Annotated in this window: 53 protein-coding genes and 6 tRNA genes (1 of these 59 running past the window's edge); 20 read left to right on the top strand and 39 right to left on the bottom strand. The window is 39.9% G+C overall.

Annotated features, from left to right (window positions below; genetic code table 11):
* Nucleotides 1-1,642 carry the 3' portion of a 2-oxoisovalerate dehydrogenase gene (locus IH597_10415; protein ID MBE0662868.1) on the top strand. It extends 404 nt beyond the left edge of the window, so 1,642 of the gene's 2,046 nt are visible here — the last part of the coding sequence; its start codon lies off the left edge, out of view; the stop codon is at nt 1,640-1,642.
* Between the two features lie 10 nt (nt 1,643-1,652).
* Here IH597_10415 and IH597_10410 read toward each other — a convergent pair whose 3' ends face one another.
* Together IH597_10410 and IH597_10405 are read right to left on the bottom strand one after the other, a co-directional pair.
* A complete protein-coding gene (locus IH597_10410; GenBank protein MBE0662867.1) occupies nt 1,653-2,609 on the bottom strand; it encodes an energy transducer TonB in 957 nt (318 codons plus the stop codon).
* A 7-nt stretch (nt 2,610-2,616) separates the two neighbouring features.
* On the bottom strand, nt 2,617-3,066 hold the full coding sequence (locus tag IH597_10405) for a sigma-70 family RNA polymerase sigma factor (protein ID MBE0662866.1): 450 nt from the start codon (nt 3,064-3,066) through the stop codon (nt 2,617-2,619).
* Between the two features lie 429 nt (nt 3,067-3,495).
* Here IH597_10405 and IH597_10400 point away from each other — a divergent pair, with 429 nt between their 5' ends.
* The 8 genes from IH597_10400 to purB all read left to right on the top strand — a co-directional run bounded on the left by IH597_10400 (nt 3,496) and on the right by purB (nt 13,045).
* Nucleotides 3,496-4,158, top strand: coding sequence for an energy transducer TonB (locus tag IH597_10400; protein MBE0662865.1), 663 nt, complete (start codon nt 3,496-3,498; stop codon nt 4,156-4,158).
* Between the two features lie 229 nt (nt 4,159-4,387).
* Complete coding sequence (locus IH597_10395; GenBank protein MBE0662864.1) at nt 4,388-5,506, top strand: hypothetical protein; 1,119 nt, start codon at nt 4,388-4,390, stop codon at nt 5,504-5,506.
* Between the two features lie 122 nt (nt 5,507-5,628).
* A complete protein-coding gene (locus IH597_10390) occupies nt 5,629-7,503 on the top strand; it encodes a protein kinase (GenBank protein ID MBE0662863.1) in 1,875 nt (624 codons plus the stop codon).
* A gap of 306 nt (nt 7,504-7,809) precedes the next feature.
* On the top strand, nt 7,810-7,989 hold the full coding sequence (locus tag IH597_10385) for a hypothetical protein (GenBank protein ID MBE0662862.1): 180 nt from the start codon (nt 7,810-7,812) through the stop codon (nt 7,987-7,989).
* Between the two features lie 27 nt (nt 7,990-8,016).
* Nucleotides 8,017-10,368: a TonB-dependent receptor gene (locus IH597_10380; protein MBE0662861.1), complete on the top strand. Its 2,352-nt coding sequence runs from the start codon at nt 8,017-8,019 to the stop codon at nt 10,366-10,368.
* Between the two features lie 15 nt (nt 10,369-10,383).
* A complete protein-coding gene (locus IH597_10375) occupies nt 10,384-11,292 on the top strand; it encodes a DUF4249 domain-containing protein (GenBank protein ID MBE0662860.1) in 909 nt (302 codons plus the stop codon).
* A 110-nt stretch (nt 11,293-11,402) separates the two neighbouring features.
* Nucleotides 11,403-11,591 carry a hypothetical protein gene (locus tag IH597_10370; GenBank protein ID MBE0662859.1) on the top strand — a complete coding sequence of 63 codons (189 nt, stop codon included), beginning with the start codon at nt 11,403-11,405 and terminating at the stop codon, nt 11,589-11,591.
* Nucleotides 11,592-11,698: 107 nt separating this feature from the next.
* Complete coding sequence (gene purB / locus IH597_10365; protein MBE0662858.1) at nt 11,699-13,045, top strand: adenylosuccinate lyase; 1,347 nt, start codon at nt 11,699-11,701, stop codon at nt 13,043-13,045.
* 34 nt (nt 13,046-13,079) lie between these two features.
* On the opposite strand, the gene IH597_10360 is transcribed toward purB, so the two are convergent.
* Nucleotides 13,080-13,667, bottom strand: coding sequence for a DUF2179 domain-containing protein (locus tag IH597_10360; protein MBE0662857.1), 588 nt, complete (start codon nt 13,665-13,667; stop codon nt 13,080-13,082).
* Nucleotides 13,668-13,776: 109 nt separating this feature from the next.
* Here IH597_10360 and IH597_10355 point away from each other — a divergent pair, with 109 nt between their 5' ends.
* Nucleotides 13,777-17,052: a PD40 domain-containing protein gene (locus IH597_10355; GenBank protein ID MBE0662856.1), complete on the top strand. Its 3,276-nt coding sequence runs from the start codon at nt 13,777-13,779 to the stop codon at nt 17,050-17,052.
* Nucleotides 17,053-17,237: 185 nt separating this feature from the next.
* Here IH597_10355 and IH597_10350 read toward each other — a convergent pair whose 3' ends face one another.
* From IH597_10350 to IH597_10260, 19 genes are all read right to left on the bottom strand, one after another.
* On the bottom strand, nt 17,238-17,552 hold the full coding sequence (locus IH597_10350; protein ID MBE0662855.1) for a DUF3467 domain-containing protein: 315 nt from the start codon (nt 17,550-17,552) through the stop codon (nt 17,238-17,240).
* A gap of 43 nt (nt 17,553-17,595) precedes the next feature.
* On the bottom strand, nt 17,596-21,876 hold the full coding sequence (gene rpoC / locus IH597_10345) for a DNA-directed RNA polymerase subunit beta' (protein MBE0662854.1): 4,281 nt from the start codon (nt 21,874-21,876) through the stop codon (nt 17,596-17,598).
* Between the two features lie 68 nt (nt 21,877-21,944).
* Nucleotides 21,945-25,751 (bottom strand): DNA-directed RNA polymerase subunit beta, encoded by a 3,807-nt coding sequence (gene rpoB, locus IH597_10340; protein MBE0662853.1) that lies wholly within the window; start codon nt 25,749-25,751, stop codon nt 21,945-21,947.
* 126 nt (nt 25,752-25,877) lie between these two features.
* Nucleotides 25,878-26,255, bottom strand: coding sequence for a 50S ribosomal protein L7/L12 (rplL, locus tag IH597_10335; GenBank protein MBE0662852.1), 378 nt, complete (start codon nt 26,253-26,255; stop codon nt 25,878-25,880).
* 84 nt (nt 26,256-26,339) lie between these two features.
* Nucleotides 26,340-26,867: a 50S ribosomal protein L10 gene (locus IH597_10330; protein MBE0662851.1), complete on the bottom strand. Its 528-nt coding sequence runs from the start codon at nt 26,865-26,867 to the stop codon at nt 26,340-26,342.
* 76 nt (nt 26,868-26,943) lie between these two features.
* Nucleotides 26,944-27,639: a 50S ribosomal protein L1 gene (locus IH597_10325; protein MBE0662850.1), complete on the bottom strand. Its 696-nt coding sequence runs from the start codon at nt 27,637-27,639 to the stop codon at nt 26,944-26,946.
* A 55-nt stretch (nt 27,640-27,694) separates the two neighbouring features.
* Entirely contained in the window at nt 27,695-28,141 is a 447-nt protein-coding gene (gene rplK / locus IH597_10320; protein MBE0662849.1) for a 50S ribosomal protein L11, read from the bottom strand.
* Between the two features lie 64 nt (nt 28,142-28,205).
* Nucleotides 28,206-28,748, bottom strand: coding sequence for a transcription termination/antitermination factor NusG (nusG, locus tag IH597_10315; GenBank protein MBE0662848.1), 543 nt, complete (start codon nt 28,746-28,748; stop codon nt 28,206-28,208).
* A gap of 63 nt (nt 28,749-28,811) precedes the next feature.
* The gene (secE, locus tag IH597_10310) at nt 28,812-29,009 is read right to left on the bottom strand and encodes a preprotein translocase subunit SecE (protein MBE0662847.1); all 198 of its coding nucleotides are present in this window, start codon (nt 29,007-29,009) and stop codon (nt 28,812-28,814) included.
* A gap of 16 nt (nt 29,010-29,025) precedes the next feature.
* A tRNA-Trp gene (locus IH597_10305) sits at nt 29,026-29,098 on the bottom strand.
* A 73-nt stretch (nt 29,099-29,171) separates the two neighbouring features.
* Nucleotides 29,172-30,359 carry an elongation factor Tu gene (tuf, locus tag IH597_10300; GenBank protein ID MBE0662846.1) on the bottom strand — a complete coding sequence of 396 codons (1,188 nt, stop codon included), beginning with the start codon at nt 30,357-30,359 and terminating at the stop codon, nt 29,172-29,174.
* A 50-nt stretch (nt 30,360-30,409) separates the two neighbouring features.
* Nucleotides 30,410-30,481, bottom strand: a tRNA-Thr gene (locus tag IH597_10295).
* A gap of 90 nt (nt 30,482-30,571) precedes the next feature.
* Nucleotides 30,572-30,644, bottom strand: a tRNA-Gly gene (locus IH597_10290).
* Between the two features lie 12 nt (nt 30,645-30,656).
* Nucleotides 30,657-30,738: transfer RNA gene (locus IH597_10285), tRNA-Tyr, on the bottom strand.
* Between the two features lie 23 nt (nt 30,739-30,761).
* Nucleotides 30,762-30,835, bottom strand: a tRNA-Thr gene (locus IH597_10280).
* A 217-nt stretch (nt 30,836-31,052) separates the two neighbouring features.
* Entirely contained in the window at nt 31,053-31,352 is a 300-nt protein-coding gene (gene raiA / locus IH597_10275) for a ribosome-associated translation inhibitor RaiA (protein ID MBE0662845.1), read from the bottom strand.
* Nucleotides 31,353-31,369: 17 nt separating this feature from the next.
* Nucleotides 31,370-32,257: a tyrosine-type recombinase/integrase gene (locus IH597_10270; protein ID MBE0662844.1), complete on the bottom strand. Its 888-nt coding sequence runs from the start codon at nt 32,255-32,257 to the stop codon at nt 31,370-31,372.
* Between the two features lie 130 nt (nt 32,258-32,387).
* On the bottom strand, nt 32,388-32,582 hold the full coding sequence (locus tag IH597_10265; protein ID MBE0662843.1) for a 30S ribosomal protein S21: 195 nt from the start codon (nt 32,580-32,582) through the stop codon (nt 32,388-32,390).
* A gap of 77 nt (nt 32,583-32,659) precedes the next feature.
* A complete protein-coding gene (locus tag IH597_10260; protein MBE0662842.1) occupies nt 32,660-34,846 on the bottom strand; it encodes a S9 family peptidase in 2,187 nt (728 codons plus the stop codon).
* A 173-nt stretch (nt 34,847-35,019) separates the two neighbouring features.
* On the opposite strand from IH597_10260, the gene IH597_10255 reads away from it, so the two are divergent.
* A tRNA-Val gene (locus tag IH597_10255) sits at nt 35,020-35,094 on the top strand.
* A gap of 339 nt (nt 35,095-35,433) precedes the next feature.
* Here IH597_10255 and IH597_10250 read toward each other — a convergent pair.
* The 17 genes from IH597_10250 to IH597_10170 all read right to left on the bottom strand — a co-directional run bounded on the left by IH597_10250 (nt 35,434) and on the right by IH597_10170 (nt 47,095).
* Nucleotides 35,434-35,847 carry a hypothetical protein gene (locus IH597_10250; GenBank protein ID MBE0662841.1) on the bottom strand — a complete coding sequence of 138 codons (414 nt, stop codon included), beginning with the start codon at nt 35,845-35,847 and terminating at the stop codon, nt 35,434-35,436.
* 181 nt (nt 35,848-36,028) lie between these two features.
* Nucleotides 36,029-36,274, bottom strand: a complete 246-nt coding sequence (locus tag IH597_10245) for a hypothetical protein (GenBank protein MBE0662840.1) — start codon at nt 36,272-36,274, stop codon at nt 36,029-36,031.
* Complete coding sequence (locus IH597_10240) at nt 36,271-36,471, bottom strand: hypothetical protein (protein ID MBE0662839.1); 201 nt, start codon at nt 36,469-36,471, stop codon at nt 36,271-36,273. Before IH597_10240 ends, IH597_10245 begins: the two co-directional genes overlap by 4 nt.
* Entirely contained in the window at nt 36,468-36,629 is a 162-nt protein-coding gene (locus tag IH597_10235) for a hypothetical protein (protein MBE0662838.1), read from the bottom strand. Before IH597_10235 ends, IH597_10240 begins: the two co-directional genes overlap by 4 nt.
* Before the next feature lie 19 nt (nt 36,630-36,648).
* Nucleotides 36,649-36,870: a hypothetical protein gene (locus IH597_10230; protein ID MBE0662837.1), complete on the bottom strand. Its 222-nt coding sequence runs from the start codon at nt 36,868-36,870 to the stop codon at nt 36,649-36,651.
* 164 nt (nt 36,871-37,034) lie between these two features.
* Nucleotides 37,035-37,334 (bottom strand): hypothetical protein, encoded by a 300-nt coding sequence (locus IH597_10225; GenBank protein MBE0662836.1) that lies wholly within the window; start codon nt 37,332-37,334, stop codon nt 37,035-37,037.
* 11 nt (nt 37,335-37,345) lie between these two features.
* Nucleotides 37,346-37,651 (bottom strand): DUF4120 family protein, encoded by a 306-nt coding sequence (locus tag IH597_10220; GenBank protein MBE0662835.1) that lies wholly within the window; start codon nt 37,649-37,651, stop codon nt 37,346-37,348.
* Nucleotides 37,648-37,857: a type I addiction module toxin, SymE family gene (locus tag IH597_10215; GenBank protein MBE0662834.1), complete on the bottom strand. Its 210-nt coding sequence runs from the start codon at nt 37,855-37,857 to the stop codon at nt 37,648-37,650. The genes IH597_10220 and IH597_10215 overlap by 4 nt, the downstream gene beginning before the upstream one ends.
* A 40-nt stretch (nt 37,858-37,897) precedes the next feature.
* Nucleotides 37,898-38,623: an MBL fold metallo-hydrolase gene (locus IH597_10210; protein MBE0662833.1), complete on the bottom strand. Its 726-nt coding sequence runs from the start codon at nt 38,621-38,623 to the stop codon at nt 37,898-37,900.
* 2 nt (nt 38,624-38,625) lie between these two features.
* A complete protein-coding gene (locus tag IH597_10205) occupies nt 38,626-39,438 on the bottom strand; it encodes a recombinase RecT (protein ID MBE0662832.1) in 813 nt (270 codons plus the stop codon).
* Between the two features lie 14 nt (nt 39,439-39,452).
* On the bottom strand, nt 39,453-41,369 hold the full coding sequence (locus IH597_10200; GenBank protein MBE0662831.1) for an AAA family ATPase: 1,917 nt from the start codon (nt 41,367-41,369) through the stop codon (nt 39,453-39,455).
* Nucleotides 41,370-41,382: 13 nt separating this feature from the next.
* On the bottom strand, nt 41,383-42,264 hold the full coding sequence (locus IH597_10195) for a DUF1738 domain-containing protein (GenBank protein ID MBE0662830.1): 882 nt from the start codon (nt 42,262-42,264) through the stop codon (nt 41,383-41,385).
* Nucleotides 42,265-42,467: 203 nt separating this feature from the next.
* Nucleotides 42,468-42,791, bottom strand: coding sequence for a hypothetical protein (locus IH597_10190; protein ID MBE0662829.1), 324 nt, complete (start codon nt 42,789-42,791; stop codon nt 42,468-42,470).
* A gap of 380 nt (nt 42,792-43,171) precedes the next feature.
* Nucleotides 43,172-43,969: a hypothetical protein gene (locus IH597_10185; GenBank protein MBE0662828.1), complete on the bottom strand. Its 798-nt coding sequence runs from the start codon at nt 43,967-43,969 to the stop codon at nt 43,172-43,174.
* Nucleotides 43,970-44,532: 563 nt separating this feature from the next.
* Nucleotides 44,533-45,531, bottom strand: a complete 999-nt coding sequence (locus IH597_10180; protein ID MBE0662827.1) for a hypothetical protein — start codon at nt 45,529-45,531, stop codon at nt 44,533-44,535.
* Nucleotides 45,532-45,626: 95 nt separating this feature from the next.
* Nucleotides 45,627-46,421 (bottom strand): hypothetical protein, encoded by a 795-nt coding sequence (locus IH597_10175; GenBank protein MBE0662826.1) that lies wholly within the window; start codon nt 46,419-46,421, stop codon nt 45,627-45,629.
* A 299-nt stretch (nt 46,422-46,720) separates the two neighbouring features.
* Nucleotides 46,721-47,095 carry a hypothetical protein gene (locus tag IH597_10170; protein MBE0662825.1) on the bottom strand — a complete coding sequence of 125 codons (375 nt, stop codon included), beginning with the start codon at nt 47,093-47,095 and terminating at the stop codon, nt 46,721-46,723.
* A 247-nt stretch (nt 47,096-47,342) separates the two neighbouring features.
* On the opposite strand from IH597_10170, the gene IH597_10165 reads away from it, so the two are divergent.
* From IH597_10165 to IH597_10125, 9 genes are all read left to right on the top strand, one after another.
* Nucleotides 47,343-47,642 carry a hypothetical protein gene (locus tag IH597_10165; protein MBE0662824.1) on the top strand — a complete coding sequence of 100 codons (300 nt, stop codon included), beginning with the start codon at nt 47,343-47,345 and terminating at the stop codon, nt 47,640-47,642.
* A gap of 289 nt (nt 47,643-47,931) precedes the next feature.
* The gene (locus IH597_10160; GenBank protein MBE0662823.1) at nt 47,932-49,635 is read left to right on the top strand and encodes a DUF262 domain-containing protein; all 1,704 of its coding nucleotides are present in this window, start codon (nt 47,932-47,934) and stop codon (nt 49,633-49,635) included.
* Nucleotides 49,636-49,814: 179 nt separating this feature from the next.
* On the top strand, nt 49,815-50,972 hold the full coding sequence (locus IH597_10155) for a trypsin-like peptidase domain-containing protein (GenBank protein ID MBE0662822.1): 1,158 nt from the start codon (nt 49,815-49,817) through the stop codon (nt 50,970-50,972).
* A gap of 147 nt (nt 50,973-51,119) precedes the next feature.
* Nucleotides 51,120-51,641, top strand: coding sequence for a hypothetical protein (locus IH597_10150; protein MBE0662821.1), 522 nt, complete (start codon nt 51,120-51,122; stop codon nt 51,639-51,641).
* A gap of 139 nt (nt 51,642-51,780) precedes the next feature.
* Complete coding sequence (locus IH597_10145) at nt 51,781-53,148, top strand: TIR domain-containing protein (protein ID MBE0662820.1); 1,368 nt, start codon at nt 51,781-51,783, stop codon at nt 53,146-53,148.
* A gap of 165 nt (nt 53,149-53,313) precedes the next feature.
* Entirely contained in the window at nt 53,314-54,762 is a 1,449-nt protein-coding gene (locus IH597_10140; GenBank protein ID MBE0662819.1) for a TIR domain-containing protein, read from the top strand.
* A gap of 314 nt (nt 54,763-55,076) precedes the next feature.
* Nucleotides 55,077-55,706, top strand: a complete 630-nt coding sequence (locus IH597_10135) for a histidine phosphatase family protein (GenBank protein ID MBE0662818.1) — start codon at nt 55,077-55,079, stop codon at nt 55,704-55,706.
* Nucleotides 55,707-55,720: 14 nt separating this feature from the next.
* Entirely contained in the window at nt 55,721-56,479 is a 759-nt protein-coding gene (locus IH597_10130; GenBank protein ID MBE0662817.1) for a class I SAM-dependent methyltransferase, read from the top strand.
* 2 nt (nt 56,480-56,481) lie between these two features.
* A complete protein-coding gene (locus IH597_10125; protein MBE0662816.1) occupies nt 56,482-57,240 on the top strand; it encodes a hypothetical protein in 759 nt (252 codons plus the stop codon).
* Nucleotides 57,241-57,671 lie beyond the last annotated feature (431 nt).

The raw sequence follows: 57,671 nt of genomic DNA, 5'->3' as shown, positions 1-57,671 counted from the left end.
GGGCGTTGCCAGGGCAATGAAAAAGTATAATCACAAAGGCGTAGCCATTAGTTCCCAGGGCGAATCTTCAGTTTCTGAAGGATATGTATACGAAGCCATCAACGGAGCCAGTAATGAAAAGCTGCCGGTAATTTTTGTGTTCCAGGATAACAAATATGGGATTTCGGTTCCCAAAAGAGATCAGACCGCTAACTATCATGTGGCAGAAAACTTTTCCGGGTTCCGCAACCTGCGCATCATTTATTGTGATGGAAAAAGTATGTTTGATTCTATGAACGCCATGCAAGTAGCTAAGAAACATGCGATCGAAAAGCAGGAGGCTGTTATTGTTCATGCAAGCACAGTTAGGATTCACAGCCACTCAAACTCCGATCGCCATGAACTTTACCGTGATGAAAACGAACGGCATTGTGCAAAAATGTCCGATCCGCTTGACCGCCTGCGCACCGTTTTGATCCGTTCAAAGAAATTCAAGGAAGAAGAATTGCTAGCTATTGAGGAAGAGGCCCATAAAGAAATGATGGCCGCCCACAGGAAAGTGATCAAGGCGCCCGATCCTTCACCAGATTCAATTTTTGATTTTGTGATTCCGGAACCTTATGTAAGCGAAAAATATCCTGATGGTTTGCACGACGGCAAAAAGGGTGAAAAAATGAAGCTTATCAGCGCTCTCAATGAAACCCTAAAGGCTGAGTTCCGCCACAATCCGGATACTTATATTTGGGGTCAAGACATCGCCTACCGCGAAAAAGGCGGAATTTTTAATGTCAGCAAGGGCATGCAGCAGGAATTCGGCATCGAGAGGGTTTTCAATGCCCCGATAGCCGAAGATTTTATTGTGGGAACCGCCAACGGAATGAGCCGCTTCGATCCCAAAATCCGTGTTGTGATCGAAGGCGCTGAGTTTGCCGATTATTTCTGGCCTGCCATGGAGCAAGTAGTTGAAATGAGCCACGATTACTGGCGTAGCAACGGAGCATTTTCTCCAAATGTAACCATCAGACTTGCATCAGGCGGATATATTGGTGGCGGCTTGTATCATTCCCAAACCATTGAAGGTGCGTTATCCACTTTACCGGGATTGAGAATCGTGTATCCATCTTTTGCTGATGATGCCGCCGGTTTGTTGCGAACCTCCATGCGATCAGAAGGTCCCACTATCTTCCTCGAACCTAAAACTCTCTACAACGATCCACTGGCTGAAACAGTTGTGCCCGAGGATTTTGAAGTACCTTTTGGTGTGGCACGCGTCAGGCGCGAAGGTTCAGACCTCAGCATCATTACTTTCGGAAATACCACACACATGAGCTTGCAGGTTGCTGACAGAATTGAAAAAGAAATGGGCAAAAGCTTGGAAGTAGTTGATATCCGCTCATTGGTTCCGCTAGATAAAGAAAGTATCCTGAAATCGGTGAGGAAAACCGGAAAGGTGCTGGTGGTGCACGAAGACAAAGTTTTTGCCGGTTTCGGAGGTGAACTGGCTGCCATTATCGCAGCAGAAGCTTTTGAATATCTAGACGCACCGGTAAAACGAGTTGGATCAACCTTCACACCGGTTGGTTTCAACCGCATCCTCGAAAGAGCTATCTTGCCGAATGCTGAGAAAATCTATGCAGTCGCGAAGGAATTGTTAGAATATTAAATTCCTAACTTTACTCCAGCGTAAATCTTACTGGCATCGTAATCTGAACATTCACAGGTTTTCCGCGCAGTTTGCCCGGAATCCATTGTGGCATATCACGAATTACTCGCATTGCCTCCTCATCAAGCGACCAATGCACACCAAGTAGGATACTGGCGCTGTCTACATTGCCATCATTACTAATAATAAAAGTTACGTAAACAGTCCCCTGGATTTTTTCTTGCTTTGCAGATTGCGGATATTTTAGATTCTGACTCAAAAACTTATGTAAGGCCTCCTGGCCGCCGGGAAACTGTGGTAATTCCTCTACCACGACAAACACTTCATTATCTTCAGCAACTTCAGCTTCCATAAAAGGCTCTGATGGCTGATACTCAATCACGATTTCTTCATCTGCATCAATGCTGATTTCATCATCAAACACGATCTCTTCATGAATAATATTAAACTCTGTAATTTGCGGTGCCGGGGGTGAAAGTGCCTGTATTTGCTTCTCAAGTTCTCTGATCTCGTTGGGTATTTCCGTTTGCAAAGAAGGATCACTTATTGGTCTTCGAAAAACAGAGAGGTGATCATATATCATGATTGCAGCCGTGAGCCATAGCGCTGAACCCAGCGTGAGCGCCACTGGAACAACTGCGGCAATGTTACGGAATGCTTTAAGATAGAATAGCATCCGCTTCGGAACAGCTTTGGTTTTCGGTTGGATTGTGTGTATTGGGTCTGATGGTTTACCAGTAATCAATAAATCAATTTGTTGTTGCAATAAACGATTGATTTCAAGAAAGTCGGGATTAGATTCAATGCCTCGTAAAGCAAGTCGGCATAACTCACAGTGCAGGAAGTGTGCGCTGGCTTGCTCCATTTCTGCTTCAGTGAGTTCCTGCTGTATGAAACCCATCATCCCGGATTCGCTGAGGCAACCCGAAGGAAGGAATGATCTTTCTATATTTTTGGTTTCAGTCATATCAATATTACTTTTTACCCTCTATGAACAGCTTCAGATTGCGTTTCCCGTTTTGTATATGGCTTTTAACCTCTGCCAGATTCAAACCAGTGAAGGAAGCAACTTCCTGATATGAATAAGATTCGAGGTAAAACAGCCTGATGCATTGCTGTTGATGCGTATTTAGCGCTGAAATTGAGTTTAGCAGTGTTTCTATTTTAGCATCCGTGTCATTATTATCATGATGCAATAAATGCTCATTTTCCATAAGTTGATCCGATAATTTTTCCATATCATCCATTAACACCAGACGTTTTGCAGATGACTGGCGTAACTGCATCAAACAATAGTTTTTGCTAACTGTGCTGATCCAGGCTTTAAAATTACTGACTTCGTGCCGGTTGACAGATTCAAAAAGCTGTTCAAAAATTCCCATAACCGCATCAGCCGCTTTTTCCTTATCATAAAGAAAGTGCATGCAAACTCCAAAAACAAGGTGAGAATAACGCTTGAATAGAATACCAATGGTCTCGCGATTGCCGCTCTTCCTATACTCACCCAGCAACTATTCATCCGAAAGAGAATGATATTCTGGCGCTTTATAGTTGTATTGCGACATGCGATGGGGATAAGAAAAATCCTACGCTAATTTATCAGCCTGCCTGATCAGGTAAGAATTCCGGGCAAACTTAAACGCTTTATGCATTCTAATAACTGCGTATTCCGGCAAATATTATTTTAATGTGGGGTTGGGGAAAACAAACTGAGCCTGCGAAATAACATATGCTGCTGATGGCTCTTACTAACGGTATTTTTTTCAAATTTTTATGGAATTATTGCTTTGTCTGCATCTTAACCGTAAGGTCTCACATTATATCGAACTTAAAACCCCAAAAAGATGAAAACTATGAAAACAAAGCAAGCAGGCGTAGAACGCTACCGACCGGTTTTTACCCAGATCGGCTACATCGTTGCACTCGGAATTACATTAATGGCTTTCGAATGGAAAACCTATGAAAAAGCCGTAAGCATTTCATTAGGCCCAAGCCGTACCATTGAAATTGAAGAGTTAGCACCTGTTACAATGCAGCCCAAACTACCACCACCACCCGTTGCAATTGCTCAGTTTACGCTGAACAACGATCCGGAGATTGATATACCCGATCTTTTTATTGACGCTGGCATTGATGACAATATACCAGTTGAACCATGGATCCCACCTGCTCTGACAGAAGACCTACCTGTAATTGATGATACGCCAAGAGTTTTTGTAGAGATCATGCCTACATTCCCTGGCGGAGAATCAGCAATGCGAAAGTTCTTAGGCGACCGTTTACGCTATCCCGAACAGGCAAAAGCTGCAGGAATTTCGGGCACAGTCTATTTATCGTTTGTTGTTGAAAGAAATGGCAACATCAGCCATGTAGAAATACTTCGCGGTGTAGAAGTAAGCTTGAACGAAGAGGCTATAAGGGTAATTAAATCCATGCCGGCATGGAGCCCGGGTATACAGGCAGGACGTCCGGTAAGGGTGAAATTTAATACGGGAATTAAATTTGTGCTGGAATAAGCATAAAGTGCATCCGGTATGAATTTGATTGATGCTGGCTTCGTTAATTATTCTCTTGCAAAGAGATAGTTGATTGCAGCTTTCATAAGGAATTTGTTCTCTGATTTTCAGGTTCATACTCAAATATTTGCCAAACATTCCGACTTCAAAGATTGCACAGTATTTATTTTAATGAAAATGGTTCTGATTACCGATAGCCAATTATATTTGCGCATGCAAATCCTGGCTTATGAAAATATTTTTATTGGCTTTATTAACACTAACTGCTTCCGGTAGTTTAAAGGCGCAGGCAACGGTTGCTGAAATGCAGCAATCAAACTGGCCTGTGGTTTTTGATGCAAACTGGCAAGTTGCAGAATTTCCCATTGCAGCGGCGTACTACAGGGAATTTAAACCGTTTGGCGATGCAAGTCCTGGAGGCGTAATCCGGGATTATTTTATTTCAGGAAGGCTGCAAATGGAAGGAACAACAAGTAGCACGGTAAGTTCAGCGTATCCCGATAATTTCGTAAAAGAAGGGGTATTTACCTGGTATTTTGAGAATGGCCAGATAGCAATTATCTCATTTTATCGCAATAATCAGCTCGAAGGGCAACGGACGGTGTATGGGGAGAATGGAGAATTACTGGAAGAAGCTATTTATCAGTCCGATAAGCTGAATGGGACATACAAATCGTACCACAAAAACGGAAAGCCCTGGTTCATCGCAGCGTATAAAAACGGACTTCTTGAAAACAATATTGCTACCGAGTTTACGGAAAGCGGAGAAAAGCGAACTGTGTATGTTGAGAACTTCAGTTCAAAAGTAAACACTTACAATTGGGAGTTGGGTGATTTTGAAAATTATAGCACTAGTATTGAACCATCGGTTGGCTTACAAATGACCAATAAAGATCAAAACCGGATGGCTCTATCCATCACAAAACCTGCCGTTCTTTCTGGAAAACCCTTCTCCTATTCATGCAGGGTTTCCTCGGTATCGGGGCTTAAAGGTGCTTATTACGGCTTGACCTTCGATTTTATTGATTGGAACAATTACAAGTATTACCTGATTTCTGATATAGGTGACTTTGCTATCGGACAATATGCAAACGGAACGAATAAATATATTGTATCGCCCACCCCGGTTGATGCAGTAAATGTGCTAAAACAGTTTGGTGGCTTTGCATATGATAATGTAAATGAACTCGAAATAGAAACCTCAGGTTCAACTACTTCTTTCAAGGTGAACAAAAAGCTTGTTCATAGCATGCAGGCTTTGTTTCAAGGCAATGGGCTATTTGGTCTTTACATGGAGTCTGGAGTGAAATCTGTGACGTTTAACCAGTTTATTATCAAATCGAAATAGGTTTCCGGCTTGAGGCACTTGGTTCATATTCCAAGTAACTACCGGCACTTCCTGACCATTATAATCTAAACCAATTGCTTAATTAACCCGGCACCATTAATAAAATGTAATTCGAGTACGCAATGATAGGCACCAAAATTTTTAATTACAGAATTACCCGCTTGATCGGCGAAGGGGGAATGGCCAGGGTTTATGAAGCCGTTCATGAAAAATTTGACAAGCGCAGCGTAGCTATTAAAATTCTTGATCCAATTTTAAACGCCAATGCCGATATCCGGCATCGCTTTGAAAATGAAGCAAGGATCATGGCTTCACTTGACCATCCTAATATCGTTAAAGTGCTGGACTACACGGATGATTCTGACAGATTAGCCATTGTGATGGAGTATCTCGAAGGCTCAACCTTGAGCGACTTTGTGAAGACAAACGGTGCTTTGTCACCAGAAACGGCCAGTTCTCTGATGCTCAGCATTCTTGATGCCTTCCAGTATGCTCATGACCACGGAATTATCCACCGCGATGTGAAGCCTTCCAATATTTTGCTTGATGATAAGCTGAGGCCTAAGATCATGGATTTTGGCATTGCCAAATTGCTCACTGATAATAGTTTGACCCGCACAGGAACACAAATGGGCACGCCAACCTATATGAGCCCCGAACAAGTTAGGGATGTGAAAGATATTGATCATCGCAGTGATATTTATTCGCTTGGTGTTACCTTGTACTTCATGATTACCGGGGCAGCACCATACAGTGCAGCTACTCTTTCAACTTTTGACATTTATACGAAGATTGTTCATGAACCACTTCCGGCGCTGACTTCAAACATTCAATTCAGCAGTGTTATTGCTAAAGCTACGGCAAAAGATCCAAAGGATCGTTTTAGCACATGCATGGAAATGGCTGATTCGCTTAAGCTTAGTCAGCGTACAGAATCGTCGCCTGTTATGAATCATGATGATGAGAAAACACTCATTTTAACCGATCAAATCCTTCCTCCCATTAGAAAAGAAACCATTACCAAGGCAAAGCCAACGCTAACAAAAGAAAAGAAGCTCGCTGCGGATAAACCTGTAAAGCCCAAACCCATCGCTAGCGATGAAAGCCAAAAAAAGTTTCCAATAAAAAAGCTCATACTTGCTGTTATCGCTGTTCTGTTGATTATTGCAGCATTTGCGATCTTCAAAACAGAAATTTTGAGTGGTGGTGGAAAGCTTTCCAATTCTATTGATTCCGTATCATATTCCTTCGGGGTAATGGAAGGTCAGTACCTTCAGCAGCGGTTTGATACGATCCACCTTCCTGCCTTAAAAAAAGGAATCATGCAAACCTCACGTTACACCAGCATAGAACCACCCGATCAAAATGTAATGTTCATGTATTCCAGTAATAACCTTAAGAATAACAATTACAATGAGAAAGGATGCGCAGATTTCTTTGCCAATTTTGGAGCACTCTTATTCAAAAACGTAAGTGGCGACATGATCCATGATTTAGAAGGCAAACTCTTTTATGCCGGGATAGAGGATGTAATTGCAGGGAAGGAGTTAAAGATCAGTTTTAACGATGCTGTCGAATATTCTAACTCATTTCCGGGAAGCAAATCAAAATTTGCATCATTTAAAAATTCTGGCGTTGAAAAACAATATTTCGCTGATCTTAAAAACCGGGCAGGAATGACACAGGCTTCAAACGGAGTATATTATGAAGTTATCAGAGATGGAAGCGGAGCATTCTCCCAGCACAACAACAGTGTCAGCCTCAGATACAATATTAAAAACCTGAATGGAGAGGTACTTCATGTTGGAGATGGAAGTTATTATACCATAAAATCACTGTTGCCAGCCTGGAGGGATGTGGTTCAGAAAATGAAAAAAGGATCATTCTTCAGAATACATGTTCCTTCAAAAGCCGCGTATGGCGTCATTGGTCTGGATAGCAGCATCAAACCCTACCAGACTCTTATTTGCGAAGTTGAGTTGCTAAATTTCAATTAACACGCAAAAAAAAGAATTTCAAGGTTGTTGGAATAATGCAAATTTTACACATTCAAAATACTGTAAATATTATAGTTCGCTGGTAGATGGGAGTCTGTTTTATCAGCAAAGTAGCAACGTGACGATACCTCAAACAGAGGCGATATTTTATAATCAATCCAAACAATCAATTCTCCAAATCGTTGTTATATCAGGCATTGAAACTTCAATTCAAGACATTCACTGGCATATAATTTGCTTTCACCGCTTTTTGATTGAGCTTTAACGTACCCATAGGTACTTTTGCCAAAACTTTAAAACCCAATCATGAGTCGAAGAATAACGATTATGAGCCTGCCGGCAATTGCCGGAATTATGATTGTACTGGCATACACTACAAATGCTGTGGATAAATCTGCCCGTTACCTTTTTCAAAACGATAATATAGTCTTTACAGGTTTTGGGGTGCTATTGCTGGTATTTTCTTTGATAACTAACAGATTCTAACTTTTAACACTACATTTCCTGAACCCAATGAAAACCTTTAACCTTATTTTACTTGCAATACTCTTACTCACTTCCCGATCAATTGCTGATGGCAATGAAGATGCTCTGGCTCCAAAACTTACAGTCAGCGGGACTATTAAAGATGGCGGTAGCGGCGAAATGCTTCTGGGTGCCACGGTTTACGTCAAAGAACTTCGGGTAGGAACCACATCAAATGCTTATGGATTTTACTCTGTGAGTATACCGGATGGGAAATATACCTTTGTTTATTCCTTTTTGGGTTACGAACCAGAAGAAATAAGCATTCAGCACAGTGCAAGCCAGACTATCCACATTGAACTAATGCCTCAGCAGAAGCAGTTGGAAGAAATAGTTATTACATCAACCCGGCCTGAAGACAATATTGTTAAGAATGAAATGAGCACCATTAGAATGGAAGCTAAAACCATCCAGCGCGTTCCTGCCCTGATGGGAGAAGTAGACGTAATAAAGGCAATCCAGTTGCTTCCGGGTGTTCAATCAGCCAGCGAAGGTTCTTCGGGGTTCAGTGTGAGGGGCGGTTCACCGGATCAAAACCTCATTTTACTCGACGAAGCCACTGTTTACAATGCCTCGCACTTACTTGGATTTTTCTCTGTTTTCAATAACGATGCCGTGAAAGATGTAACACTTTACAAAGGCGATATCCCGGCTTCGTCAGGCGGCAGGCTTGCCTCACTGCTTGATGTGCGGATGAAAGAAGGCAATGCAAAAAAATTCAGTGGAACCGGGGGAGTGGGAACTATTTCGAGCAGGCTCACACTTGAAGGTCCGATTGTAAATGAAAACACCACATTTATGCTTGCGGGTCGCAGAACCTATGCCGATATTTTCCTACCTTTTGCCCGCGACGAAGAAGTGCGCGATAACACTTTGTATTTCTATGATTTTAACGCCAAAGTAAACCATCGCTTCAACGATAACAACAGGGTTTTTGTAAGCGGTTATTTTGGGCGTGATATTTTTAAGAATGAGTTTGCCAGCATGGGTTTTGGTAACCGCACCATGACTGTGCGTTGGAACCATCTTTTCTCACCACGCCTTTTCTCAAATTTTACGCTGGTTCATAGCCAATACGATTATGAGATTGGTACCCCTTCCGGCCGACCCGATGCGTTTCTCTGGAAATCAAGCATGCAGGATCACAGCGTCAAGGCTGATTTTAATTTCTATGTTTCACCTGAATTCACTATCCGCTTTGGCGCATCCACCACATTTCATCTTTTCGATCCGGGAGCAGCCAAAGGGCTGGGTTCGGAAAGCCTGTTTACTGAATTTGTCGTGCCCCGGAATTATGCATTGCAACATGGTCTGTATGCTGCGGTTGAGCAAAACCTCGGCAGCAAACTCAGCGTGAAATATGGCTTTCGTTTCTCGGCATTCCAAAATACCGGAAAATCAACCGTGTACTTTTATGATGAAGAGTACATAAGATACGATTCAGCCAATTTTGCCAGCGGCGAGATTTACAATACTTTCAATGGCTTTGAACCCCGTATTGGTATAAATTATCTGCTAAATGAAGTTTCGTCAGTCAAAGCATCGTATTCCCGAACCAGGCAATACATTCATCTTGCCCAGAACTCTACAGCAGGAACACCACTTGACCTTTGGTTCGCATCAAGCCCGAATGTGAAACCCCAGATTGCCGATCAGTTTGCGATAGGGTATTTCAGGAATTTCAGCGAGAACACGATTGAAACTTCGGCAGAGGTGTATTATAAAAACATGCAGAACACAATTGATTTTAAGGATCATGCAGAGTTGCTGCTTAACAAGGAAATGGAAGGTGAACTGCGCTTTGGAAAATCCTGGGCTTATGGACTTGAACTAATGGTCAGGTTCAATGAGAACCGCCTGAACGGTTGGGTCAGCTATACTTATAGCGCGAGCCGCAGGCAGTTCGGTGAAATTAACGGCGGGAAAGAGTACTCTTCGCCTTACGATAAGCCGCATGATATTTCAGTAGTATTGAATTACGATTTAAGTCGCCGGATCGCATTCTCCACCAACTGGGTTTATTCAACCGGAGCGCCTGTAACGCTTCCAATCGGGAAAGCGCAATACGGAAATGCTTACATTCCGATTTACTCTGACCGCAATGCCTATCGCCTCCCCGATTATCACCGCCTCGATTTGTCAGTGATTCTCAGCAGCCGCGAAAAACCCGAAAGGAAATGGAGCAGCGAATGGAATTTCTCAGTGTATAATGCCTACGGCAGGAAAAATGTGTGGGCCATCAACTTTGTAAAGGATGAAGACAATCCGAATGAACTGCAAGCGCAGAAAACCTACCTATTTTCTTTTGTTCCGGCCATTACCTACAATTTCAAATTTTAAAACCCAATAGCTATCATGATATTTCTGAATATTTTCTCAAAGTCCCCCGAACGCGAAGAAAAAAGCCAGTGGAAGCGCATTTCCCTTCGGGCTTTCAGCAGATTTGTAGTTCCGGCTATCATTCTTGCCTCATGTACCGAACCCATGGACCTGGAATTGGATTCAACCTTCACACGCCTGGTGGTTGAAGGAGCAATCACGACAGACACCGGTTATCATCAGGTTCGTCTCAGTTCAACAACGGATTTTTATTACAATGAGATACCACCAGCAGTTAGTGGTGCCGATGTTAGGTTAAGTGATGGAAGCAATTTAATAGAACTCTCCGAGAACGATTTCGGTAGCGGCGTTTATGAAACACCTGCCAATTTTTTTGGCGAAGTTGGCAAAACCTATACATTGCTGATTGAGCTTGAAGAGGAAATAGGTGGACAAACCGCTTACACCGCTTCATGTTTATTGCGTCCAACTGCGGCGCCCGATTCAATTCAGATTGAATTTCAGCCAACATGGGGCGATGGCTTCTGGGAAATTAAATTGTATGCACAGGATCCGCCAAGCAGGGACTTCTATAAATTTTTAACATTTATCAACAACGTTCTTGTTACTGATTCGCTGCAGGAAATATTTGTGATTGACGACCGGCTTTTTAATGGCAATTACACAAATGGTATTGGCGTCAGCTATTTGAATGCGGCTTCGGAAGATAACAGGCTTAATACCGGAGATTTAGTCACCATTCTGATCGCAAATCTTACTAAAGAGCATGCAAATTTCATTCTTACGGCACGAACCGAGAACAGTTTTAACACTCCACTTTTCAGCGGGCCCCCAGCCAATGTGCAGGGCAATATTAGCAACGGAGCCATTGGTTTTTTTGCCGCCTATCAACCGCAGTATGTTTCAATGGTTTACCAGGAATAGTAGGCTTTTTAAGGTTTTTTAACACAACAATAAACAAGGGTTTGCGTTAATATTTTCTCTCTGGAGGTGGTTCTTTAATCATGTTGTTTTACCCTTAAAAACCTATAGCTATGCTTGAGTACACAAAAACTGTTTTACAGAAAGTAAGCTTCAACCGTGAGTTGTTCTCAAAGGAGTTGGGCAAGGCTTTTAAGTGGCTGCATAAAGAAGAATTGATCTTATTACAAGCCTGGTGTGTTGTCACATTCAGCGACACCTACCATGATGTGATAAGTGAAGCCTTTCGCAATTTAAGCTAATCTTTACTGATCTAATTATTGCAACCCCGTCAGGTTCTGAATCCGGCGGGGTTTTTTAGTGTTCTGAAGAATATCTTGTTAACTTTGTGCGTAAATAAACCATCACAATGGACGATTCTCCCCTGTACGCTATCTCCCCTGTTGACGGTCGTTACCGGAAGCAAACAGGTATTCTGGCTTCATACTTTTCTGAAGCCGCACTTATCCGGTACCGGGTCATGGTTGAAGTTGAATATTTTATTGCACTCTGCAATGCAGAAATACCACAACTCAAAAGTTTCAGCAAAAACAACATCGATTCCTTACGCAGCATTTACGAACGCTTCTCAACCGACGACACAATCCGAGTAAAGGAGATTGAAAAAACTACGAACCATGACGTGAAAGCGGTGGAATACTTTCTTAAAGAAAAATTTGATCAGGCCGGCTTATCGGAATTTAAAGAATTTATCCATTTTGGGCTGACTTCACAGGACATCAACAATACCGCCCAGCCTTATGCAATAAAAACCGCTCATGAATTGGTTCTCATGCCTTTAATTCAAGAAACGCTCAATAAAATCAGCAGCCGCGCTGAGGAGTGGAAAAACATACCAATGCTAGCGCGAACCCATGGCCAGCCGGCTTCACCAACACTTTTGGGGAAAGAATTCAGGGTTTTTGTTGAAAGGCTCGAAAACCAACTTGAAATGCTTAACAAGATTCCGTTTGCTGCTAAATTTGGAGGCGCTACCGGAAATTTTAATGCCCATTACGTTACTTACCCTGAAATTGACTGGCATGGTTTTGCTGATAGATTTATACAGCATTCCTTTGGGTTGAAACGCTTGCAAACTACCACCCAGATTGAGCATTACGATTACCTGGCCGCCTATTTTGATAATCTGAAACGCATCAATACGATACTGTTTGATTTTTGCCGTGATGTTTGGTCATACATTTCAATGGAGTATTTCAGGCAACGGATCAAAGAAAACGAAGTGGGTTCGTCAGCAATGCCGCACAAGGTAAACCCCATTGACTTTGAAAATGCCGAAGGTAATCTTGGGATTGCAAACGCCTTGTTCGGGCACCTTTCGTCGAAGCTTCCTGTTTCACGTCTGCAGCGTGATCTTACTGATAGCACGGTGATGCGCAACGTTGGCGTACCTGTTGCCCACACTGTGATTGCCTTGCGTTCAATTCAAAAAGGAATAGATAAACTGTTGCTCAATCAGAGCGTTCTGAACCGCGATCTCGAAAATAACTGGGCCGTGATAGCCGAAGCAATTCAAAGCATACTGCGTCGCGAAAATTATCCGAACCCTTACGAGGCTCTTAAGAACCTAACCCGGACCCACGAGGCTATCACCCGCGAATCCATGCACCGATTTATTGATTCACTCGAAATTTCAGAAATTATAAAAACCGAACTGAAGGTAATAACGCCTGGAAATTATTTCGGGAAAACCTGATGGCAATTGGATCATAAAAATCCTGTCTTCTAGTTTACTTCGCTTTTTTAGTGTGAAACCCAAACGATTGGAAAACCGATCGTGATGGAGCGCGATGTATTACTCCTTCATGCACGGCGCGTACATCTTCGATGGTGTAAAATGCATTGGGATTGTACTGGTGAATTATTGTAACAAAATTATCAATATCGCGTCTCTTGATTATTGAAAAAATAACTTTTACTGGTCCACGGCTTCCTTCGGCGTCAACAATGGTGAGGCCGAAATTTTGTTCCTGCAGGTACTTGATAAGCTCCGAAGTATCCAGCTTTGGAACAATGCGAACAATAACATTGCCCAGTGAAATTTTATTTTCAACAACAATACCAATGTAATTACCAATGGCAAATCCTAATCCATAAGCAATGTAAGTGAACCAATTGTCGAGGTGCTGGAATATCTGGCTAACGGCGAGCAGCCAAATGATGACTTCAAAAAAGCCAAGTACCGGAGCCAGCAGCCTGTATCCTTTTGAAAGAAAAATCAGGCGGACTGTACCGATTGTTTGGTCTGCAATGCGAGCCAGTATAATGAATAAGGGAAGAATAACCCATGAAAAAAGCCATGAATCAACTGAAAGCATGCTCAAGTCCATACAAGAATATAATTATGTTTAAGCCTGCAAAGGTACATCTTTAAAGGGTTTTTAGTATTTTTGAAATTATTTCAAGTTTTCAATTTAAACCGATATCATGAAAATTACAGCAAGTTTGATTAGTCTGTTGCTGGTCAGCATCAGCCTTTTGGCGCAGGATGAAGCCCGTTTGTTTCGTTTCCCGGCCATTCACAATAACCAGGTTGTTTTTACCTATGCCGGCGACCTGTACACAGTACAAACAGATGGCGGCATGGCCCGCAAACTTACCTCCGATCCGGGTTATGAGATGTTTCCAAAATTTTCACCAGATGGAAAATGGCTTGCCTTTACAGGGCAGTACGACGGAAATACTGAGGTATTTGTAATGCCGGCGCTAGGTGGCGAACCCAAAAGACTAACCTATACAGCCACCCTCGGACGTGATGATATCAGCGACCGTATGGGGCCAAATAACATTGTAATGGCCTGGACACCCGATAGCAAACACATTGTTTACCGTTCGCGTAAACAAACCTTCAACTCTTTTATCGGCCAGCTATTCAAGGTTTCTATTGAAGGAGGTTTGTCGGAAGAGTTGCCACTTTCATCCGGGGGTTTCTGCAGCTTCTCACCCGATGGCAGCAAACTTACTTTCAACAGAGTTTTCAGGGAGTTCAGAACCTGGAAATATTACAAAGGTGGTATGGCCGATGATGTTTGGATGTATGATTTTGAAACCGGGGAGAGCAAGCGTTTGTTCGAAAACCCATCTCAGGATATATTCCCTATGTGGCATGGGAATAAAGTCTATTTCCTTTCGAACCGTGACCGGATCATGAATCTGTTCGAATTTGATCTGGAAACAAATACTACCACCAAGCTTACAAACTACAGCGAATACGACATCAAATTCCCTTCACTGGGTGATGGCCGCATTGTTTATGAAAATGGCGGTTTCGTACATATTTTTGATCTTGCCACACGAACTTCACAAAAAATTAATATCCAAATCGCAGATGATTTCACATGGGCCAGAAACGAAATCAAAGATGCCACCGAATTCATTGGCTCCTCTACCCTATCGCCTGATGGTAGCAGGTTGTTATTATCGGCCCGTGGCGACATTTTTACCGTTCCGGCAAAAACTGGTTTGACCCGCAACCTCACACAATCAAGCTTTGCACATGACCGCGCACCAGCCTGGTCGCCGGATGGCAAATGGATAGCTTTCCTATCTGACCTGAATGGTGAATATGAAATTTACATCCAGAAACAAGACGGCAGCGAACCCCGCAAACAACTCACAACCGGTGCTGATACTTATAAGTTCAATATAAAGTGGTCGCCGGATAGCAAAAAGATTTTATGGAATGACAAGAAACTTCGTTTGCAATATATTGATATTGAAACCCAGGAAGTAGTACTTGTAGCCCAATCGGAAATCTGGGAATATAACAGCTTTGACTGGTCGCCTGACAGCCGCTGGATTGCCTACGTAGATGCGAAGCCTTATAATATGAATACAATTATTCTTTACGATACGCAAAGCAAAAGCAAAACTGACGTGACCGATACCTGGTATCCTTCCTTTCAACCAACTTTCAGTACCGACGGAAGATATCTTCTGTTTACATCCGCCAGGGATTTTAACCCAACTTATAGCCAAACTGAATGGAACCACTCATACAGCAACATGAGCCGGATTTATATGATCACACTTGCCAGTGAAACAGTTTCACCCTTTGCGCCTGAAAACGACGAAGTTAAAATTGCTTCAGACGAGAAAAAAACTGAGAACGCTGATGCGAAAACTGAGAAAAAAGGGTCGCAAAAGGATGAGCCCGCTAAGGAAGAAAGCGTTACAAAGGTGGATCTTGAAGGAATCAGTAACAGGGTTGTTGCTCTTCCTGTATCGCCTTCAAACTATTGGGGATTATGGGCAGGCAACGACAAGGTGTACTACATTGAAAATCCATCGGGTTCGCAGGGTCCGTACCTTAAAATGTTTGATCTGAAAGCAAAAAAGGAAACCGAACTGGCGAACAAGATGAGCTTTGAAATATCGGCTGATGGAAAGAAAATGCTGGTCAGAAAAGATAAACAATACGCGATAATAGATATTCCCTCTTCGAAAATCAATATTGACAAGAATATTGACCTGTCAAGTGTAAGGGTAAATGTGAACCTTAACGAAGAATGGGAACAAATTTACGTGGAGGTCTGGAGGCAGATGCGGGATTTCTTTTACGTTGAAAACATGCATGGCCTTGATTGGGAAGCCACACGCGACAAATATGCCGTTATGTTGCCCTATGTAAAAAATCGGCACGACCTGAATTATTTGATTGGAGAATTAATCGGCGAACTCAATGTTGGACATGCTTATATCAATGGTGGTGATTTGATCAAACCCAAACGCACGAATCTGGGATTACTCGGAGCTCAACTCAAGCGTCACGAATCCGGTTTTTACGAGGTTGAAAGAATCCTTGATGGCGCTAACTGGAGCGATAAATTACGCTCCCCTCTAAAAGAAATCGGAGTTGACGTTTCGGAAGGCGATTTTATTATTGCCGTCAACGGGCAGTTGACCAGCGAAATGACTGATATCTACGAATCATTGGTGGGTCAGGCCGGAAAGCAGGTTGAACTTACTGTAAACAAGCAACCTTCTGCTGAAGGAAGCAGGAAAGTAATTGTGCTTCCCATAAGAGATGAAGGGGATTTGTATTATTACAACTGGGTTCAGGAAAACATCAGAAAAGTGTCAGAATCCACCAATGGTGAAGTTGGCTACATACACATTCCGGATATGGGCCCGGATGGCCTCAACGAGTTTTCGAAGTATTTCTATCCACAGCTCAGCAAAAAAGCGCTGATTATTGATGATCGTGGAAACGGAGGCGGAAATGTTTCACCAATGATACTCGAACGCCTTCAACGTGAGGTTCAAAGATCAAACATGTCGCGTAATTCAAAACGCCCGGGTCATACTCCAGGCCAGATGATGCTGGGGCCAAAGGTGCTGCTTATCAATCAATATTCCGCTTCTGACGGCGATTTGTTTCCTTATGGATGGCGCAAATATGGATTGGGAAAGATTATCGGCGTGACCACCTGGGGAGGGGTTGTAGGTATTCGCGGCCCATTACCTTTTGTGGATGGCGCTGACTTGCGTAAACCTGAGTTTGCCAGTTATTCGGCTGATGAAAGTGAATGGATTATTGAAGGCCTCGGTGTTGAACCTGATATCTGGCTCGATAACGATCCGGCCAGGGAATATCAGGGCATTGACGACCAATTGAATAAAGCCATTGAAGTTATTCTTGAAGAACTGAAAGACTACCGGCCAATTCCTGAAATGCCACAAGCGCCTGATAAAAGCAGATAGCAAATATTACGAATCCCGCATGATTGACTATCCATATTGAAGCCTTTCATGTGGGATTTGTTACTTTCATTCATACTCAGAGTAGCATTTACTCGTCTTAGTTTCAACATTCACCGCTGCCAAAATAAAAATCCCCGCGAAGCATAACTGCAACGCAGGGAATATAACTTTAATGCACTAAGCAGTTAAGCCTGTGCTGTAGGAGCGCCAAGGCTGAAAGGCATGGTATCAGTTTCAGATTCCTTAATTGAACCATGCATAGACTCAAATTTTGAAATATTGTCTTTCAATGCTTTGAGTAAACGCTTGGCATGCTGAGGTGTTAGAATGATCCTGGCTTTTACTTTAGCCTTTGGAACCCCGGGCATCATTTTAACAAAATCAACAATAAATTCGGAATGAGAGTGAGTGATGATAGCCAAGTTGGAATAGATTCCTTCGGCAATCTCATCGCTGAGCTCAATATTAATCTGCTTGTTTTTCTGATTCTCTGTTGTCATAGTATATTTGTTTTTTGATTATCCAGAAAGGGTATAACTAAAGTTAATCACCTTTCGAGGCCATCAGTTGTTCGTATTCTTCAGTTGAACCAACTATTATCTGATCATAATCGCGCAAGCCGGTACCGGCAGGGATCAGGTGGCCAACAATAACATTCTCTTTCAAGCCGATGAGTTCATCCCTCTTTGCCATTACGGATGCTGATGTGAGCACCTTGGTGGTTTCCTGGAATGATGCTGCTGAAATCCAACTCTTGGTCTGAAGCGAAGCGCGGGTAATCCCCTGCAATACCTGTCGGCCTGTTGCAGGTTGCGCATCACGGGCTTCAACCAGTTTTTTATCGCGACGCTTGAGCAATGAATTTTCATCGCGCAGTTTACGCGCACTCAAAATCTGACCTGGAATATAATTGGTGGAATCAGCGGAATCAACCACGACTTTCTTACCGAAAATCCAGTCATTTTCTTCGTGGAAATCAGTTTTGTTAACCAATTCGCCTTCAAGGAACTTGGTATCTCCCGGATCTTCAACTTCAACTTTACGCATCATCTGGCGAACAATCACCTCAAAATGTTTGTCGTTGATTTTTACACCCTGTAAACGATAAACTTCCTGAACTTCATTCACGATGTACTCCTGGACCTTCATTGGGCCTTTGATAGCAAGGATATCGGCGGGTGTTGTAGCGCCGTCAGACAGAGGTGTTCCAGCCTTGACGTAGTCATTCTCCTGGGCAAGAATTTGCTTGGTTGTTGCAACCAGGTAACTTTTTTCCTCACCAGATTTGGAAGTGATGATCACTTCCCTGTTTCCACGCTTCAGTTTTTTGCCGAATGAAACAACGCCATCAATTTCAGAAACCACTGCCGGGTCAGAAGGATTACGTGCCTCGAACAGTTCGGTAACCCTAGGCAAACCACCAGTGATATCGCCCATTTTTCCAATCGCTCTAGGTATTTTAACCAGGATTTCGCCTGCTTTGATGATGTGCCCTTCTTCTACGATTATGTGCGATCCCACAGGAATATCGTACGATTTGATCACCATGTTATCGTCCGACATAATCTTCATCGAAGGATTTTTGGTCTTCTGCCTTGTCTCGATAATTACTTTATCGTGATAGCCGGTTTGTTCGTCAGATTCCACCTTGAAGGTTATACCTTCAAGGATATTTTCATAAGCAATCTTTCCTGAAGCTTCAGACAGGATTACTGCATTGTAGGGATCCCATTCAGCAATTAACTGGCCTTTAGTAACTTCAGCACCGCTTTTGAAATATAATTTCGATCCGTAAGGAATATGGGATGATGTGAGTGCGATGTTTGTATTTTTATCAACAATTCGCATTTCAGCTGAACGCCCGATTACCATATCATAAGCGCGGCCATCGGCTGCCTGATATTCAACATAACGCAGTTCATCTATTTCAATGACTCCATCAAACTTGGCAAGCACTTTAGAGGCAATGGCAATGCTTGAAGCAGTACCACCCACGTGGAATGTACGCAAGGTAAGCTGTGTTCCTGGCTCACCGATTGATTGTGCCGCAATAACACCAACTGCTTCACCTTTCTGAACCATTGCTCCAGTCGAAAGGTTTCGTCCGTAACATTTGGCACACACACCCTGTTTTGATTCGCAGGTTAATACCGAGCGGATTTCAACGGTTTCGATGGGCGAATTTTCAATAACGCTACAAATGCTTTCTGTAAGTTCTTCGCCAGCGCCAATGATCAGTTCGTTGGTCTGCGGATGATGCACATCATGCAGGGTAACACGGCCAAGGATACGATCGAAGAGTGTTTCAACAACTTCTTCGCTTTTTTTCAGGGATGTGACCATCAAGCCCCTTAAGGTTCCGCAGTCTTCTTCTGAAATAATTACATCCTGGGCAACATCAACCAAACGGCGAGTGAGATAACCGGCATCGGCAGTCTTAAGAGCTGTATCAGCCAAACCTTTACGTGCACCGTGCGTAGAAATGAAGTATTCAAGAACGGATAAGCCTTCCTTGAAGTTCGACAGAATAGGATTCTCAATAATTTCGCCACCTGTTGCTCCTGATTTTTGTGGCTTGGCCATCAAACCACGCATACCCGACAACTGACGTATCTGTTCTTTTGAACCACGGGCGCCTGAATCGAGCATCATGTAAACCGGGTTGAACCCTTGTTTATCTTTCGTCAGCTTCTCCATCAGTGTGGTGGTAAGGTGCGAATTGGTATGTGTCCAGATATCAATAATCTGATTATACCTCTCATTGTTGGTGATGAATCCCATATTATAGTTCATCAACACTTCTTCAACCTCCAGGTTGGCTTCTTCAATCAATTTAGTCTTGACTTCCGGAACAATAACATCACCCAGGTTAAATGATAATCCACCTTTGAAGGCCATCGTAAATCCCATGTCCTTGATATCATCGAGGAATTTGGCAGCTTTAGCGTTGCCTGTTTTCTTAAGGATATCACCGATAATGTCCCTGAGCGCTTTTTTAGTAAGCAACTGATTGATATAACCATATTCTTTGGGAACCACCTGATTAAACAAAACGCGGCCAACAGTAGTTTCTATTATCTTCTGCACATAGGTTCCATTTTCAGGAACTTCAATTCTCACTTTTATATAGGCGTGCAAATCAACAATACGTTCGTTGTAAGCAATGATTACCTCTTCAGGAGAATAGAAAGTCATGCCTTCACCTTTCACTAAATGTTCGGGTGAGTTGTAACGGCCTTTGGTAATATAGTAAAGACCCAAAACCATGTCCTGCGATGGAACGGTAATAGGTGCGCCATTGGCTGGGTTCAAAATATTGTGCGAAGCCAGCATTAAGATCTGGGCTTCAAGAATAGCAGCATTGCCAAGTGGAACGTGAACAGCCATCTGGTCACCGTCGAAGTCGGCATTGAAAGCAGTACAAACCAGCGGGTGCAACTGAATGGCTTTCCCTTCAATAAGTTTCGGCTGGAAAGCCTGGATGCCTAAGCGGTGAAGCGTTGGTGCACGGTTAAGAAGAACCGGGTGACCTTTAAGGATACTCTCGAGAATGTCCCATACTACCGGGTCTTTGCGATCAACAATTTTCTTGGCCGATTTTACGGTTTTAACGATGCCGCGTTCAAGAAGCTTGCGGATGATGAAAGGTTTATAAAGCTCAGAAGCCATTTCCTTTGGCAAACCACATTCATAGAGCTTCAGTTCCGGTCCGACCACAATAACCGAACGGCCTGAGTAGTCAACACGCTTTCCGAGAAGGTTCTGACGAAAACGACCTTGTTTACCTTTCAAGCTATCGCTCAACGATTTGAGTGCCCGGTTCGATTCAGTTTTAACTGAACTGGCTTTTCTTGAATTATCGAACAAAGAATCAACAGCTTCCTGGAGCATGCGTTTTTCATTACGCATAATCACATCGGGTGCTTTGATCTCAATAAGCCTTTTGAGGCGATTGTTACGAATAATTACACGACGGTACAAGTCGTTTAGATCGGAAGTGGCAAAACGGCCACCATCCAAAGGTACGAGAGGACGCAATTCGGGTGGGATCACCGGAACTACTTTTACAATCATCCATTCAGGCCTGTTTTCTATGCGTTTCTGCCCATCGCGGAAAGCCTCAAAAACCTGCAGGCGCTTAAGGATATCCTGCTTGCGTTGCTGTGAAGTTTCTTTATTGGCGCGGTCGCGAAGTTCAAAAGATTCTTTGTCGAGGTCGAGCCTGGCTAATAAATCGTGCAATGCTTCAGCGCCCATTTTCGCGATAAACTTTTCAGGATCGCTATCATCGAGATACTGGTTGTCTTTTGGAAGCGTGTCAAGTACATCAAAATATTCTTCTTCCGAGAGAAAATCAAGATATTGGATTCCATCGTGGCGTTTCACACCTGCATTGATAATCACGTACTTTTCATAGTAAATGATTGCTTCAATCTTCTTGGTGGTAAGTCCAAGTAAGGCGCCAATTTTATTTGGCAAAGACCTGAAAAACCAGATGTGCGCTACCGGCACAACCAATTGAATATGCCCCATACGTTCGCGGCGAACCTTCTTCTCAGTAACTTCAACACCACAACGATCGCAAACAATGCCTTTATAACGGATGCGTTTGTATTTTCCGCAATGGCATTCCCAATCCTTTACAGGTCCGAAAATCCGTTCGCAGAAAAGTCCGTCGCGTTCGGGTTTGTAAGTCCTGTAATTAATGGTTTCGGGCTTAAGTACTTCTCCGCTCGAACGTTCAAGAATATGTTCAGGCGATGTGAGGCTTATAGTGATACTTGAAAAAACGCTGCCTACGGGATTATCTTTTCTAAATGCCATTTGATTATATTAAATATCCAAATTTTAACTATTATATAAAAATCCACATTGACTTTACCTTGGGGGATCTAGTCAAAGGTTACATCGAGGCAAAGGCCTCTGAGTTCATGGATCAAAACGTTGAACGATTCAGGAATTCCTGGTGTAGGCATGTTCTGGCCTTTCACAATTGACTCATATGCCTTGGCCCTGCCCATTACATCGTCAGATTTTACGGTAAGAACCTCCTGAAGAATGTTAGCGGCGCCGAAAGCTTCAAGCGCCCAAACTTCCATTTCTCCAAAACGCTGACCACCAAACTGTGCCTTACCACCCAATGGTTGCTGGGTAATAAGTGAATATGGGCCAATTGAACGGGCGTGCATTTTATCGTCAACCATGTGGTGTAGCTTCATCATGTAGATGTAGCCAACGGTTGCAGGCTGGTCAAAGCGCTCACCGGTTCCACCATCGAAAAGAAAAACCTGACCGTTTTCAGGCAAGTTTGCATCTCGGAGGTATTGGTTGATTTGTTCAATCTTGCCACCATCAAAAATCGGTGAAGCAAAATGCAAACCTAACTTAGAAGCTGCCCAACCAAGGATGGTTTCATAAATCTGCCCGAGGTTCATACGCGAAGGCACACCAAGAGGATTCAAAACAATATCAACGGGAGTTCCGTCTTCGAGGAAAGGCATATCTTCATCACGAACAATCCGTGCAACAATGCCCTTGTTTCCATGACGGCCGGCCATTTTATCGCCAACAGTAAGTTTACGTTTTTTTGCTACATAAACCTTCGCCATTTGCACAATACCGTTGGGAAGTTCATCACCAACTGTGGCAACGAATTTCTTGCGGTTGTATACGCCTAGAATCTCCTTGTAATGAATCACATAATTATTGATCATTTCCTTGATCATGTCATTCTTATCCTTATCGGTTGTCCACCGGTTCGGATTAATGTTGTTATAATCAAGGCCCATAAGTAATTTATGGGTGAACTTGGTTTTTTTGGGGATCACAACTTCCCTGAAGTTATTGGAAACTCCCTGGGAGGTTTTCCCGTTCAGAATAACGGTTAACTTATCAACCAGCTTGGTTTTTAAATCATTAACGTTACGGGTGTATTCATCGTCAAGTACTTTGACAACGTCTTTATCTTTGACTTTTGATTTTTTATCTTTAAATACCCTTGAGAAAAGTTTCTTTTCGACAACCACACCACGCATGGATGGAGGTGCTTTTAGTGAGGCGTCTTTCACATCGCCGGCTTTATCGCCAAAGATCGCGCGTAAAAGCTTTTCTTCCGGAGTTGGATCGCTTTCTCCTTTAGGAGTAATCTTGCCAATGAGGATATCTCCTTCTTTTACTTCAGCTCCTATTCGGATCAAACCATTCTCGTCCAGATCTTTTGTTGCTTCGGCACTCACATTTGGAATGTCGTTGGTTAGTTCTTCAACACCACGTTTTGTGTCGCGTACTTCCAGAACAAACTCTTCGATGTGAACCGAGGTAAAGATATCTTCCCTGACAATGCGTTCGGAAATAACTATGGCATCTTCAAAGTTATAGCCTTTCCAGGGCATGAAGGCAACCATGAGATTACGACCCAAAGCAAGTTCGCCGTTTTGAGTGGCGTAGCCCTCGCAGAGCACTTGTCCCTTGATAACTTTAGTTCCTTTTTGAACCGTAGGCCTAAGGTTAATACAGGTATTCTGGTTTGTTCTTGCAAATTTGGTTAGCTGATATCGTTTTACATCATCATCGAAACTAACAAGGCGTTCATTTTCATCGCGTGTATAACGGATCACAATTTCCTTTGCATCCACGTATTCTACAATACCTGTGCCTTCGGCATGGAGCAGCACCCGCGAATCGCGGGCAACAGCTTCCTCAATACCTGTTCCAACAAGCGGAACTTCAGGGTTCAGGAGCGGAACTGCCTGACGCATCATATTCGATCCCATCAATGCACGATTCGCATCATCATGCTCCAGGAATGGAATGAGTGATGCCGCAATAGAAGCAATCTGATTGGGTGCCACATCAATAAGGTGCAACTTTGTGCGATCCACAATAGGATAATCGGCAAGGTACCTTACTTTAACATTTTCGTCGGCAATGTGTCCGTTGTCAGCAATCGGAGTGCTGGCCTGCGCAATAATTTTATTTTCTTCTTCTTCGGCACTCAGATAAGTTGGGGCTTCTTTTAGCATTACTTCACCTTCAACAACACGTTGGTAAGGTGTTTCAATAAATCCCATCCGGTTGATCTTTGCGAATACGCAAAGCGAAGAGATCAGACCAATATTTGGTCCTTCAGGTGTTTCAATCGTACAAAGTCGGCCATAGTGGGTATAATGAACGTCGCGCACTTCAAAACCGGCGCGCTCACGCGACAAACCACCTGGGCCTAAGGCAGATACCCTGCGTTTATGTGTTAGCTCCGACAATGGATTTGTTTGATCCATGAATTGTGAGAGCTGGTTGGTTCCAAAAAATGAGTTGATAACCGACGATAATGTTTTGGCATTGATCAGGTCGGTGGGTGTGAACACCTCATTGTCACGTACATTCATGCGCTCCCTTATGGTTCGCGCCATACGTGCGAGCCCAACGCCAAACTGGTTGTACAATTGCTCTCCAACAGTACGAACGCGGCGGTTGCTGAGGTGGTCAATGTCATCTACTTCAGTACGGTCGTTAATCAACCCGATCAGATACCTGATAATGGAAATGATATCTTCCTTGGTCAGGACGCGCGTTTCAACGGGTATATCAAGTTTAAGCTTTTTATTGATCCGGTAACGTCCAACTTCTCCAAGGTCGTAGCGTTTGTCTGAGAAAAAGAGTTTCTCGATTATTCCGCGCGCTGTTTCCTCATCAGGAGGCTCGGCATTACGAAGCAGACGATAAATAAACTCAACGGCTTCCTTCTCTGAGTTGGCCGTATCTTTTTGCATGGTATTGAATATGATGGAGTAATCCTGCACATTCGCGCCTTCCTTGTGAATAAGGATTGCTTTCGCGCCCGATTCAACAATCATATCAATATGACTGTTCTCCAGGACAGTTTCACGGTCAATGATAACCTCAGTCCTTTCAATTGATACAACCTCGCCGGTATCTTCATCAACAAAGTCTTCGATCCAGGTTTTAAGTACCCTGGCAGCCAGGCGGCTTCCAACAGCTTTTTTAACTGCTGTTTTGCTTACTTTAATTTCTTCGGCCAGACCGAAGATTTCAAGAATGTCCCTGTCGCTCTCGTAGCCAATGGCCCGAAGCAGGGTTGTGACCGGCAATTTCTTCTTACGGTCAATGTATGCGTACATCACGTTATTGATGTCTGTCGTAAATTCCATCCACGATCCTTTGAACGGGATGATACGTGCAGAATACAATTGTTGTCCGTTGGCATGAAATGAAGTACCGAAAAAGACACCAGGCGAGCGGTGCAATTGAGAAACCACAACGCGTTCAGCGCCATTAACGATAAAAGTGCCCCTTGGAGTCATGTAAGGGATCATGCCAAGATAAACATCCTGGATAATGGTTTCGAAATCCTCGTGTTCGGGATCAGTACAGTATAGTTTGAGTTTGGCCTTTAGTGGAACGCTGTATGTAAGGCCTCTTTCGATACATTCTTCGATTGAGTAGCGGGGTGGGTCAATAAAATAGTCCAGAAATTCGAGGACGAAATTGTTGCGCGCATCTGAGATTGGAAAGTTTTCACTAAAAACTTTAAAAAGGCCTTCATTTACCCGGTTTTCAGGATTGGTTTCCAACTGAAAAAAATCCTGGAAGGATTTAAGTTGGATATCAAGAAAGTCAGGATATTCGGCCTTAATCTGAGCAGATGCAAAACTAATTCTGTTTGATTTTACTAGTACCAAGGTTGATTGAATTTTAAGTTTGCAGCTAAATAATTTGTAAAGACGACCCGCATTGAGAATAGGTCAAAATAGACCACTCAACCTCCGGGAGGTTGATGTGGTCTATTTGTATAATCGGTGTTGAAGCTATTTAACTTCAACTTCAGCGCCAGCTTCTTCGAGCTGTTTTACCAGTGCGTCAGCTTCGTCCTTGGAGATACCTTCTTTAATTGCTTTAGGAGCGGCATCTACCAATTCTTTAGCTTCTTTCAGGCCAAGGCTGGTGAGTTCTTTAACTAATTTTACCACGGCCAATTTTGATTGTCCGGGGTGTTTGAGGATTACATCAAACTGGGTTTGTTCTTCAACCACTGGAGCGGCATCAGCGGCACCGCCTGCCATCATAACAGGAGCAGCTGCTGCTGGTTCAATTCCGTATTCGTCTTTCAGAATTTTAGCCAATTCATTGACTTCTTTTACTGTAAGGTTTACCAGTTGTTCTGCGAAAGCTTTCAAATCTGCCATTTTATTTGAGTTGTTTAAATGTTCTTGATAATTGATTATTAATTTTAAAATTCAGTCTCAATCGGACTGGTATCTGAAAATTGATCAGGCTGCTGAGTCTTTTTCAGATAAAGTTTTTACAATGCCGGCAATTTTCGCCCCACCCGATTGTAATGCTGAGATTACGTTGCGGGCTGGTGATTGCAGCAATGCTACGAGATCGCCAACCAATTCATTCTTTGATTTAATGTTGATGAGAAAATCAATCTGGTCATCCCCAATGTAAGCCATCTCTTCAATATAGGCGGCTTTGAGTACGGGTCTTTGAGATGTTTTTCTGAATTCCTTGATCAGTTTTGCTGGATCGTTTGCAACATCGGATATCATGATAGCTGTAGGCCCTGTAAGTACATCGTACAAGCCTGAGAAATCCCTTTCGGAACGCTCCATGGCTTTTCTTAACAAGGTGTTTTTAACAACTATTAATTTGATATCTCTCTTGAAACAAAGCCTGCGTAATTGATTTGTGACTTCAACATTCAATTCAGATGTATCGGTGATATACAAGCAACTGAGACTTTTCAGCCGCTCGCTCAGAGATTCTATTAACTGGGTCTTTTCTTCCTTTTTCATAACTCCTTCAGTTATTGCTTAATCAATATTAATCCGGTTCGTGATCCATTATTGAATGGTTGAACCTTCATAATATCTACAAGCTAATGGATTTAGGATCAACATGAATACCCGGGCTCATGGTACTTGAGATAAAAACACTCTTTACATAAGTACCTTTTGCTGATGAGGGTTTCAATTTTACAATAGTCTGGAGCAATTCTCTTGCATTTTCCACGATCTTATCCACATCAAATGAAACCTTTCCAACGGAGGCATGAATGATACCGAATTTATCAACTTTAAAGTCGATCTTTCCGGCTTTCACTTCATTCACAGCTTTTCCAATTTCCATTGTCACGGTTCCGGCTTTGGGGTTTGGCATAAGACCACGGGGTCCGAGAATTTTACCCAGTGCACCAATTTTGGGCATCACAGTAGGCATAGTGATAATCACATCAACATCGGTCCAACCCGCTTTAATTTTTGTGACATAGTCATCAAGTCCTACATAATCAGCGCCAGCAGCAATGGCTTCTTCTTCCTTTTCAGGAGTACAAAGAACGAGAACCCTGATAGTTTTACCTGTTCCGTGGGGCAGTGTAACGATACCTCTCACCATTTGATTGGCTTTTCGTGGATCAACGCCCAGGCGGACATCAACATCAACTGAAGCATCAAATTTTGTGTAAGTGATTTCTTTTACAAGCTTAGCAGCATCGGGTAAGTTATAGAGAACGTTCTTGTCAACTTTAGCCAAAGACTCTTTTCGTTTTTTCGTAAGTGTTGCCATCTTTTTTAATAAGTTAGCGTTTGCATAGGTTTTTTAACACATTCATCCATTGTCGTTATTTAGCGGCAATGGGTGATTTACCTTTGATCGTGATTCCCATGCTTCGGGCAGTTCCTGCAACCATACTCATTGCCGAATCAATAGTGAAAGCATTGAGGTCAGTCATTTTGGCTTCAGCAATGGCCTGAACCTGCTCCCAGGTAATTGATGCAATCTTGGCGCGGTTAGGTTCAGCAGAACCTTTCTTAACTTTTGATGCTTCAAGTAACTGAACAGCAACAGGCGGGGTTTTAACGATAAAAGTGAACGATTTATCCTTGAAAACAGTAATGATCACAGGGATCAGCTTGCCCATAGAGTTTTGTGTACGGGCATTGAACTGTTTACAGAATTCCATGATGTTCACCCCTTTCGCACCCAAAGCAGGCCCAACTGGAGGAGATGGATTAGCGGCTCCGCCCTTAATCTGCAATTTAATAATTCCAGTTATTTCTTTTGCCATGTTCTATTATCAGGTAAATAGGTGAATACTAAATAAATAAATGCCTTAACAGGCAGTGTAGGTACTACTCTTTTTCAACTTGCATGAAACTTAGTTCCAGTGGTGTTTTTCTTCCGAAGATCTTAACCATCACTTTCAGTCTCTTCTTTTCTTCATTGATCTCTTCGATCACACCGCTAAAACTGTTAAAAGGTCCGTCAATAACTGTAACTGTTTCGCCAACAATAAACGGAATATTCAATTCTTCCCCTTTTTCTGACATTTCATCAACTCTACCCAGGATGCGGTTAACTTCTGTCATCCGCAATGGTTCAGGTTCTCCTTTTGATCCAAGAAAACCCAATACCCCGGGTACGTTTCTTAAAACGTGGGGAATCTCTCCGGTTAAAACGGCCTCAACCAGGACATAGCCTGGAAAGAAGTTCCGTTCTTTACTGATTTTCTTACCCTTTCTGATCTGGTAAACCTTCTCAGTAGGAATAAGAATTTGCGAAACATAATCCTTTAATCCTAAGCGATTGACTTCACTCTCGATGTATTGTTTCACCTTCTTTTCATTTCCGGTAATGGCTCGTAAAACGTACCATTTTTTTAATTCATCGCTCATGCTTAGTGTTGAAATTGAAAAGAATTAATACCAGGATATAATTGATGTGTTGCAGTGCTGCGATCAAACAAGCTTGTAAAATTGTTCAAGGATTGTTTGAAAGGATTTATCCATCAAATAAACCACCGAAGCGATTATAAGGGAAGCAATGGATACAACAATAGCACTACTCTGCAGCTCACTCCATGTAGGCCAGGAAACTTTATGCATCAGCTCATCGTAACTTTCACTGACGTATGTTTGTAATTTGAATTTTGCCATAATTTGCAAATGTTTGCACGGGTGGAGAGGCTCGAACTCCCGACACTCGGTTTTGGAGACCGATGCTCTACCAACTGAGCTACACCCGTTTGAATTTCTATTTAAAAATCAAAAATGCTTATGAGAATTGCCGCTTTGGCAATTCTCATAAAACATTAGCTATTAATCAAGAATCTCAGTGATCTGACCAGCACCAACAGTACGGCCACCTTCACGGATCGCAAAGCGTAATCCTTTGTTCAATGCAATCTGGTGAATCAATTGTACAGTAATTGTGAGGTTATCGCCTGGCATTACCATTTCAACACCTTCCGGAAGAATAACTTCACCAGTTACGTCAGTGGTCCTGAAATAGAACTGTGGACGATACCTGTTGTGGAATGGCGTGTGACGGCCACCTTCTTCTTTTTTCAGGATATAAACTTCTGCCTTGAATTCTTTATGAGGTTTTACCGAACCGGGTTTGGCAATTACCATACCACGACGGATAGCATCCTTATCAATACCACGGAGTAATAAACCTGCGTTATCTCCAGCTTCACCAGTATCGAGAAGTTTGCGGAACATTTCAACACCGGTTACTACTGATTTCATTTTTTCAGCGCCCAAACCGATAATATCTACAGGGTCGCCAACATGGATAACACCGGTTTCAATTCTTCCGGTTGCAACTGTACCTCGACCAGTGATTGAGAACACGTCTTCAACCGGCATGAGGAATTCCTTATCGCGGTCACGGACCGGAAGTGGTATCCAGGTGTCAACTGCATTCATTAATTCCATAATCTGATCTTGTCCGGCTGGTTCATTATTTAAGCCTGCCAGGGCTGAACCGCGGATAACAGGAGAGTTTTCGCCGTCGAAGCCATAGAAAGTCAGCAGATCGCGGATTTCCATTTCAACGAGTTCGAGAAGTTCTTCGTCATCAACAAGGTCAACTTTGTTCATGAAAACTACCAGACGTGGAACACCAACCTGACGGGCAAGCAGAATATGTTCACGCGTTTGAGGCATTGGGCCATCGGTTGCGGCAACAACCAGAATTGCGCCATCCATCTGCGCAGCACCTGTAACCATATTTTTAATATAGTCAGCGTGGCCGGGGCAATCAACGTGAGCATAGTGCCTGTTTTCTGTTTGGTATTCAACATGGGCAGTGTTAATGGTAATACCCCTTTCTTTTTCTTCAGGAGCATTATCAATGGAATCAAACGACTTGAATTCCGATAAACCTTTTGCTGATAGTACCAGGGTAATTGCAGCGGTAAGGGTGGTTTTGCCATGGTCAATGTGGCCAATTGTGCCAACATTAACGTGGGGTTTTGTACGTTCGAATTTTGCTTTTGCCATATCGAATTAATTGTTATTGATTAATAAAAGTTGGTTTTCAACTAAAATTGAGCCAATGATGAGATTTGAACTCATGACCCCTTCCTTACCAAGGAAGTGCTCTACCCCTGAGCTACATCGGCTGATTATCTAATATTTCCATGCCTTTGCAGCCCATATTGTAACTCCCGGCCCAGCCAGGATCTTTTAAACTACATCGGCCTTAAAAACTGAGCGGAAGACGGGGCTCGAACCCGCCACCTAAAGCTTGGAAGGCTTTCGCTCTACCAAATGAGCTACTTCCGCTAATAAAACCAGTGGGGAGAGGAGGATTCGAACCTCCGAAGGCTTCGCCAACAGATTTACAGTCTGCCCCATTTGACCGCTCTGGTATCTCCCCATGAACAATACTTTAAAGAACTGAGCCGATAGAGGGATTCGAACCCACGACCCGCTGATTACAAATCAGCTGCTCTGGCCAGCTGAGCTATATCGGCGTCTATACTTTATCCCTTCCTTAAGTCAATCACCCTCTGATAAAACAATCTATGAACTTAAACCCTCTTTATATTGATTGCTTTTGTGCGGCAATGATCCATTTCGGCGGAATATTCAATGCTATTAATGAAAGCAGTCCTTTCTAAAAAAAGGACTGCAAAAGTATAAAAGTTCCATGAAACTACAAAAATACTTGTAGTTTTTTTTTACACTAAATTATTCACCCCTCAGTTTTTCCTTGTATTTCTTGATTTGTTTGCGCAAAGCTTCTACTGAATCATCTATAGCTTCTTCGAAAGTCTTGCATTGTTTTTTCGCAAAGAGGTCATTACCACGTACAATCAGGCGCACTTCAGCGATTTTATTTTCCTGTTTATCGTGGTTCTCGAGTCTTAGAGTTACTTCGCTTGAAATTATTCCTTCATAAAAGCCTGAGAGTTTTCCTACTTTATCCTGGATAAAGTCGTCCAGTCTTTGATCTGTTTTGAAATGTACTGATGTAATCTTAACCTTCATAAATGCCTCCTTTTGTTTTAAGCTTTCGGATGAGCTTGTTGGTAAATATGTTTGATTCGTTCAATTGTATTATGCGTATATACTTGCGTTGCCGCTAGACTGGAATGTCCCAGCAATTCTTTAATCGCATTCAAATCGGCGCCGTTATTGAGCATTCCTGTTGCAAAACTATGTCTGAGAATATGTGGGCTTCTTTTAGGCTGGGTCGTAACAAACGCCAGGCTTTGGGTTACTATTGTATAAATGAGTTTAGGATAGGCTTTCTCCCCTTTCTCAGTAATGATGAAATAACTATCAGGTGAAACAGAGCCAAACTGCTCTTCTTTTACTTTTATGAACTCATTCATGGCATCTGACAGATAGGATCCAAAAGGTATTATACGCTGCTTATTCCTTTTGCCTGTGACCCGTAAGTTCATTGATGCCAGATCTACATCTATATGTTTTAATCCAATTAGTTCCGATACCCTCATGCCTGTTGCATAAAGCATCTCAAGTACGATCCTGTTACGCACACCTTTAAAATCGGCTTCAAAATGTTCGGATGTGAAAAGCGATTTCATCTTTCCCTTTTCGATGAATACAGGCAGGTTTTTGGCTGTCTTAAGCGAAACGACCTTCTGCATTGGGTTCACCAGGATAACTTCACGTTTAATAAGAAACCTGAAGTATGATTTTAATGTGGAAAGTTTGCGGTTGGCTGAGCGTGCGGTTGCTCCTGATTGGATCAGGTATGAAAGCCAGGAACGAATGATCTGGTGGTCAATATCCTTAGATTCAATATTGCCGTAGATAGATTCAATATATCCATAAAACTGGACAAGGTCGTTGCGGTATGCGGTTATGGTATGAGGGGAGTAATGTTTCTCAGAAGTAAGGAAAAGAATAAAATCATCAACACGCATATCAAAAAAATAAGGAGACAAATATGCTTTCTATACCCAATAGTAATTAACGGCTAAAATTACTACATTATTACGGTACAAGCAAATTTACCTCCAAATATGTGGAGATAATAAAAGATTTAAATATGATTTAAATCAACTCCTGGATTTGCATTTGCTGAACGTAGATGGCTTTGAGCCTTTCTTCACGTTTCTTGATTGAAGGTTTTGTGAACTTCTGTCTTTCGCGCAGTTCTCTTACTACACCGGTTTTCTCAAATTTCCTTTTGAGTTTTTTTAAGGCTTTATCAATGTTTTCGCCTTCTTTTACTGGTACAATGATCATATATTATTTCTACTTACTAATTAATTATTTTTAGGGGCTGCAAAATTATACATTCGTTTTCAAAGTACCAAACCTTATCACAAATTCTTTTTCAGAAACTCTGTCATCATCCTGAAAAGGTGCAACCTGGTGTTTCCTCCATAAATACCATGATCACGATCAGGGTAGAACATCAGGTCAAATTGCTTGTCTGCTTTTACGAGGGCATCAATCATCTCAACAGAATTCTGAACATGCACATTATCATCGGCAGTGCCGTGAACCAGCAGTAGCCTGCCTTTCAACTGATCTGCAAAATTGATGGGTGAATTATCATCATACCCGCCCGGGTTTTCCTGAGGTGTGCGCATGTATCGTTCGGTGTAGATATTATCATAATATCTCCATGAGCTTACTGAAGCTACTGCAATGCCCGTACTGAAATATTCGCTTCCTTTGGTCATACAGAGCAAAGTCATGTACCCGCCGTAGCTCCAGCCAAAGATTCCAATCCTTGAACTATCAACATAAGGCAATGATGAGAGGTATTTTGCAGCTTCAATCTGATCAATGGTTTCGTATTTGCCTAATTGCAGGTAGGTCATTTTCTTAAACTCCTCACCCCTACCGCCAGTTCCGCGGTTATCAACTGAAACGATGATATATCCCATTTGCGCAAGCATCTGAAACCATCCGGTTTGCCCGCGGCCCCATGAGTTTGTAACTGATTGCGACCCCGGCCCACCATATACATACATAAAAACAGGATACTTTTTATTTGGGTCAAAATCAGGCGGTTTGATCATCATTCCATTGAGCAATACCTGCTCAGAGGTAGTAAATGAAAAAAGTTCCGTTTGCGAAAAACCGTACTCCTGCGCTAATTTCTTCAGCTCACTATTATCTTCAAGTAAGCGGATTGTCTTCCCGCTCTTATCGTTGATGGTAACATAATCGGGATGATCAATTGATTGCCTGAACGCTATGTAATAGTCAAATGTTGTGCTGAACCTGGCACTGCAATTTCCGTTCTCTTCTGATAAACGTTTATCATTTTTGCCTTTTAGGTTCACACAATAGATTTCACGATTCCAGGCCAGTTGTTTAGCTGCCTGATAATAAACCAGGTTGTTTTTAGGGTCAACACCATAAAAATCAGTTACATCCCAGTTTCCTGAAGTGAGCGGCCTGATCAGCTTTCCGTTGAGATCATACAGATAAATATGATTGTACCCGCTTTGCTCGCTCGTGATCACAAAATGATTTTCATCATTAAGAAATGTGAAATCGTTGGTAATATCAATGTAATACTTATTGGTTTCGGTATAAATAATCTTGGTTTTTCCTAAGTCGGCATCGGCAAGAAGGATTTCCAGCTTGTTCTGGTGGCGGTTCAAACGTTGTATGGCGAGTTGAGAAGGGTTGTTGGTCCATTGAAACCTGGGAAGGTAGATGTCGGTTTCTTCGCCTGTGTCAACTTGAATCATTTCTCCACTTGATACATTATATATATGTATGCTAACAACCGAATTGTCCTCGCCGGCTTTTGGATATTTGAATTTATGGTGCTCAGGATACAAATTGCCATAGTTCTCCATCCAGAATTCCTTTACATTGCTTTCGTCGAACCGCATAAATGCAATGTTCTTTCCATCAGGCGACCAGTAAAATCCTTTTGTGATCGCAAATTCTTCTTCGTAAACCCAATCGGTGGTGCCGTTAATGATGCAGCGATCCAGGCCATCATGTGTGATTTGAACCTCAACACCCGAATCAAGGTTCACAAGAAAGAGATTGTTATCGCGGACAAAGGCCACTTTGCTTCCATCAGGTGAAAAGTCGGCAAGCCTTTGTTTCCCATTTGGGCTAAGCAGCGTTAGTTTTTCAAGCTTCCGATCATACACATAATAATCTAAGTGGGATGAATGGCGATAGATGCTTTCGGTTGCGGTGGCCAGCAATATCTTCTGCTCGTCGTTGCTGAAGGAATAGCTGCCAAATTTGATGGGGTTTACTTCACCCACGGGAATGAGCATGCCCGGATGTAAGATTGTATTCTCCAGCATGCTATTATCGTAGCGATATTGATTGATTGAATCTCTTTCCCTGACGATATAGTGTATCCCATCATTCATGGATAGCAGTCCCCGGATACCTTTTGGATTAAATTTTCCGCTTACCCAAATGTCTTCGAGCGTAATCTGTTTTTGTTCTTCCTGGCCATAGGAGTTGTTGGAACACAGGCAGGCTAAAGCAAGTAGTGTAAGAAAAGTTTTGGTAGTCATCTGATGGTAAAGTTTAGATATGAGATGCCAAACTTATGAAATTTTGAGATAATGGTTGCTGAGCAAAGCCAATTTTGTATTTTTGCGGCTTATGAGATATCAGCTCAGTTGGTTTAGTCCGCCGCGGCGGATGACAGGCAAGAGGGCACTGGTTCTATGAAATTTTAAAATAAGAGATATTAGCTCAGTTGGTTTAGAGCGCTTGCTTGACAGGCAAGGGGTCACTGGTTCGAATCCAGTATATCTCACACTGATAATAAGCAATTTATGGAGTCAAACCTATGAGTTGCTTTTTTTATTTGCATACTTTTTGCATACATTCATATTATATAAATATGTCATAACTATTCTCTTTGCCCCTTGAAAACATAGGCATAAGGCGCATTTTTGTGAAATGAGTGCACAAGTGCACAGCTTCCAAGTAATTTTAGAAACTGTTCTGCTGCTGTTGGATTATTGCAACCCTGTGCACTTAAACACTGGTGAAGGTCTAAAAAAAAGTCTCCGGGTTGGGTTAATATAAAAGTAAGAGCATGGTTTTTCAGCTGTCCTCATGCTATTCAGCGTTATCCGTGAATTAAATACGACTAATCCTCATTTGGCATCATGATAAAGATAGCAGGTTGCGGATCATCAATATCATTGGCTGAGCAAATTGCTTTCAGTGTTACAATCCTTGATAACCTATCATCCTCAAAGGTTTCATTAGGTAGCCAATCATCTTTGTCTGGTAAGCGGCAGGATAATTTGAACCTGATAATATTTTCATTCGGATTGGCTCCGGCATATACTCGGAACATCCAAAGAATATCCCAAAGTCTGCCATCTTCATCCTGCTCACCTTTCATTTCAGTCGGGACTTTAACGTATTTTTCAAAGACTGCTTTGCTCAGATAAAAAGGTGTTCTGATGCCAACTTCATCCAGGTATTGCTGATCAATCTTTACAAGCGTGCCGTCAGCAACAGCTTCTTTTGTGGTATAGCTGAATATTACTTTCATTTCTATTAGGGTTAAAAGTGACAGAGTGACACAATTCCATACCATCCGGGGTGTACCTTGTGTATATTACATACACACCCCAATACGGTAAAGTTTTGGTCACTCAGTCACTAATTAAAATAGCTGATAAATATGTTCATCGGGATTGAACCCGGGGGAATCTATAGGAGTCAACCTAGTTTTAGGTTTCAATCCTATTAGCCAGTTCAGTACCAGCCTCAATAGCAATAGCGCAAATTTCACTTACACTTTTACTTGGATATGCATAGGTCATCAGGCTTTGGAAGGCAAGGCCAATGAAGTATTCACGCTTGGTCAACTCTGATGCCATAGGCGTTGTGTAGATTTTGCCACCATTGCTATGTCCTGATATTTTATCGCTCAGGTTAGCAATTTCAGTAGTAAGGTCATAAATTGCCTGGCTCATAACACATTCTCCTTTAAAGGTTCCTTTTGCAGTTGACCAGGTTTCTCCACAATTGTAGTCTGCTCATTGCAGTTGAAGCACCATTCCAATACAGTTCCTGAATCAGCATCATAGATATGATCAGTGTTCACATTCACCCATTTGCAGCGGGCGACTTCTTCCGAGCCGCAATCACTGCACACCTGTTTATAGTTCATGGCTTCGATGAGTATTGTAGTATAACTTGTTTTGCCTCATCAATTGTCATTCCGCCAAGCAAATTCACAATCGCAGGGTGCATCCTGATAGTCTTTCTGGCTATTTCAAGCCTGTGCCATTCAGGAGTACCTTTGGGGGGAAGTTTGTTAGTTTTCATCACATTGATATTTTATAGTTTAACCACAATAAGGATTACCACTGCCGTGATAAACTTCTTCATCGGCAGCATTGGAGAGAAATACCTTGTAAGGAGCTTCACCACATGAAGTGCAGTAAGTATGCTTTCCTCTAGGCCAGTAATAGCAATTCATGCCTTTAGGAATGTTGCATTTACAGGTTTTGCATTGTGCGTCATATCGGGTTGTGATCATACGGGGGTCATCTTTGTAGCGTTTCATAGGTCTGTTTTTTACTTGTTTAGCAGGAATCTCTTGAGGTTTCAGGTTTAACCAGAAATCAAAGAACATGCACTCAAACATTACTGGTAAATTTTCTTTCAGGAATGTTCCCAAATTGCACCCTGAGTAATTGTTCAGGAGTTGCTCGTAAGTTTTCTTGGTAATCATAGGTAGTCAAGGTATCTGAACCATGAATGAAATCCATCGGGACCTGTGCCGTGAACTTCTACAAGATGTCCTGTAGGTGATTCACAAATATGCGACTGAGACCATTGCAGCAATACATCAAGGCTGGGATGTTCCACTTCATTCAGAAAGTTTAAAATGATTGGCCCTACATCGAATTCATGACCATTTGCTTTCATGATCAGCCTGGAACTTGATGTAGGCAATAGTTCAATGGCATTGCCCTGAATGAACTGATGCCCGTTACATTTAAAATCTGAGGATAATGTAAATTTCATTGCCATAGGTTTTAAGTGTGAATTGCCCATCCCTGGGTTTTACCAACACATACTGAGAATGATGGCGCACCACCACTGCCATAACCATCATGAGGGCCATGATAGATGATACCACCATTGCCACAGAACTTATCTTCCTTCTTCCTGACAAATTCAAAAGATTTAGGAGCGAAGTCATTGTATACGGTAGTTACAGTACCAAGCTCTTCATCTACTTTGTTGAGCCTGTCAATACAGCGTTTCAAACTGCCGTTATTGTTCTTACGGGCAAATTCCAGAGTTTCCTGAAGTTTGCCACCAGTCAGGTCATTGATCATTGTGAGCCTCCTTCCCTGGCTGGTTGAATAATCAGTTTTCCATCAGAAACTTTGATTTCAGCATATTGATAGGGCTTAAATCCAGCTCTTTCGAGCCACCTGCCTTTAAGTTGTAGCAATGGGACATCCCAGCCATAGGAATTCCTACGGTTGATGGGGTTAGTACTTTCCCGGTGCTCAGATTGTATTTTTAGTGTACGGATCATAATCTTTTTGTTTTAGGAGTTTTTTTAAAGTGCGATTCAATTAGAATGGATTGATAGCCAGATCAACTGTCAACCCTTTTTTTGCAGCATATACCTGCTTGCCGGTGAGTGCGATAATCTCATTAATAAAACTTTGCTCATCACTGTTCCTGTCAGATAAATGGATCAGCACAATGTTCTGCACAGCATTCAGGTCATTGGCTAACAGGATTGCTTTGGTGGTCTTTAGCTCCAGGTGTGAAGTCAAGAGCCTGTCACGCATAGCGGGATGCTCAACACCACTGAAGATATTGGATTCAAGTATATCATCAGCATAGTTGGCCTCGATAATGATGTGGTTCAGCCCGGAGAATTTAAACTGACACAGGTAGGTATCAGTAAGAAATAAGATTCTGCCGCAGTCGGGATGGTTAATCAGATAACCATAGCAGGTTACATCGTGGGTTACCTCAAATGGAATGATGCGGAACCTTCCCATTTTATAACCTTTTCCCGGTATAGCTGCATGATTGCGGTGATGCTTAACAGTAAATACATCTTCTGGTGCGAGCACATCAATTCCGGCAGTATTGTATTCTGCAATGTAACCAGCATGATCTTGATGCCTGTGACTTACAATGCAACCATTAATCACATCTAATCTGAAATCCAATACCTGTTTAACCTCTTTGAGTTTTATTCCTGCTTCAATGACAAGGGCCTCTCCTTCGTTATAAAGGAGATACCCATTGCCACTGCTGGATGAACCCAACACATGGAGTTTCATGATCAAAACCCTGGATCAACTTCTTCAGGCTTGCCACCATTGTCAGAAACATCCTCGTATTCTACATCGGAAACAAATTCTTTGCTGCCGGTGGTTTTCTTCACATCCTTATCCCTTAGGTCAGTATCGGAACTGATATCGCCTTCTATTGCACCCATCATTTCTACCGATAAGTAACCATAATGCGACAAAAGGTTACGGATCACTGTTTTCTTTGCCATTGCATCAAAATCAGTTTGCCAGGCTGAAGCATTATGCTCATAGGATTTGGAATACTTCTTTGCATGGGCAATAATGCCATCTCTGGTCATGTACAAAGTTTTCGCAAATCCATTCAACAATTCGATATGGGCAAAGTAACCTTCCACTTTATCAGATGATTTTGTGCCGGAGAAATCAATTTCTCCGGTGAGTTTGTTGACTTGCCTCAACTCACCTTCATAAACCACATCTGCATTGATGATGCGATATTTAGCAGTACGCATGGCCAGTTGAATATATCCCTTATAACCTATCTGAAATGTAGCAATGACACCACTTTTGGACTTATAAGGTACAATCCAGGCAAATCCAAGTGCTTTGTTGATGGGCAGCTTCAGGACGGCTGCTTTCAAGGCTTCCATCACCAACTGCTTTGGCTCACAATCCTGCAAGGATTTGTCACTATTAAACAAGTCAATAACGGATGCAACGAAAGTTCCTGAGTTTTCCTGTAAAGCATTGCGGAACTGTTCCTCAACCGATGGTGCTTTCAGGATATTTTTGAGGGCGTCAATCTTTTTCAGCCCTGTATTGGGATTGGTTTTTTCTTCCATGATAATACTGGATTTTAAGTTTCAATAACAAGTTCAGGGTCTTTGCTCACTGACAAATTAATCAGTTGCGATTGGGTCGGGATAAGCTGATTGATGCCTTCCCTGTTATCAATAAAGATGGGTGCACTTACATCATAATACCTGGATAGGGTGTTGATAATATCCAGCCCAATAATTGCTTTGGCTGCTGAATTCAGATCAGTATATGGCACTCTCTTATAAGTTGCCTTGCATGTAGAAACTTCCTGGCCATTGATCTGTTTTTCAAACAATCGCCATTTAACCAGTTCAAACATGCCACTGACCTTTTCTTCAATAGCATTAGCCTTAGCCTTCTCAAAATTCTGCATTACAAACTCTGTCTTTTCAAGGCTGGCCAGTTCCTGGGCAAGCTTTTGCTGCTGTTGCTTCAGGTCATTGATGCGGGTATTACCCTTGTCAATCTGATCCTTCCAGGCAATTACATCTTTTAACTCGCCTATTACGGATTGTAGATGGTATTTTTGCTTTTTCAGTTCAGCTATATCAGGTTGATTCATGGGCTGACGATACTCATCTTCCATTGCATCAATCTGTTTGGCTGCTTCAATGTAACCAGGAATATCTTTTGCAATAAGAGCCGGTTCTTCCACCTGCTGTAATTCATTGCCAAGACCAGTTAAGATGCCCTGAAGCTGTAATACCTGTTCTTTAATGCTTTCAGCCTGTTCAACCAATTGCTGATGTTCAGATTTGAGAACCCTACCCTGGTCTGCAATCTTTGCAATCTTTGCAAACTTTGCAAGGTTGAATGCTTCCAACATTTCTACGCGACGGGTTTCAACATCATCAAAAGGTCTTTTGCAGGCGGGACAAACTGTTTCATTGTAACTGAACTGGCGGGATTGTTCCAGATGCCATACTTCACGAAGTGTTTCCCTGGATTTAACATTATCAGCAATGGCCCTCTTCAATTCAATCATTCGGTTCTCACGATGTAGAATATCCTTACGTACATTCTCCATATCGGATTTTACTCTTGCATTTTGAGCCAGAATATCCCGGTAGCCTTTCAAATGCTCTTCCCGATAGGCAGCAACAATATCAGCCAGTTTTTCTTTAGCCTGATGAATTTTCTTCTGTAGCTCGGTTCTTTCCTTAAACTGTTGCTGATAAGCTTTGGACTTGTCAGTAATGGAATCTTCAATGCTTTGTAATTCTGATTGAGCTTGCTGTAACTGCTTGTTAAGCTCAGTCCAGTCCTGTTCCTTTGGTAAGGATCGGTTAACTTCATCAATACGGGTAGGTATCAAATCCAGTTCTGATTTAATCCTGCGCTTTTGATTTGCAACTTGTTTTCTATACTCTACCAGGTTTTTACCAGTCAATTCCCTGAGTAAGCTTTCAAACTCTGGTTTACCCCTGGCTACAGATTCATCAGTAACATCATTACCTGCCATTTCAAACAGTATCTTGCGCTGAACTTCCCAGTGCAGGCTGTTGAAATAGTAAGGGCTGGTAATCATCTTGAAGACATCCTCACTGCAAATCGCATCAATCTTTTCCTGGTATTCCCTTACAGTTACAGGAACTTCATTGTAAAACAAGGTGGTCTCGTGGCCTGAGAATTCAGCTTCTGATGAGCCACGCTTCTTAATCCATTTCTCAGCAAACACCCTTTTGAGGATGATCCGCTTGTTGTCAACTATCAGCAAGCCTTCCACTTCAACATTCTTTGGAGAGCCATTCCCATTGTTGGAAATATGCTTGACCTCAAAATCACGCCTGTCAGTGGAATCTTTGCCAAATAGTAACCACAGGAATGCATCCATGATGGTGGTCTTGCCAGTCGCATTGTCTCCCCTGATATTGGTAACCTGAGAGAAGTTGACCTCCAGGGATTTTATGCCTTTGAAATGGTTTATGCGGAGACGTATTAATTCTATGTTCATGATAATAATTGGTTTAAGTTTCAACACAGATGTTTTCCGGTACAAGTGCCGGCACAATGAATTCACATGCTTTTTGAGCACGACCAGCAGCCCAGGTAATCCAGGTAGGGTTGTCTTTCAATACTCGTAACCAGCTTTTGATGTAAGCGGAAGTGTTATCAGCATTGTAGTTGATTCCTGCTATGGTTTGCAGGTATGCAGCACCTAATTCAGCCACCAGTTCTTCCTTTGAGTATTTCTCCTTATTGCTGAATTGGTCAGCTTCAAACCGGTTCAAACGCTTTTTATGTCCTGTAGAATGAATGAGTTCATGAAAGAATGCTGCATAGTAGGCTTCGATGCTGAAGAAGTATTTCTGCTCAGGCATTTCTAAGATATCCAATGCAGGTATATATGATGGTGTGTCGTGCATTCCAAGCCTGATGTGAGGTGGTTCCGGCATATTGCCGATAATCTCTTCAGCCTGTATATTGCGTTCGTTAGAGAGGCTCTCTGAGGCCCTGGAAAGGGTATTAATTTTAACCTTGCCGATGTCGTCAAAGGTGCATTGTTCAACATTGAATACCAGATAGTAGCGAAGCAAATAGTGGACATTTTGTTTGGCTTCACCTGTATCCTTATCCTTTGTAGAATCAATCAATCGCTTCCAGAATACTACAAGGGTAGATTTTTCACCTTTATTGACGCAACCACCATTCTGCCGCACCTGGTTAAAGGTTCCCCACACTGGTGATGTAAATTGGTCAGTTGATAGCAACAGGTAATTGATTCCCTGGTAATGATGTCCATTCAAACTGACTGGCTGTGGTACTTCCCATAACTTCTTCCATGACCCTGCCTTTTCGAGATTATCTATAACCTGTTGGGTTATCTGTTCATATAAATTACGCTTCATGGTATAACCGGATTAATTATTTGATATAATTTCCTTCGGTTACGGAGCTAATATTGCCTTTGCGGTAATATAAATAAGAAAGGGACGGTGTTTAGCCGCCCCTCTCACAAGCTGCTTTTAAAAACTCCCAAAAACAGCAAAGGGATTGCCAGGTCTATAACTGGCTCACAAAGGCATATATAAGCCCCGAAGGGCCTGGAGTGCTAGCCTACGCTAACATTCCAGAACCGGGGGTAATCAATCCCGTTGTGATTGTGGTAGCCTTTAAAGGTACCATAGACATTGCCGCCAAATTGTTTTGCCTGGAGCATGGCTGGCAATGGATAAGAAGCTGTTTCACCAATGAGAATCTCAATGGTTGCTTCCTTGTAAACTACTGTTGCAAAGGCCCAGTTATTACGGTAACGGAAGCTTCGCATTTTGAATGTGTACTCCTGATCCATGTTGAAACCAGGTGCAGTCATTTCTTCTACCACTTCTGCGGGAGTCCTGACTGACTTCGGAATGCTGTTAGTTGTTGCTGTCATAGCATTTTGATTTTGGGTGGCGTTAGCCACTGGTGAGTTTTTGAAAAGCTGGCCGGGTAACAACCCAACCACGAAGTTTAGGTGGGGTGTAATGGAGTCAGTCAGCACTCACCAATATCCAACCTTTAAAAATTTTTAAAAAATTTTGGAATGGATAGCAGTTTGGTCTGATTAGATAGGCGGGGCAGAGCGGTTTAACTATTTACCACTTACAAAGTTTATGAGAATTATAAAATTTTCTTTCTGAATGAGCGGCTATTGGATTTGACAAGAAAATTTAGACATCTTTGCCTAATTATAATTTGTGGGATTTTTAGTGATACTTATAGTTTAAAGAAGCGATAAATAACAATTCTGGCAAGAAAGCCAGTCAAAATAATTTAAGTATCCTTGGTAAACATTTCCTTTGATTTCTTTTTAATGGTGCTTCCAAGAATTTTTTCATTTAATCCAAGTAATACACCCAATACAAATGCAGGGATAGGTTGATCTTCGATCATAGATGAAGAGAGGCTGCCAATGTTAATAACAATTATTTTAGTAATGAATAGTAAGCTAAAGATGATTCCAAGAATACCTGTGAAAATCAACCGAAGAGATGGTTCTAGCCTATCCTTTTCAATAATTGTCAAATCTTTAAACTCAATATAAGTTTTAGTAATTGCAAAAGAAAGCCAAACTCCAACCATTACTCCCGACCAAAGAATTAACAAATTTGCTATTAATGAATTAGGTGAAATTAAGAGATTTAGACAGTCGAAATGGTTGTTTAGATAGACTAAGCTGTAAAATAACATACCCACTACGAATGGAGGCAATCCATAAATCAATGCGAGCCTGCCTAATTCTTTAAGGTATTTGTTCTTTACATGACCACCTTCTTTATTTGTAATCTCGTTTCTAAATTGTTCAAGGTAAACAAATGCTTGCTGAGGTTGAGCATTGTCCCCTACTAAACCTAAAGATGCAAGATTTTTAATTCTATCAAAACACAAGTGAAACGAATCATCATCAGATTCATAAAGAGCTGTAATAACTTCAAGAGTTTCCGCAATGGCAACGATAAGCTCTTGCTGCTCAATAGGAATAACTTCAGGTTCACTACTTGCTAAATTTATAACAAGATCTTTTTTAGTACCTTTAGGTATTTCACTGACTATGTAATAACCTTTGGCCATAAAGAATCAGAGTTTTCTCCCACAAGTGGGGCAATTGCCAATAGGACCACCAATAACAATATGGGCTTTAGGGAAATCGCTAAACTCGTCAAGCAGTTTATGTTTTTTGATTAAGCTAAGCTCTTTAAGTAGTTCCTTTTGCTCAGCTGTAAGGGATGACTTTTTTTTGCTGGCATTAAGAATTAAATCAATCTGTTGAAGCCTGTTGGGTAGTGACATAATTTCATGGTTTTGATGGATATATAAAGCTAATTAAAAGTAATAAGCATATAATTAATACAAATATAAGCACAAAAGAGGCGAAATCAATGCCGTTAGCAATTTTTATAGGGGGATAACTATGTAGAACTAATTGAGATTGTGTAAATACCCCCTTTTTCCTGCCACGTACAAACTTTTTTAAAACACTAACAAAATTTAAAATTTTGAGGGCGCTTTGTATAGCCGGAAATGATATGATGTTAGTAATTTACAAATTTAGATAATCCAAAAATGAGCAGACACAATCTTAAATGCATTAGATTGTGTTAATTAAATAGGCCTAATATTGTTTGATTTATGTATTAATCATAGTATTCAATTACTCTATCAACGATATATTTTGGCATTTCATTTTCATATTTAATTTGCCTATACCAATTACCATTTTGATCTAACTCATACTTATAGGCACTAATAATGCCATTAGGTGCATAGCTGCTCTCTTCAATTTTATTTCCATTCTGATCGTATATATATGAAACCTTACTTCTTAAACTGCCATTAGGTGCATAGCTGCTCTCTTCAATTTTATTTCCATTCTGATCGTAAGTCTTTATATTATAGCGTTTACCATTGGGACCAAACTGATTTTCTTCAATCAATATACCTGTGTCATCATATGTGTATGTCCATTTTGAAACTAGATTACTGTCATGTCCATACCAGATTTTTTCGATAATGTTTCCTCTAATATCATACTTCAATTCAAACATTGATGTTATGTTTTTTGTGGAATCTAACCACAGTTCTTCAATTAATTTACCACTTTCATTATATACATTTTTATTTGTCATCCTAATTTGACCATTAGAATCAGAAAAAATTGTTTCAATATGTTGACCTTTTTCATCATATTTAAGTATGTGAATACTTTCTATATTACCATCAGAATTGTAAAAGCTTTGTTCAACTAATTTGCCTTCTTCATTAAAAGTATATTTGTATGCTTCAAATACATTTCCATCATCTTCATAATAAACATCATTGATTATTCTTCCTTTTCTATCGAAAATTAATTCTCTGTCTTTATCAAAAGGGTTCTCCCTTTTCTTAACACCTTGATTAATAGTGCCAAAATGCATATTAGCCTCATATGAGACTTCTCTAATAGATTTAACTTCTCCTTTCAGACCTTGTAAAACCCAGTCGTTATCTGCTTTTTCCGTAATATTACTGCAACTGAGTAAAATAATCGCTATTGATTGTAGTAGTAGCAAATGTTTACAAATAATAAACACCATTTGCTTAAATACTTTTTTGTTAGATTTAATTACTATCAATTTTAAGTATGGATATATCATGGCCACGTTTATTAATGTTTGCAAACTGTGCTATAATCAGATGAAGTAGGACTATTTGGACATATAAATTACAACAGAAGCATAAGATTTAATTGTTAATGCTTAGCAGTCTTAAAAGACCCAATAGTGACAACACCATATTTAATTGATTCGCCACTATTTATGTACTCCATCCATTCACGTTTCGATACATATCTGGAATATCCGCTCTTGGCATCCATTATTAATACTGGTGTAAAATCATCCAATTCCGCTAAAATCCTTTCTACTTCATTTGGTTCGATGAATTTTACGTTTTGCATTGGCGGATATGTGGGTTTAGTTTCAGATATTAATTCATATTTAGTTGATTCACCCGAACTTATCAGATCATCCCATTCCCATTTAGAAATATATCTAGTTTCTCCCGTACTGATCTCTTTAATTAACACTGGGGTTTTGTCACGAATGGGTTCAGGAATAATATCTTCAGGTGGTTCTGGTATTTCTATTATCTTTAAATATTTCTGTTCCAAGAATTCCAGCACTTTTTCAATTGAGTTCAAATCCCCGCCATACTTATTTTCATTTACTAAGAAGGCAAATTCATCTTTACCATCAACCTTTAAAGCCAAAACATTTGAATCGAAAAATCCATGTCTGAATAAAAAACTCTCATTCTTTCTTTCAATTAGAAGGGAGTTATTCCCCAAATATTCCCATTTGCCTTTTTCAACCTTACCATCCTGGGCTATAAGAAGATCATAGTTAGCACGAAATATGTAAACCAGTTTTGAATTTCTTAACTCATCAATAACAACCCAATGTTGATTTGTCAATAAGGTCAGGTTGTCAAGCTTTTCACTGAATTTCCTAATTCGAGGTATTAGAGTAGCAATGTAGGTTCTCATAATTGACGCATGTGAATTGGTTCTTTGTGTGTTAAGACATCCCTGTTTGATCTGGGGAATGGACTGTATTTTTAGCTATATTATTTTAAGGTGGAGATTATGGTTTAGTGCTTTTATTGTGGTTTTATGGGTGTGATGGATATGGTGTCAAGTAACATCAATAGCCCGCTAAAATACGGCAATTAATCACTGAAATCAATACTCAATGTATATAAGTGCGGATTTATTTATTATTCGTTGGCTTTTTATCAGTATTCGTCAATTTTCTGAGATGCCTTAACAGTAAAAACGCCCTGCTTTTAGCCAGTTTTGTGCACCCTTTTATGATGATTTCTACTATAAATATCTACCAGGATTTCAAAAAACCTTCCGAACCATTCAATGCAATCCTGGGTATCAGGATAGGAGAAGTAATGGAAGTCATCAGTCTTTGGAAAATACTGAATGAATATGTGTGTCGGTACACCATCCATATCAACCAGTTTAGCTGATACTGACATTCCTATCTTTACCAGGAAGTATTGCGGATACTCAGAACTTATCTGGTATTTCATCATCATTCTTTCAATGAAATCCTGGTGTCCGCTACTAATTCTATAACCTGGCAGTTCATCTTCCTGTGGTTGGCGGGTAACTGCGTAAACTTTTATTACGGGTAGGTTGTCAACGTACATGCAACGAATTTAATGCGAAAATTTTAAATCTTACCATTCCTAGCGTATATTTGTTCTGCGCTGCTTTGACAATGAGGGAAGGAGCGTTAAGCCTGGTCAGCAATTTATATACACCTGTCATCGTATTAAGCTGACCAGGTTTTTGAACTTAAATGTAAGGAGCCTTAATTTTTGGAATTATCTTATGAAAATTATTTTTGAGAAAATGCCTGTTTAAGCTATTGCTCTGATGACATAAATACCAAGTATGATGTCCAACTCGAAACTTACCTGGACTGATGCAACAGGACCAACACTGCCTGATGGTTATTTTGTACAGATGAGTGATCAGGGATTTGAAGCTATTGCTGATCCAGTTGATGAAATACCCGTAGCAGATGATTTTTGGAACAGGAATGTTGGTTATGGGGTAGAAACGGTTACTTTAGGTGGGTTGATTCCAGAAGTTGTTTATTACTTCAAGATTTTCAGCTATAGAGGAATTGGCAAAGATGTCGTTTATAAGATTAATGGGAGTGTGCCAGAGGTGAGTGTTATGGCAAGATGAAAGCAAAAACTTGTGTTTTGAGCAAAATACTTCAGAAATACAGCTCCCATAATTATTAATAATTATATTTGAGGCATGAAATAAAGCAACAAAAGCCTACACCAGTAAATGGCAGGAACCTTAATAGATTACACACGAGCTTTATTTGCATGTTTCTGGGTAGGATGAATGAAATGCTTATCGTTATAGCCAATGCAAGAAAAATGGCACACAGGCAGGTTCTTAAAATGACATATTTTGACGCATAAAGAAATTACTTTTCAGGAATTGATGATCTAAAAAATCTTTTATGGAAGCATCCACAACAATTAACAGAATGTTAGCTGGGAACAAAATATTTGTACCTTCATATCAACGATCCTATTCCTGGGAGACCCCAGCAGAAAATCAAAGTAGTAATCTTGCCACACATACGGACGTATTTCTAAAAGACTTGATTGATTACAACCGAAGTTATGCAAAAAATCCTTACTATTTTGGACATTTTCTTTTTGAAGAAAAATCGGATAGTAATTTTGGAGTAATTGACGGACAGCAAAGATTAACTACAATAGTAATCTTTTTATCAGCTTTATACACTAGGCTAAAACTATTAAGAAATTTAATTGATGAAGAAGAAGTGCTTTACGAGAATATGATTAAGAGAAAATCAAAGTACATTTTTTCAACTGTTGGCTATGATAATCAGCTATTTAAGGACTATGTCATTGACCAGACAAAAAAAAATAAGATTGGTTTAGAAACAGAATCTGCTAGACGTATTGTAAGAGCATTTGACTATTTTACTAGAATTTTTGCGAAGAAGGACGAGCAGTATTTAACTAAAATGCTTAAAACAGTAAGTGAGGCAACTTGCACCACACACCCAGTAAGAAATGAATCAGAGGCTATTCAAATGTTCATTTTTCAAAATAATCGTGGAAAAGACCCTTCAAAACTTGAAATAATTAAAGCACAGTTTATGTTTAATGTTCACCTATACGGTGGAGAAGAAAAAGATGAACTGATTGAAGAAATTAAAAACCGTTTTGAAAAAATCTATAAATCAATATCTTCAATCGAATACAAAATTGATGAAGATGATGTTTTGGTATACACGCTTAGAGTTTATTTTAATTCTCTTTGGGAATCAGATGCAATTGATAAAATAGACAAGCTTCTATCAGAAAAAAATCCAATTCCTTTCATTAAGTCATTTACTAATTCGCTTGCAGTTAGTTTTGAGCATCTAACCACGTTTTTCGGTAAAGACGAGAGAGAGAATATTGAAATTCATTCACTTGTAACACTTGGTGGTTTTGCAATTGCTATTCCCTTTGTAATAAAAGCATATTCTTTTGGCTTGCCAATAAAAGACATTTGTAGAATTTGTTCATCAATGGAATCTCTTGTTTTACGGCATAGACTTATCGGAACAAGAGCTGAATTAACATCAAGAATAAATGATGATTATCAAAAGTTCACATCCGAACAACCTGACATAAAGCCTTTTATTGATAAAGTTGAATGGATGAAAAATGTAACAGATGATAATTGGTGGTGGGCTTATTGGAATAAAGCAGCATTAGTAAACTCTATTCAAGGTAAAATTGAACGTCCAACTGCAAGGTTCTTACTATGGAAATACGAGAATTATCTTGAAAGCCAGGGCAAAAAAGGATATAGTTTAACTCGTTTTGATAAAATAAAAAAACCACATTTAGAGCATATTGCCCCACAAACTGAAAATGAAAAACCTGCTTCAGGTTATGGTAGGTACACCGAAAAATTTAAACAAGAGTGTATTGATTGTCTTGGGAATTATCTGTTGTTGTCTGCCCCACATAATGAATCTATTGGAAATAAACCATTTAGAATTAAAAAAAAATCTTATACTCAACTTGCACAGCAAAGAGAAATATTACAGATGACGAAACATGATCTTACTTGGGATAGAGATAAAATTGAGTCGAGAAAGAAAAGATTAATTGATTTTATACTTGAAAGCCATTAGGTTGAAATGCACATGGCTCTATTCGAGTAAACGGCAGTTGAGCCTCATGATTTATTGAAGCGGTGGAAAATGACTAAGCCCGTAAGTCCGCTACTGTGGCTATATCAAGAACGTTAAAGGATATAATAGTAAAAAAAAACTGACAATGATCCACGTTTATTAACAGAAACCTAAATTGTATGAATAAGATTATAATAAAATTGCTAGTTCTAATTCTTTCACCATTAATTCTTTTTTCACAACCTTTTACAACTAAATCACAATGGGAAACCTATTTTAAGAATAAAATTTTAGAATTAGACCCAATTGAAGGGATTTGGACTAATAGTAATACAATCAAATTCTATAATAGATACAACAATCTTATTTATAATAACTATAATCCTCAAGTTCAATCCGTAGTAATTTATGACAATGGTGACGAATACAAGGTTTATGATATGGGACAAATAGCATCTAACACCCAATTTGAGATGACATTTGTAAATACTGCAAATAATGGCATCTACTTAATGGAAAATTATTACAAGAATTCACATACCACTGCAAAAGCAACTGCTATCTTAACAGGAAATGGGATATTAGAGTTTTCTTATGAACTTCCGACAGCAGAGTTAAAAAAGAGGCTTACTACTTGGATAGAGGGTACCAAGGGGACTTTTGAGCATCAATGGATAAAAACTTTTCCTGCAAAATCTGACTATGGAAAATCTAGTCCAGCCTCTGGCACTGGTTTTGGGATATCTTCTAATGGAATTATAGTAACCAATTTTCACGTTATTGATGGTGCTAAAAATATTAAAGTTCGTGGTGTTAATTCAGATTATAATACTACCTACAATGCAAAGGTGATAGTATCAGACAAAAACAACGACCTTGCATTAATTCAAATTGATGATTATGGTTTTACTACGCTTGGTACAATTCCCTTTACAATTAAAACAGGACTTTCAGGTGTTGGAGAAAATATCTTTGTTTTAGGTTATCCTTTAAGAGCAACAATGGGTGACGAGATAAAACTCACAAACGGCATAGTCAGTTCTCGGACAGGTTTTCAAGGTGATATTACTTCCTATCAAATTTCGGCACCTGTTCAAGCTGGCAATAGTGGGGGTCCACTTTTCGACAATCTGGGAAATTTAATAGGTATTATAAATGCTAAACACGGGGGAGCGGAAAATGCTTCTTATGCGGTAAAATCAAGCTATTTGACTAATTTAATTGATTTATTACCAAGTCCTCCGAAACTTCAAACGGTAAATTCATTGTCAGGTAAGACATTAACTCAACAAGTTGAATTAGCAAAGAAATTTGTTTACATAATTGAAACAGAATGAAGGATTTACAGCCCATAATCAAGCATATGGCCGGTGAGCCACATGGTCTTTTGCAGCGAAGGATACGCACGAAGTCAGCCTACTCCCCTACTGTGGCAATACCAGTAACGCTATGAGTCCAAAAATCTACTACTAACATATTGAAATATGAGAAAATTTATACTGTTATTATTATTCGTTTTGGTGAATGTTGCATTACCAGCACAAAATCTGTCATTAGCACAGTTATTAGAAATCAAAAAGAAAGACTTGGGAAATGCTATAGAATATCTAACATTAGAAGGATGGGAATTTTTTGAAGCTGAAGCACCAACAAACGGTGGTTTAGGAAAAGTTACTTTTTCATATAACAAATCTGCTTTGTCCAGTACAGCAGATTCTTTCTTTATTTATTATTATACTAGTTTTCCTGATATGACTTGGATTTCTATTCAAGTTAGTAAAATAAACAAATACAACGAATATATAAACTCAATAAAAGAGTATGGTTGCGAACTTATATCAACTGAGGTTAAGGAAGGCAGAATTCTAAAAGAATATAAAGGTGAAAATATGACTTTTTTAGTTGAAATAGGAAAAACTACAAATCACTTTGACGAAGAAACTGCGGTATGGCATTTATGGGTTTTTTCAACTGCAGATTATGATCTTATATGGGGAGTCAAATAATAACTTCTGCCGAATGAGTAGACGGCTGGTGAGTCTCATGATCATTTGTAGTGGTGGATAAAAACGAAGCTTTCAATCCACTACTGCTGCTACACTCAAACGTTAGCTTTAATTTTCTACGTTCATCAAATGAATAAGAATGATTGATAGTGAAATAATTAAAATGTTAAGAGAGGAATATAAGTTCAATCTTATTCAATTAGACTTTGATTCATTAGAGAATACAAGGGAAAGTGGGTACGCATTAGAAAATGGATTGGTTACTGGTTTATCCTTTATTGAGATGGATTTAAGAGAAATTCCGATAGTGACTTTTGGACTGAGAAATCTAAGAAAGTTCGTGCTGTTTGGAAATAAGCTAGAATACCTTAGCGAAGGATTTCTAAATTTTGAATGTCTAGAATCTATTTTTTTAGGTAAAAATCGTTTTAATATTTTCCCTTTTGTTGTAACTCGATTGATAAATTTGAAACGGTTACATATTGGAGCGAATTACATTGAGACAATACCAAAGGAAATAAGTAACCTGATTCATCTAGAAGAATTAAGTCTTACCAACAACCAATTAGATATAATTCCTGATTCATTTTACAATTTGAGTGAATTAAGAAATATTAATCTTAGCTACAATAAATTGGATTATTTGCCAAACTCTTTTGAGAAACTACATAAATTAAAAAGTCTTGATTTAAGACGAAATCGTTTCAACCATTTTCCAAATCTACTCCTTAGCCTTTTTAACTTGTCTACCGTAAGATTAGAATATAATGAAATAACTGAATTTTCTTCAAGAATACTAGATAGTGATTTGAAGGTAAGGTGGTCTAGTAGGTCAGGCGAGAATGGATTCATTTTTGAAGATAATCCATTAATTAATCCTCCTATTCGTTTAATCAAGAAAGGTTCAGATTCTTTACGCACATATTTTAAATCATATAACATGGATAAGCCTATTCCAGATATTTTTGTCTCCTACTCACATTCAGACTCTGATATTGTGGACTTCATAGATAATAGTTTAAAAAAGATCGGAATTGATTTGAAAAGAGACGTTAGAGATGTGAAATATAGAAAAAGCTTTACTGAATTCATGCATACAGTGAGAAAAACTGACTATGTTTTAATGATTGTCAGTAATTCATTTTTAAAATCAAGATATTGTATGTTCGAGGTTCTTGAAGCTATGAAAGACATAGAGTTTAAAGATCGTCTTCTTCCGATTGTTGTTAATGACGCCAAAATATATAATGAATTAGACAAAATTAAGTACATAAAATATTGGAAAAATGAATTGGAGAACATTGAATTAGAGTTGCATGATTTAGAATTAATTGAAAAAGGTTCTTCAATTCAAACCCTTAAGAAATATAAAGAAATAATGATGAATATTGGAGAATTTATAAATTTAGTTTTAGACCTAAATCATATTAAATTCACAGATAATATAACATTCAGTGTTAATGAGATATTGGAATCTATCAATTATTTTAAGAATGATTCAAACTAAAGCTAATAATTGGGACTCTGAGCGGTACTCTGGACCCATCGAGGAGTCGAGGTTGAATTTCTTTTTGCCCCTGGATTTCAGGCTTAATTTATTGTATATTCATTGCCGAGAACAGGGGTTATTTGACGAATTGTCGTTGTAGTTAAATTTAAGACCTCACGGAAAATGACGGAAACACCTAAAATATTTATTTCATATAGTTGGACAACACCGCAACACGAAGACTGGGTTATTAACCTTGCAGAAAGACTTGTTTCTGATGGTGTTGACGTAATTATTGACAAATGGAACTTAAAAGAAGGGCACGACAAATATAACTTTATGGAGACGATGGTTAAATCTCCCGACATTCAGAAAGTGCTCATAATTCTTGACAAAAAATATTCAGAGAAGGCAGAAAAAAGAGCGGGTGGCGTTGGGACAGAAACCCAAATTATAAGCCCGAAAATCTACAGTGACGTTTCTCAAGTAAAATTCATTCCAATTGTTGTTGAAAAAGATGATAAAGGAAACGCCTTCGTTCCAACATTTTTGGAAAGCAGAATATACATTGACCTATCAGATGAAGATAAATTTGAAGAGAACTATGAAAACCTATTAAGGAATATTTATCAAAGACCCGCATACAGTAAGCCAAAAATCGGGAAAGCCCCAAGTTATCTTTTTGAAGAGACACCAATGACACACAAAACTTCAAGCATAGTTAGAAGTTTTGACAATCAAATTTCAAAATCACCCAAAAGAATAAATTCAATTATTCGTGAGTTTTTGGACAACTTTTTTGAAGATTTAAAAGATTACTCTTTAAACCTCATAGGAACAAGGGATGTTTTAGCATTCGGAAAAGCAATTCACGACAATATCAATTCATACACTCCGCTTCGTAATGATTACATAATTTTCCTTGACAAACTTTTCAAGAGTGAACTTGAGTTTGACATTGACATTTTTATTAAATTCTTTGAAAAGCTACCAATTCTTAAAGCCCCCCAGGACAACAGAAGTAGTTGGTCACCAAGCGAGTTTGATAACTTTCGATTTTTCATACACGAGACTTTTTTATACACTATCGCAGCTGGCTTAAAAAATGAAAAGTACAAATTCATAGAAGAAATATTGTATTCGGGTTATTTCTGCCAAGACAAATACAGCTCCAAAAGCGAACCACAAAGATTTGATGCACTTTACAACTATGTTGAGACTTTTGACAAATACTATAAAGAAACATATTCAAAAAACTTTATCAGCCCAATGGCTGACTTGGTAATTAAGCGACTTCCAGAGAATATAAGTAAAGACGATTTGATCAATGCCGACTTACTTTGTCATTACATTTCAGTAATTGACAATTTAAGATGGTTTCCTATTACATATATTTATGGCCTTAGAGACGAAGGCAAGTTTGAATTATTTAATAGACTTGTTTCGCAACGACACTTTGAAAAAGTTAAAACACTTTTTAATGTACAGACAATAAAGGAACTACAAGACAAGATAAAAGCGATTAAAGAAGCAGATAAAAATCCTGAACGAATACATTATTCAGGATTATTTGACAGCGTTGCACCTATTTATCAATTAATAGACATTGAGAAAATTGGAACAATTCGATAAAAGAAAAACTGCCTACAATCGGAAAGTCGGCTGGTGAGATATCAAACTAAAACCAACTTATTTTAGGCTGAAGAAATTCGGGGGATACTTTTATACCACCATACTTCTTATATAGTGAGAGGTTGCGGAAATGATCGCCACCTGACAGCCACTAATACATCTTAGCTAACTAAAATGAGGGTATAAGAGGTTCAATTTGGCTGGAGTGGACAGGCTGACGAGCAAGTGTTAAGAGGAAAGTTGGGTTTCAATTTTAATAATTGCAATTAAATGAATAACCAAATATTCTTTACATTTGTTTAAATTTAGAAAAAATGAAAATTAATTACCTTAATAATAATTTTAATTTTTCATTTATCCGACATGGGCAGACAAGTTGGAATAAAGAAGAAAGGCTAAATTCAACTACCGATATCTCAATTACTGAAGATGGGAGAAATCAAATATTAGCTTCAATTGAGTATCTTAAAAAATTGAACTTTTCTCGGATTATATCTTCACCAATGATCAGAACATTAGAAACTGCTGAAATAATTAAAAGTTATCTTAACATACCTTTATATACAGATAAGAGACTAGTAGAAGTGAATTTTGGCGAATTTGAAGGAAAAACTGCAGAGGAATTGCTAGCAGATAAATCGTTTAGAAATATTTACTTAGAATGGATTGATGACACAAACCCAAAGTTCCCACCTCAATGTGAAACATATGAAAACTCAGCAAATAGAATTATACATGCACTACTTGACTTATCATCGTTAAACGGAAGAACCCTAATTGTTACTCACGGAGCTATAATTCGTATATTAATTTCAGTTTTGTTTTTGAAAGTGCCTGCAAGTTATTTTAGAAGATTAGTAATAGATAATGGATCAATTTCTTCCGTAGGTTTCTTACCAAACATAAGTGATCTATATATTGAATGTATAAACCATTTAGAATAACTATTTTACTCAGTATGGAAAAGCACTTTGATACTTTAGGGGACAATTATGATGAATTCTTGAGATACTCCAGGCATAGTATAGAGGGCGTTCTGAATAAACTTCATAAATATATTCAAATTTCAAAGGTTGATGTATTGGATATTGGATCTGGTAATGGTAGAATTTCCAGGGAGATTGTCAAACGTTATCCGAACTCAAGTGTAACATTATTAGATAATTCAAAAAACCTCCTAGAAATTGCTGGAAAGTCCCTTAAATCGCTAAATATACCTACGAAAATGTTGGAATTAGACCTGAATTATTTGGACAATATTCGTGGAGAAAAATATGATTTAATTATCTGCTCCTTCATATTACAGAATGTTGTAAATCTTGAGCAGTTTTTTTTAAACATCTCTCGATTACTAGAGAACAATGGAGTCGGAACCGTTCTGTACAATGATAAGTCTGATTTGATTTTACAATTGATTCACCAGTTATGTTCAAATTTTCATAAAGTAGAAATAGAACGACATCCTTCCTTAAATGATATATTAAGTTTACTAATTAGTAAATTCAAGATACTGACTGTATATAAAAATGAGTTTGAATTTGCAATAGAACCAACTATAAGGCTTGTTGAAATAGTAGAACAAAAACAATTTTCGGGTTTTAGTTTATTAAATAATGATGATTTTCAAAAAGACTTGAACAACGTTAAGAAATATTTCGCAAAAACAAACAAAGTAATTTCATCTTCAAAATATGCAGTAATCATTTTTACTAAATAATTATGGATAAACTTAGAGAATTTTGGGACAGAATAGAAAAAAAAGTATTATATATAATTCTACTGATATATATAGCACTTCAATGGTTAAAAATATTTCTCCCTGCAATAGATCAAGTTATTGGTGATTATAATCATGCTATTACTGCTACAATTATCCTTGCTGTAATAAGGGTTTTAAATACTAGAGGAAATACTGAAGATTTATTCCATAAAGGCAAATCTTTTGAGGTAGCCCTGGGAGAAACGATTGTTAAAGGTGAACGAGTAGACTGTATTAAACTTTTCGCACATACTACTACAAAATATTATACAGCATTAAGAAATAAAGATATAAGTATCAATAGATTGCAACTTTTGATTTTTAGCTCAAAAGCAATTGATATGATGCCCACTCCAATTGAAGAATCAGATAAAGAATTGATCAAACAAGAAATAGTTCTAATATTAAAAAAGTGGTTAGACGCTAAGAATGAAGGAGTCATTAATAATTTGGAAATAAGAGTCTGTGATTATATTCCTTTGATTCACTTTCTCATTAAAAGAAATGAAAAAGCTATGTTTGGATTCTTCAAGCCACGAAGTGATTCTTCAGGATTAAAAACTCTCGGCAATCATACTTTGACTGGCTTTTTTACAAATCAATTTGATTTGATTAATGATCTGGAGATTGTTTATGATGAAATCTTCAAGAACCATTCAAGAGCACTATCTAATTTTGAGGAGGTCAAAATAGAATATTCAACGAAAAACGCTATATAGTAACTGTGACTATTTATGGTCTGTGTGGCACAACAAGTATTTCACGGAAATAAAAATCTTGCTAATTAGTTTAACCTGACTTATTCTTCAGCCCGATCCTTCCAACGGGTATGAAGCTTAATGTCCTCGTAAGAGGAAGAAAGCCCAATATTTTTTTCCCTCTACCTGTCTACTTCGCTTCAATGGCATCGAGCAGTTATTAGCGCACGATTACCCCCAAGCAACTGCTCCATGCTGTTGCTTCTATAACTTTCTGTTATAGCTGAAAAGCAGTGAAGACAAGGGTTTCCTGCATATACCGGCCAATATGTGCCAGCTAAACCGGAGTATTTGTGCCAGTGTAAACGCGCATAAATTCTTGACCAAAATTAAACATTAATTTGATTGTTATTTGTCACATTAATTTGATTACGATTTTCATTTTATTAAAG

This window comes from Bacteroidales bacterium (assembly GCA_014860575.1).
GTDB lineage: Bacteria > Bacteroidota > Bacteroidia > Bacteroidales > JAAYJT01 > JAAYJT01.
The sequence above is the reverse complement of the archived record's forward strand: the minus strand, read 5'-3'. Positions and strand labels throughout refer to the sequence as shown.

Coding starts and splice junctions, on each gene's coding strand:
- IH597_10380 (MBE0662861.1), top strand. CDS start 8,017: ATGAAAACCTTTAACCTTATTTTACTTGCAATACTCTTACTCACTTCC.
- IH597_10205 (MBE0662832.1), bottom strand. CDS start 39,438: ATGGAAGAAAAAACCAATCCCAATACAGGGCTGAAAAAGATTGACGCC.
- IH597_10145 (MBE0662820.1), top strand. CDS start 51,781: ATGATTGATAGTGAAATAATTAAAATGTTAAGAGAGGAATATAAGTTC.
- IH597_10360 (MBE0662857.1), bottom strand. CDS start 13,667: ATGCTTTCAGTTGATTCATGGCTTTTTTCATGGGTTATTCTTCCCTTA.
- secE (MBE0662847.1), bottom strand. CDS start 29,009: ATGGCAAAATTCAAATTACAAACATACGTCAGTGAAAGTTACGATGAG.
- IH597_10140 (MBE0662819.1), top strand. CDS start 53,314: ATGACGGAAACACCTAAAATATTTATTTCATATAGTTGGACAACACCG.
- IH597_10260 (MBE0662842.1), bottom strand. CDS start 34,846: ATGACTACCAAAACTTTTCTTACACTACTTGCTTTAGCCTGCCTGTGT.
- IH597_10185 (MBE0662828.1), bottom strand. CDS start 43,969: ATGGCCAAAGGTTATTACATAGTCAGTGAAATACCTAAAGGTACTAAA.
- IH597_10405 (MBE0662866.1), bottom strand. CDS start 3,066: ATGCACTTTCTTTATGATAAGGAAAAAGCGGCTGATGCGGTTATGGGA.
- IH597_10265 (MBE0662843.1), bottom strand. CDS start 32,582: ATGATCATTGTACCAGTAAAAGAAGGCGAAAACATTGATAAAGCCTTA.
- IH597_10210 (MBE0662833.1), bottom strand. CDS start 38,623: ATGAAACTCCATGTGTTGGGTTCATCCAGCAGTGGCAATGGGTATCTC.
- IH597_10240 (MBE0662839.1), bottom strand. CDS start 36,471: ATGAACTATAAACAGGTGTGCAGTGATTGCGGCTCGGAAGAAGTCGCC.
- IH597_10155 (MBE0662822.1), top strand. CDS start 49,815: ATGAATAAGATTATAATAAAATTGCTAGTTCTAATTCTTTCACCATTA.
- IH597_10130 (MBE0662817.1), top strand. CDS start 55,721: ATGGAAAAGCACTTTGATACTTTAGGGGACAATTATGATGAATTCTTG.
- IH597_10370 (MBE0662859.1), top strand. CDS start 11,403: ATGCTTGAGTACACAAAAACTGTTTTACAGAAAGTAAGCTTCAACCGT.
- IH597_10235 (MBE0662838.1), bottom strand. CDS start 36,629: ATGAAAACTAACAAACTTCCCCCCAAAGGTACTCCTGAATGGCACAGG.
- raiA (MBE0662845.1), bottom strand. CDS start 31,352: ATGAAGGTTAAGATTACATCAGTACATTTCAAAACAGATCAAAGACTG.
- IH597_10165 (MBE0662824.1), top strand. CDS start 47,343: ATGATGTCCAACTCGAAACTTACCTGGACTGATGCAACAGGACCAACA.
- IH597_10150 (MBE0662821.1), top strand. CDS start 51,120: ATGAGAAAATTTATACTGTTATTATTATTCGTTTTGGTGAATGTTGCA.
- IH597_10325 (MBE0662850.1), bottom strand. CDS start 27,639: ATGGCAACACTTACGAAAAAACGAAAAGAGTCTTTGGCTAAAGTTGAC.
- IH597_10225 (MBE0662836.1), bottom strand. CDS start 37,334: ATGAAATTTACATTATCCTCAGATTTTAAATGTAACGGGCATCAGTTC.
- IH597_10410 (MBE0662867.1), bottom strand. CDS start 2,609: ATGACTGAAACCAAAAATATAGAAAGATCATTCCTTCCTTCGGGTTGC.
- IH597_10355 (MBE0662856.1), top strand. CDS start 13,777: ATGAAAATTACAGCAAGTTTGATTAGTCTGTTGCTGGTCAGCATCAGC.
- IH597_10400 (MBE0662865.1), top strand. CDS start 3,496: ATGAAAACAAAGCAAGCAGGCGTAGAACGCTACCGACCGGTTTTTACC.
- rplK (MBE0662849.1), bottom strand. CDS start 28,141: ATGGCAAAAGAAATAACTGGAATTATTAAATTGCAGATTAAGGGCGGA.
- IH597_10160 (MBE0662823.1), top strand. CDS start 47,932: ATGGAAGCATCCACAACAATTAACAGAATGTTAGCTGGGAACAAAATA.
- purB (MBE0662858.1), top strand. CDS start 11,699: ATGGACGATTCTCCCCTGTACGCTATCTCCCCTGTTGACGGTCGTTAC.
- IH597_10170 (MBE0662825.1), bottom strand. CDS start 47,095: ATGTACGTTGACAACCTACCCGTAATAAAAGTTTACGCAGTTACCCGC.
- tuf (MBE0662846.1), bottom strand. CDS start 30,359: ATGGCAAAAGCAAAATTCGAACGTACAAAACCCCACGTTAATGTTGGC.
- IH597_10390 (MBE0662863.1), top strand. CDS start 5,629: ATGATAGGCACCAAAATTTTTAATTACAGAATTACCCGCTTGATCGGC.
- IH597_10395 (MBE0662864.1), top strand. CDS start 4,388: ATGAAAATATTTTTATTGGCTTTATTAACACTAACTGCTTCCGGTAGT.
- IH597_10180 (MBE0662827.1), bottom strand. CDS start 45,531: ATGATATATCCATACTTAAAATTGATAGTAATTAAATCTAACAAAAAA.
- IH597_10125 (MBE0662816.1), top strand. CDS start 56,482: ATGGATAAACTTAGAGAATTTTGGGACAGAATAGAAAAAAAAGTATTA.
- IH597_10200 (MBE0662831.1), bottom strand. CDS start 41,369: ATGAACATAGAATTAATACGTCTCCGCATAAACCATTTCAAAGGCATA.
- IH597_10135 (MBE0662818.1), top strand. CDS start 55,077: ATGAAAATTAATTACCTTAATAATAATTTTAATTTTTCATTTATCCGA.
- IH597_10215 (MBE0662834.1), bottom strand. CDS start 37,857: ATGATCCGTACACTAAAAATACAATCTGAGCACCGGGAAAGTACTAAC.
- IH597_10350 (MBE0662855.1), bottom strand. CDS start 17,552: ATGACAACAGAGAATCAGAAAAACAAGCAGATTAATATTGAGCTCAGC.
- IH597_10250 (MBE0662841.1), bottom strand. CDS start 35,847: ATGAAAGTAATATTCAGCTATACCACAAAAGAAGCTGTTGCTGACGGC.
- IH597_10195 (MBE0662830.1), bottom strand. CDS start 42,264: ATGAAGCGTAATTTATATGAACAGATAACCCAACAGGTTATAGATAAT.
- IH597_10220 (MBE0662835.1), bottom strand. CDS start 37,651: ATGATCAATGACCTGACTGGTGGCAAACTTCAGGAAACTCTGGAATTT.
- IH597_10385 (MBE0662862.1), top strand. CDS start 7,810: ATGAGTCGAAGAATAACGATTATGAGCCTGCCGGCAATTGCCGGAATT.
- rplL (MBE0662852.1), bottom strand. CDS start 26,255: ATGGCAGATTTGAAAGCTTTCGCAGAACAACTGGTAAACCTTACAGTA.
- IH597_10270 (MBE0662844.1), bottom strand. CDS start 32,257: ATGCGTGTTGATGATTTTATTCTTTTCCTTACTTCTGAGAAACATTAC.
- IH597_10330 (MBE0662851.1), bottom strand. CDS start 26,867: ATGAAAAAGGAAGAAAAGACCCAGTTAATAGAATCTCTGAGCGAGCGG.
- IH597_10190 (MBE0662829.1), bottom strand. CDS start 42,791: ATGACAGCAACAACTAACAGCATTCCGAAGTCAGTCAGGACTCCCGCA.
- IH597_10175 (MBE0662826.1), bottom strand. CDS start 46,421: ATGAGAACCTACATTGCTACTCTAATACCTCGAATTAGGAAATTCAGT.
- nusG (MBE0662848.1), bottom strand. CDS start 28,748: ATGAGCGATGAATTAAAAAAATGGTACGTTTTACGAGCCATTACCGGA.
- IH597_10375 (MBE0662860.1), top strand. CDS start 10,384: ATGATATTTCTGAATATTTTCTCAAAGTCCCCCGAACGCGAAGAAAAA.
- IH597_10245 (MBE0662840.1), bottom strand. CDS start 36,274: ATGAGCCAGGCAATTTATGACCTTACTACTGAAATTGCTAACCTGAGC.
- IH597_10230 (MBE0662837.1), bottom strand. CDS start 36,870: ATGAAACGCTACAAAGATGACCCCCGTATGATCACAACCCGATATGAC.
- rpoC (MBE0662854.1), bottom strand. CDS start 21,876: ATGGCATTTAGAAAAGATAATCCCGTAGGCAGCGTTTTTTCAAGTATC.